General features: G+C 43.8%; 46 protein-coding genes and 1 other annotated feature (2 of these 47 cut by a window edge). Of the genes, 29 read left to right on the forward strand and 17 right to left on the reverse strand.

The window, feature by feature from the left end; all coding sequences use genetic code 11:
* Both FM038_RS10255 and FM038_RS10260 read right to left on the reverse strand, forming a co-directional pair.
* Nucleotides 1-1,018, reverse strand: partial view of a PepSY-associated TM helix domain-containing protein gene (locus FM038_RS10255; protein WP_142870767.1) — the 5' portion only. The gene continues 620 nt to the left of window position 1, outside the view; the window shows 1,018 of its 1,638 coding nt (coding positions 1-1,018); it begins with the start codon at nucleotides 1,016-1,018; the stop codon falls past the left edge of the window.
* Nucleotides 1,015-1,314 carry a hypothetical protein gene (locus FM038_RS10260; protein ID WP_142870766.1) on the reverse strand — a complete coding sequence of 100 codons (300 nt, stop codon included), beginning with the start codon at nucleotides 1,312-1,314 and terminating at the stop codon, nucleotides 1,015-1,017. The genes FM038_RS10255 and FM038_RS10260 overlap by 4 nt, the downstream gene beginning before the upstream one ends.
* Nucleotides 1,315-1,353: 39 nt before the next feature.
* Here FM038_RS10260 and FM038_RS10265 point away from each other — a divergent pair, with 39 nt between their 5' ends.
* The 4 genes from FM038_RS10265 (at nucleotide 1,354) to FM038_RS10280 (ending at nucleotide 7,074) form a co-directional block, all read left to right on the forward strand.
* Nucleotides 1,354-1,506, forward strand: a complete 153-nt coding sequence (locus tag FM038_RS10265) for a hypothetical protein (RefSeq protein WP_185965677.1) — start codon at nucleotides 1,354-1,356, stop codon at nucleotides 1,504-1,506.
* Nucleotides 1,507-1,732: 226 nt separating this feature from the next.
* Nucleotides 1,733-3,799, forward strand: a complete 2,067-nt coding sequence (locus FM038_RS10270) for a TonB-dependent receptor (RefSeq protein WP_142870765.1) — start codon at nucleotides 1,733-1,735, stop codon at nucleotides 3,797-3,799.
* 965 nt (nucleotides 3,800-4,764) lie between these two features.
* The gene (locus tag FM038_RS10275; RefSeq protein ID WP_142870764.1) at nucleotides 4,765-5,781 is read left to right on the forward strand and encodes an IS110 family RNA-guided transposase; all 1,017 of its coding nucleotides are present in this window, start codon (nucleotides 4,765-4,767) and stop codon (nucleotides 5,779-5,781) included.
* 717 nt (nucleotides 5,782-6,498) lie between these two features.
* The gene (locus tag FM038_RS10280) at nucleotides 6,499-7,074 is read left to right on the forward strand and encodes a sugar O-acetyltransferase (protein ID WP_142870763.1); all 576 of its coding nucleotides are present in this window, start codon (nucleotides 6,499-6,501) and stop codon (nucleotides 7,072-7,074) included.
* A gap of 333 nt (nucleotides 7,075-7,407) precedes the next feature.
* On the opposite strand, the gene FM038_RS10285 is transcribed toward FM038_RS10280, so the two are convergent.
* The gene (locus FM038_RS10285; RefSeq protein WP_142870762.1) at nucleotides 7,408-8,388 is read right to left on the reverse strand and encodes a transposase; all 981 of its coding nucleotides are present in this window, start codon (nucleotides 8,386-8,388) and stop codon (nucleotides 7,408-7,410) included.
* A gap of 214 nt (nucleotides 8,389-8,602) precedes the next feature.
* On the opposite strand from FM038_RS10285, the gene FM038_RS10290 reads away from it, so the two are divergent.
* Complete coding sequence (locus tag FM038_RS10290; RefSeq protein WP_142870761.1) at nucleotides 8,603-9,298, forward strand: 2OG-Fe(II) oxygenase; 696 nt, start codon at nucleotides 8,603-8,605, stop codon at nucleotides 9,296-9,298.
* A 434-nt stretch (nucleotides 9,299-9,732) separates the two neighbouring features.
* Here the strand turns inward: FM038_RS10290 and FM038_RS10295 are convergent, their stop codons facing one another.
* A complete protein-coding gene (locus tag FM038_RS10295) occupies nucleotides 9,733-10,839 on the reverse strand; it encodes a phosphoribosylaminoimidazolesuccinocarboxamide synthase (protein ID WP_142870760.1) in 1,107 nt (368 codons plus the stop codon).
* 344 nt (nucleotides 10,840-11,183) lie between these two features.
* On the opposite strand from FM038_RS10295, the gene FM038_RS10300 reads away from it, so the two are divergent.
* Nucleotides 11,184-12,122, forward strand: coding sequence for a substrate-binding periplasmic protein (locus FM038_RS10300; protein WP_223293045.1), 939 nt, complete (start codon nucleotides 11,184-11,186; stop codon nucleotides 12,120-12,122).
* A gap of 15 nt (nucleotides 12,123-12,137) precedes the next feature.
* Here FM038_RS10300 and FM038_RS10305 read toward each other — a convergent pair whose 3' ends face one another.
* From FM038_RS10305 to hisG, 10 genes are all read right to left on the reverse strand, one after another.
* Nucleotides 12,138-12,914, reverse strand: coding sequence for a substrate-binding periplasmic protein (locus FM038_RS10305; RefSeq protein WP_142870759.1), 777 nt, complete (start codon nucleotides 12,912-12,914; stop codon nucleotides 12,138-12,140).
* 171 nt (nucleotides 12,915-13,085) lie between these two features.
* On the reverse strand, nucleotides 13,086-13,868 hold the full coding sequence (locus FM038_RS10310) for a type 2 periplasmic-binding domain-containing protein (RefSeq protein ID WP_142870758.1): 783 nt from the start codon (nucleotides 13,866-13,868) through the stop codon (nucleotides 13,086-13,088).
* A gap of 146 nt (nucleotides 13,869-14,014) precedes the next feature.
* Nucleotides 14,015-14,653 (reverse strand): bifunctional phosphoribosyl-AMP cyclohydrolase/phosphoribosyl-ATP diphosphatase HisIE, encoded by a 639-nt coding sequence (gene hisIE / locus FM038_RS10315; protein WP_142870757.1) that lies wholly within the window; start codon nucleotides 14,651-14,653, stop codon nucleotides 14,015-14,017.
* Between the two features lie 63 nt (nucleotides 14,654-14,716).
* Nucleotides 14,717-15,490 carry an imidazole glycerol phosphate synthase subunit HisF gene (hisF, locus tag FM038_RS10320; protein WP_142870756.1) on the reverse strand — a complete coding sequence of 258 codons (774 nt, stop codon included), beginning with the start codon at nucleotides 15,488-15,490 and terminating at the stop codon, nucleotides 14,717-14,719.
* Entirely contained in the window at nucleotides 15,480-16,253 is a 774-nt protein-coding gene (gene hisA / locus FM038_RS10325) for a 1-(5-phosphoribosyl)-5-[(5-phosphoribosylamino)methylideneamino]imidazole-4-carboxamide isomerase (protein ID WP_142870755.1), read from the reverse strand. The genes hisF and hisA overlap by 11 nt, the downstream gene beginning before the upstream one ends.
* Nucleotides 16,250-16,966 carry an imidazole glycerol phosphate synthase subunit HisH gene (gene hisH / locus FM038_RS10330; protein ID WP_142870754.1) on the reverse strand — a complete coding sequence of 239 codons (717 nt, stop codon included), beginning with the start codon at nucleotides 16,964-16,966 and terminating at the stop codon, nucleotides 16,250-16,252. The genes hisA and hisH overlap by 4 nt, the downstream gene beginning before the upstream one ends.
* Entirely contained in the window at nucleotides 16,963-18,030 is a 1,068-nt protein-coding gene (gene hisB / locus FM038_RS10335) for a bifunctional histidinol-phosphatase/imidazoleglycerol-phosphate dehydratase HisB (protein ID WP_142870753.1), read from the reverse strand. The genes hisH and hisB overlap by 4 nt, the downstream gene beginning before the upstream one ends.
* Before the next feature lie 69 nt (nucleotides 18,031-18,099).
* Nucleotides 18,100-19,152, reverse strand: coding sequence for a histidinol-phosphate transaminase (hisC, locus tag FM038_RS10340; RefSeq protein ID WP_142870752.1), 1,053 nt, complete (start codon nucleotides 19,150-19,152; stop codon nucleotides 18,100-18,102).
* On the reverse strand, nucleotides 19,149-20,459 hold the full coding sequence (gene hisD / locus FM038_RS10345; protein WP_142870751.1) for a histidinol dehydrogenase: 1,311 nt from the start codon (nucleotides 20,457-20,459) through the stop codon (nucleotides 19,149-19,151). Before hisD ends, hisC begins: the two co-directional genes overlap by 4 nt.
* Nucleotides 20,460-20,463: 4 nt before the next feature.
* Complete coding sequence (hisG, locus tag FM038_RS10350) at nucleotides 20,464-21,363, reverse strand: ATP phosphoribosyltransferase (protein WP_142870750.1); 900 nt, start codon at nucleotides 21,361-21,363, stop codon at nucleotides 20,464-20,466.
* Nucleotides 21,364-21,461: 98 nt separating this feature from the next.
* Nucleotides 21,462-21,581, reverse strand: a sequence feature (His leader region).
* A gap of 340 nt (nucleotides 21,582-21,921) precedes the next feature.
* On the opposite strand from hisG, the gene FM038_RS10355 reads away from it, so the two are divergent.
* Nucleotides 21,922-22,155, forward strand: coding sequence for a hypothetical protein (locus FM038_RS10355; RefSeq protein ID WP_142870749.1), 234 nt, complete (start codon nucleotides 21,922-21,924; stop codon nucleotides 22,153-22,155).
* 14 nt (nucleotides 22,156-22,169) lie between these two features.
* Here FM038_RS10355 and FM038_RS10360 read toward each other — a convergent pair whose 3' ends face one another.
* Together FM038_RS10360 and FM038_RS10365 are read right to left on the reverse strand one after the other, a co-directional pair.
* Entirely contained in the window at nucleotides 22,170-22,514 is a 345-nt protein-coding gene (locus FM038_RS10360) for an AzlD domain-containing protein (protein ID WP_142870748.1), read from the reverse strand.
* Nucleotides 22,515-22,517: 3 nt separating this feature from the next.
* Nucleotides 22,518-23,276 carry an AzlC family ABC transporter permease gene (locus tag FM038_RS10365; RefSeq protein ID WP_142870747.1) on the reverse strand — a complete coding sequence of 253 codons (759 nt, stop codon included), beginning with the start codon at nucleotides 23,274-23,276 and terminating at the stop codon, nucleotides 22,518-22,520.
* A 302-nt stretch (nucleotides 23,277-23,578) separates the two neighbouring features.
* Here FM038_RS10365 and FM038_RS10370 point away from each other — a divergent pair, with 302 nt between their 5' ends.
* From FM038_RS10370 to FM038_RS10415, 10 genes are all read left to right on the forward strand, one after another.
* The gene (locus FM038_RS10370; protein WP_142870746.1) at nucleotides 23,579-23,959 is read left to right on the forward strand and encodes a Rid family detoxifying hydrolase; all 381 of its coding nucleotides are present in this window, start codon (nucleotides 23,579-23,581) and stop codon (nucleotides 23,957-23,959) included.
* A 112-nt stretch (nucleotides 23,960-24,071) separates the two neighbouring features.
* Complete coding sequence (locus tag FM038_RS10375; RefSeq protein ID WP_142870745.1) at nucleotides 24,072-25,346, forward strand: L-cysteine desulfidase family protein; 1,275 nt, start codon at nucleotides 24,072-24,074, stop codon at nucleotides 25,344-25,346.
* 104 nt (nucleotides 25,347-25,450) lie between these two features.
* Nucleotides 25,451-26,095 carry a helix-turn-helix transcriptional regulator gene (locus FM038_RS10380; protein ID WP_142870744.1) on the forward strand — a complete coding sequence of 215 codons (645 nt, stop codon included), beginning with the start codon at nucleotides 25,451-25,453 and terminating at the stop codon, nucleotides 26,093-26,095.
* A 129-nt stretch (nucleotides 26,096-26,224) separates the two neighbouring features.
* A complete protein-coding gene (locus FM038_RS10385) occupies nucleotides 26,225-27,505 on the forward strand; it encodes an HD-GYP domain-containing protein (RefSeq protein WP_223293046.1) in 1,281 nt (426 codons plus the stop codon).
* A gap of 583 nt (nucleotides 27,506-28,088) precedes the next feature.
* Nucleotides 28,089-30,014, forward strand: coding sequence for a DNA repair helicase YoaA (locus FM038_RS10390; RefSeq protein WP_419555626.1), 1,926 nt, complete (start codon nucleotides 28,089-28,091; stop codon nucleotides 30,012-30,014).
* 271 nt (nucleotides 30,015-30,285) lie between these two features.
* Complete coding sequence (locus tag FM038_RS10395; RefSeq protein ID WP_142870742.1) at nucleotides 30,286-35,370, forward strand: PAS domain S-box protein; 5,085 nt, start codon at nucleotides 30,286-30,288, stop codon at nucleotides 35,368-35,370.
* Nucleotides 35,371-35,385: 15 nt separating this feature from the next.
* The gene (locus tag FM038_RS10400) at nucleotides 35,386-40,158 is read left to right on the forward strand and encodes a CHASE3 domain-containing protein (protein WP_142870741.1); all 4,773 of its coding nucleotides are present in this window, start codon (nucleotides 35,386-35,388) and stop codon (nucleotides 40,156-40,158) included.
* Nucleotides 40,159-40,181: 23 nt separating this feature from the next.
* Nucleotides 40,182-41,012 carry a CheR family methyltransferase gene (locus tag FM038_RS10405; protein WP_142870740.1) on the forward strand — a complete coding sequence of 277 codons (831 nt, stop codon included), beginning with the start codon at nucleotides 40,182-40,184 and terminating at the stop codon, nucleotides 41,010-41,012.
* Nucleotides 41,005-41,604 carry a chemotaxis protein CheB gene (locus tag FM038_RS10410; protein ID WP_142870739.1) on the forward strand — a complete coding sequence of 200 codons (600 nt, stop codon included), beginning with the start codon at nucleotides 41,005-41,007 and terminating at the stop codon, nucleotides 41,602-41,604. Before FM038_RS10405 ends, FM038_RS10410 begins: the two co-directional genes overlap by 8 nt.
* Nucleotides 41,597-42,877: a hybrid sensor histidine kinase/response regulator gene (locus FM038_RS10415; RefSeq protein ID WP_142870738.1), complete on the forward strand. Its 1,281-nt coding sequence runs from the start codon at nucleotides 41,597-41,599 to the stop codon at nucleotides 42,875-42,877. The genes FM038_RS10410 and FM038_RS10415 overlap by 8 nt, the downstream gene beginning before the upstream one ends.
* Nucleotides 42,878-43,025: 148 nt before the next feature.
* Here FM038_RS10415 and FM038_RS10420 read toward each other — a convergent pair whose 3' ends face one another.
* The gene (locus FM038_RS10420) at nucleotides 43,026-44,327 is read right to left on the reverse strand and encodes an NAD(P)/FAD-dependent oxidoreductase (protein ID WP_142870737.1); all 1,302 of its coding nucleotides are present in this window, start codon (nucleotides 44,325-44,327) and stop codon (nucleotides 43,026-43,028) included.
* A gap of 281 nt (nucleotides 44,328-44,608) precedes the next feature.
* On the opposite strand from FM038_RS10420, the gene FM038_RS10425 reads away from it, so the two are divergent.
* The 12 genes from FM038_RS10425 to fadD all read left to right on the forward strand — a co-directional run.
* Nucleotides 44,609-45,583, forward strand: a complete 975-nt coding sequence (locus FM038_RS10425; RefSeq protein ID WP_142870736.1) for a LysR family transcriptional regulator — start codon at nucleotides 44,609-44,611, stop codon at nucleotides 45,581-45,583.
* Between the two features lie 179 nt (nucleotides 45,584-45,762).
* Nucleotides 45,763-47,223: an ethanolamine permease gene (gene eat / locus FM038_RS10430; protein ID WP_142870735.1), complete on the forward strand. Its 1,461-nt coding sequence runs from the start codon at nucleotides 45,763-45,765 to the stop codon at nucleotides 47,221-47,223.
* 164 nt (nucleotides 47,224-47,387) lie between these two features.
* Nucleotides 47,388-48,755 (forward strand): glutamine synthetase family protein, encoded by a 1,368-nt coding sequence (locus FM038_RS10435; protein ID WP_142870873.1) that lies wholly within the window; start codon nucleotides 47,388-47,390, stop codon nucleotides 48,753-48,755.
* An 89-nt stretch (nucleotides 48,756-48,844) separates the two neighbouring features.
* Complete coding sequence (locus FM038_RS10440) at nucleotides 48,845-50,290, forward strand: aldehyde dehydrogenase family protein (protein WP_223293048.1); 1,446 nt, start codon at nucleotides 48,845-48,847, stop codon at nucleotides 50,288-50,290.
* A gap of 53 nt (nucleotides 50,291-50,343) precedes the next feature.
* Complete coding sequence (locus FM038_RS10445) at nucleotides 50,344-51,513, forward strand: iron-containing alcohol dehydrogenase (protein WP_142870734.1); 1,170 nt, start codon at nucleotides 50,344-50,346, stop codon at nucleotides 51,511-51,513.
* 62 nt (nucleotides 51,514-51,575) lie between these two features.
* Nucleotides 51,576-52,274 carry a glutamine amidotransferase-related protein gene (locus FM038_RS10450; protein ID WP_142870733.1) on the forward strand — a complete coding sequence of 233 codons (699 nt, stop codon included), beginning with the start codon at nucleotides 51,576-51,578 and terminating at the stop codon, nucleotides 52,272-52,274.
* Nucleotides 52,275-52,519: 245 nt separating this feature from the next.
* Nucleotides 52,520-53,239: a tRNA (adenosine(37)-N6)-threonylcarbamoyltransferase complex dimerization subunit type 1 TsaB gene (tsaB, locus tag FM038_RS10455; RefSeq protein ID WP_142870732.1), complete on the forward strand. Its 720-nt coding sequence runs from the start codon at nucleotides 52,520-52,522 to the stop codon at nucleotides 53,237-53,239.
* Nucleotides 53,240-53,294: 55 nt separating this feature from the next.
* Nucleotides 53,295-53,669: a hypothetical protein gene (locus tag FM038_RS10460; RefSeq protein ID WP_142870731.1), complete on the forward strand. Its 375-nt coding sequence runs from the start codon at nucleotides 53,295-53,297 to the stop codon at nucleotides 53,667-53,669.
* On the forward strand, nucleotides 53,662-54,372 hold the full coding sequence (locus FM038_RS10465) for a M50 family metallopeptidase (protein WP_142870730.1): 711 nt from the start codon (nucleotides 53,662-53,664) through the stop codon (nucleotides 54,370-54,372). The genes FM038_RS10460 and FM038_RS10465 overlap by 8 nt, the downstream gene beginning before the upstream one ends.
* A gap of 146 nt (nucleotides 54,373-54,518) precedes the next feature.
* Nucleotides 54,519-55,349 carry a class I SAM-dependent methyltransferase gene (locus tag FM038_RS10470; protein ID WP_142870729.1) on the forward strand — a complete coding sequence of 277 codons (831 nt, stop codon included), beginning with the start codon at nucleotides 54,519-54,521 and terminating at the stop codon, nucleotides 55,347-55,349.
* Nucleotides 55,350-55,567: 218 nt separating this feature from the next.
* Complete coding sequence (locus tag FM038_RS10475; protein WP_142870728.1) at nucleotides 55,568-56,443, forward strand: alpha/beta fold hydrolase; 876 nt, start codon at nucleotides 55,568-55,570, stop codon at nucleotides 56,441-56,443.
* Nucleotides 56,444-56,635: 192 nt separating this feature from the next.
* Nucleotides 56,636-57,671, forward strand: the 5' portion of a protein-coding gene (gene fadD / locus FM038_RS10480) for a long-chain-fatty-acid--CoA ligase FadD (protein WP_142870727.1). It continues 638 nt past the right edge of the window; the window shows 1,036 of its 1,674 coding nt (coding positions 1-1,036); its start codon is at nucleotides 56,636-56,638; the stop codon falls past the right edge of the window.

Below are 57,671 nucleotides of genomic sequence, written 5' to 3' on the forward strand. Positions count from 1 at the left end.
GCAGCGCGAATAAACTATTAACCACAGGTCCATAAATACCATCTTCAGGCTGGTTAATAGTGCTGTAGTTAACCTTAAGCGTGTAGGGCTGAAGGTAGATAAAATCACTGTATCCTCCGCGCATCATTTGTCCGACAGCGACTAACTCTACCGCCAATGATGGACTGGTAGAGCTGAGTTTTGAAAATTCCATATTGCGGATCTGATATCCATCGGCAAGCTTGCTGACCTGTTCAATATAAGTTTCGATTGATGGAAGTTCCTCAACTGAATACTCAATTAATCCTCTCTCTCTGGGCTCAAATAAGGGCTTGTCGCCGTACACCAAACTCAGTCCACCATAAAAGGGGTCATGAAAGGCAAAGACCATGGCTGTCCAGGCGATGATGAGGTGAAAGGGTAAGCTCAATACACCGACAAGATTGTGACTGTCGAGCCAAAAACGGCTCGCGCCTTTATGGGATCTTAATGCGAATAGATTTTTTACCAGAGTGGGTAAGAGCACGATGACACCTGAGATAAGCGCCAGAAAATACAGCCCAGCGGCAATACCTAAGACCAACACACCAATATCTTCATGGCCTAATTTGCCGATGATCCCAGCAGTGCGATGTAACTGATCGATGAGTTGACCCAGTTCATTGGTGCTACTGATGTGAGTGACTATTACTCCATTATCATCAAGAGTCGCATGCCTTAAGCTGTCGTCGAGGCGGAAACCTCGACCGCCGCCTTTTTCATACCAGGTTAACGGCGATGATTGCCCATCGAAGTTAACGATGAAGCCATCTGCCGCCTTGTCATATTGGCTGATGGCTTGATTGATTAAATTATCCCGTTGCGTACTGCTTATGGGGGCTAATTGTTGAGATGGCGGCGTCGCCCACTGTTCAATTTGTGGCTTAAACATGGTGAGTGAGCCGGCAAAAAAGGCAATAAATAATACTAAGCCTGTAGTGATCCCAGTCCAAGTGTGAATTGATTGGTAGGTTCGCAATATATCTGAGCGAATTTTCATTGTAGGCACCATAGACAGATAAATAACAGATAGATCACTGCGTTGGCACTGAGCATATACATGAGCGCCCTTGCTGCAGTTTTAAAGAGAAAGCTGAAGGCTAATATTGGTAGCCAGATAAGGCTTATCAGCCACATGTTGAACTGCACTTTCATGACAGCATCGATTCCACCGGGGCCAAACCAGGCAAATGTTGCCACAATCCCATAGGTCAGCGTAAGGCCAAATACGATGGCTATCAGGCTTTTTCGCCACCAGTGTGGCTGGATTTTTTGTGCGCGGGTCAGGGGATTCATTTGAGGGTTACTCTGTCAATGATGAGGGTGGATATGGGAATGCAGATAAGTAGCGTGATGCTGGTAAAAATCCAGATGAAAATGGCAGCAGTAACAGCAAAAACCTGTACCCAACTCAATAAGGCTAAAAGAAATAACCCCATACCCATCCATGCCAACGGTTTAGGCTGCGGCTTAGTGAAAAACCTTTGATGCTTGCTGGTGATATAGATAAGCATGACAGCAGTTAATGTCAAAAAAAGCGCGGTGAGTGTCAACATATCCAACTGGATTTCCCTGTTATTAAGGTGATACAAATTACAGCTATTTTAATGTAAATGTTAACCATTCGCAATTGCGACTCGTTATCATTTACTGTAAATTATCGCTGTTTTCAATGTAGTAACAAATTTTAATGACTTGTAAATAGAGGTAGTCCATGGAGTCCAGGGTATTTAATAAAAATCTACTTGTTACCGCAATCTTGTGTAGTCCGTTATTTTCGGTCGCACAGGCTGCTGTAGATATAGAGCCAAGAGAATCGATTGAGGTGATCACTGTCTATGGTGAAAAGGTTGAGCGCAGTCTCAAAGATACCACCTCATCTGTGTCTGTTATTGATAAAGAAACACTCGATAGTGGCCAATATCAATCGATATCCAGTGCACTTGCCGAAGTACCGAACGTCGTTGTTGTGACGGGATCGGTTCCAGATATTCGGGGGGTAACCGGTAATGGTTCAGCCAGCGGTTTTAACTCTTTTTCTGGCGGTGCTAAAGCGCGAGTATCAACATTAGTCGACGGTGTAGCCGAACCTTTTGTCGCCGATCTGACCGGTGATACTGGTCTATGGGATATTGAACAAATCGAGGTTTTTCGTGGGCCGCAATCAACCATCAATGGCCGAAACAGCATAGGGGGAACTGTGTTCATCAAGACCGCTGATCCAACTTTTGATTGGCAGGGGGCTGCACGTTTAGGCTATCGGGATCAAGATCAGTTCATCGACAGTGCCGTGATGTTATCCGGGCCGATTTTAGAGGACCAATTGGCGTTTAGAATCACCGGCCAAAATGTGAATGGTAATACCTATAACAAGGGAGAGGTGTTCGATACCAACCCTAAGACGTTCGATCAAAATGAGTTAGTCACAAACCGCTGGCGCGGCAAGTTATTATGGCAACCGACAGGACTTGAAGATTTAAGTGTGGGCTATAGCTTCGCATATAATAACGAGAAGGGGGATGCTGGACGTAACTACTTCACAGGGGACGACCCTTGGGCATATAAGCCAATGTTCCAACGTTACATTCAGACCAAATCCAATAGCCACTCACTGCGATTCGATTACAGCCTAAGTGACAGTCAATCTCTGGATCTACTGGTGGCTTATATGGATTATGAGTGGGGATTTGAGTCGTACGAAGCACAGGCATCAGCTAAACAGGATGTCGATATGCTGGATAAAAGCTATACCGTCGACGGAAAATATAGCTTTGGCTTAAATAACAAAGATTTTAATGGTTTTATTGGCCTTGCCTATTACAAGCGTAAACAAGATTTTGGCAGCATAGGTGGCTTTACCTATGGTGGCGATGATAGCAGCACTTCTTCATCTGTGTATGGCGAAATGACATATGCCATAGCCGAGAAGTGGTGGCTAACGTTTGGTGGGCGTGTGATGCGCGATGAGCAGACACGAGATTTCGCCATGCAGTTTCGTGGCAGTGCCGTCGATGAAACCTTGGATCATAGCAAAACCCTGGCCTTACCTAAGTTAGTGTTGCAATATGCCGTCAGCGATAACACCACTTTAGCCGTGAGTGGTCGCCGTGGCTACAATGCCGGAGGTGGCGCCTTGGCATTAACACCTGATGGTGGCGAGTATTACTATTATGATCAAGAGTCTGTGGATACCTATGAGTTTAGTTCTCGTAGCCAATTCGATGGCGGAAATATTAACCTCAATACTAATCTGTTCTATAACGATTATGATGGTTATCAGGCCTCAAATAGCCTGCGTCGTATCACCAATATCGACACCGCTGTGACCTATGGTGTTGAAATAGAGTTTAATGCCATGCTTGGCGACAGCTGGCAATTACTCTCTGGTTTGGGCTTACTGAGAACCGAGATCAAAAAAGCCGATGTAGCTTACGGCGACATCATAGGTAACGAACTCAACTCTGCACCTAATCTAACCGCAAACTTAGGCCTTAAATATTGGTTTAGCGATGAGCTAACGTTCGGTTTATCGGGTAATTACGTCGCTGAATATTTTGCTGATATTGCCAATAGCGAGGAGCGGATTGCCGGTGACTATGTGGTTAGTCGCATGAATGTCGATTATCAAACAGATCAATGGCGTGTAAGTGCTTATGTGAACAACTTATTTGATGAACAAGCACTCACAGTTAACGAACCTGCGAGTGGACGCTACCCCGATGGCTACGCGGCGGTGATCGACCCCAGAAATATTGGTATCTCTGTGATGTATAGCTTTTAATAGCATATTCAAACGGTGTTAGGCTAAAAGTCGCAATGCCCTAATGGCAATGCGACTTTTTTACTTGTCGGATAACAAGTTGTTGAAATATCTATTGTGGGTTCATTTGGCTTGTTTTGTTACTTGGTTAGTTTATTGAGAACCATAGCTTCAGTTTATCTATAGCCTGCGGCTCGCTTAAGTGCAAACACTTCTACGAGGCGCCGGCTCTTGATTTCATAAGAGTCTTCCCTGTGGGCTCTGCCAAAACATCCTTGTTTCGGAAGCTCGCAGCCGCGTTCACACCTGAGTGTTTACTTCTTCGGTTTGAGTTTATTTTTCTAGGAGAAGCCTGTGGGAATCTAGCTTGTTTCTGGGCATTAGTGAGCTAGAGCACTCGCCCTAATTCAGAATATATTTTACAAACTAAGCAAGCTCTATTCACCACGGAGAACACAGAGGACACGGAGAAAGGCAACAGCTAAAGTCTTTGCAACTCTCAACTTTTAGCTCAATCTTTACCTCCGTGTTCTTCGTGGAAGCGAAGATCTCCGTAGTGATACTTCGCTCGAGTTGAAGATGCCCCTTTTTGTAAAACACCCAGTGTGGATGCGGCTGCGAGCTTCGATTTCAAGGATGAAATCGCAGAGCCCACACGGATGTGCTTGCGGCGTTTCGCAGAAGCATCTGCATAGCCCCCGCTGGGAAGCGTTAGGTTGCCATGAAAGTACGACTTTCAAACCCACTTCCAAGTATCAACGATGCCACAACCTCAATTAGAAAATGTAATCAACCTTCATTCGAAGGCTAGCAAACTTTGGAGCAGAAACGTGTCACGAAGCCTAGCCATAAACCTAAACTAAATAGATGGACTGCTTGTGAAAACCTAAGTGTAGGTAATGGAATGGACCCATCCCCTTTTAATCGGCCTCACAATGGGCCACGATGAAGTTGCTACAACTCATCAGAAAGAGGACGGGTCCACCATGAAGATTACTACAATTGGTTTAGATATCGCAAAGTCTGTTTTCCATTTTGTTGGCGTGAATAAAGCAGGAAAGCTTGTCAAAAAGAAGATGATTAAGCGTAAAGACTTAATTCATTTTTTTGCACAAGTAGAGCCAAGCCTTGTTGTCATGGAGGCTTGTGGTGGAGCAAATTACTGGGCTAGAGAGTTTCAAAAGGTAGGCCATGAAGTCAAATTGATAGCTCCTCAATACGTCATTCCATACAGGCCTGGTAATAAAAATGATTATAACGATGCGCTTGCAATAGCTGAGGCAGCCCAAAGAGCAAATATGCGCTTCGTACAGCCAAAGCCTGTCGAGCAGCAGGATGTACAGATGCTTCACCGAATGAGGGAACGTCTAAACAAACAGTCTACCGCCTTAGTCAACCAGGTTAGAGGCATGCTGGCAGAATACGGCATCGTAATAGCAAAAAGCAAAGCGGCCTTTAGGAAAGCTTTTCCTGACATTTTATCTGATGAGAACAATGAACTGACAGTGAAAGGACGCTACATATTCAATCAGTTGCATGAAGAATTTACCGATATAGAGAAACGCCTAAAAAGCTGTGATACGCAGATAGTAGAAGAGAGAAATACAAACCCTGTTTGCCTGCGTATAGAGACATCTCCAGGTATTGGTCCTGTCACTTCGACAGCTTTTTATGCGGCAGTGGGTGAAGGAAAAGACTTCTCCAATGGTAGGCACTTCTCAGCTTGGTGTGGCTTAGTGCCAAGACAACATAGCAGTGGCGGCAAAGATAACCTGCTAGGGATAAGCAAAAGAGGCAATGCCTATTTACGAACTTTGTTTATACATGGAGCAAGAGCGGTCTTGCAGCACTGCGGAGGAAAACAAGATAGGTTGAGCCGCTGGGCATACGCTTTGGCAGAAAGAAAGGGGTTTAATAAGGCCTGTGTTGCAGTGGCTAACAAGCTTGCAAGAATAACCTGGGCTATCGCCGCTAGGGAAGATGAATATAGGACATTTGCGTAGCAGTGGTCCTAAAGTAAGACGAACCGAGTTAGCGTAAAACATACCAGCAAGTTGCTATGACACTTGATTTGATGATGAGACAGTCAGACTGCTCTACTTAAAACCTAACAGCCGCAAGGGCTCTAAAGAAGCCGTGTAGGTGATCAGGAAAGTAGAGGCAAATATCCATCAGGGCCAGAGGTTAACCTCATAAACAGGCCGTATATATGGGTGCAATGAACTCTTCTCAAAATTGATATCAAATGTCTTGCAAACGGGATGGGTCCATATATGCGGCTGCGAGCTTCGATTTCAGGGATGAAATCGCAGAGCCCACATGGAAGTGTTCACGGCGTTTCGCGGCAGCATCTGCATAAAAGCCCGCTGCAAGCGATAGGTAACCATGGAGGTAAAAGTTAAAACTCACTACCCAATACTAACTCAGCTAGAAGCTAAATCAGAAAATGTAACCAGTTTTCATTCGAAGGCTAGCTAACTTTGGGGCAATAACGGCTTAGAGCGATCACTCTAAGACGTACCGGGACAATACTTTCAGTTGTGTTGAGAGATTCTGCGTCAAGCGTTCTCGGGTGCTTCACACCTAAGTGACAAGAAGTGTGCACCAGCGCCAAGTTAATTGTCCTTTCTATAAATGGGCTGGTGAATAGGTGACACCGCAAGTGATACAATGTTGTTTCAACAAATCTATACAATAAAACAATACAGTTTAGAGGCAACATGAGTGAATTCGAAAAGATGCTTGCAGGCAAAGACTTTGACGGCGGTGCAGACAGTATTAATCATATCCGTCAAAATGCTTCGAACTTATTGCAGGCCATTAACCAAAATACAGATAGCTCTCAACGTAGTGAACTGTTTCAACAGCTAATGGGCAATATTTCAGCTTCTAGTATAGTCCGCTCTCCATTTTATTGTGAGTTCGGCAAGACGATTTCGATAGGAGAAAAAACCTTCATCAACATGAATGTAACTATGCTGGATGGCGCTAAAATTACTATTGGCAATAACGTATTGATTGGCCCGAACACGCAGATTTACTGTGCTAGCCACGACTTGAACTATCTCAAACGTCGTAATTGGGAAACCATCTGCGATCCTATTACCATTGAGGATGATGTGTGGATTGGTGGCAATGTTGTGATCAACAAAGGTGTGACCATTGGTGCGCGATCTGTGATTGCGGCTAACTCAGTTATTAATACAGATGTGCCGCCTGATTCATTGTATGGTGGGACGCCTGCTAAGTTAATCAGGATGATTGATGAGAATGAGCAGGGTCATGAGAACGAATAGGCTATAAGGGGACGGAGTTTTCCAAAAATATTATGCACAGATAAACATAGCCACCCATTTCTTTATCCATTGTTTGTCGCTTCATCTAACTTTCCACAGATAAACATAGCCACCCATTTCTTTATCCATTGTTTGTCGCTTCATCTAACTTTCCAGGAAGAGTGTTAACATTGAGGTGTTTGTAGGGCAAATTTGCCTAGATAAAAGAAAAATGGCTGTAAATCGATAAATGACAAGGTGACTCACTTAGATTAAGGCAGCCAAAAGACCGAATTTCGATTCGGTCTGCTATTTATCTTAAGTTGTACCGTTTATTAAGTCATTAACGGTTTGTTAACTGCTGCAGAGCCACCTCTGGCAATTAGCTGCCCCTTGTCTGCGTTTTCGCTCTAAGTGCTCGCAATAGACACCTAACTCTTGAACGGTACCGACTGGCCCTTTAAACAAGCGACTAAATTCGGTGGTGAGTTTCAGCCAGTTTTCTTGAGGGATATTGAGTCTATTAAGTATTTTCTGTGATTCAGGGCTAATAGCTCCTCGTTTATCTACTCTGATTATTCGTCCTGTTTCATCAACCAGTTGTAGGTAATCTTTAGCGCTGAACATGAGTCCTTTAACCATCTCTTTTCGCTCATTGCCAATAAAGGGTAAAAGTGCTTCGGGTTGTTCTCCCTTTATTGCTGCTTTGATGCGTTTTTTAATACTGGTGAAATCTGAGGTTTCAGGGGTGTCAGCGACCTTAGCTCGAATTGGGTTGAGGTCAACATAGGCCATACAAGCCAGAACCGCAGTTTCATCCAGCAAGGCCTGGGACTTGAAACGCCCCTCCCAAAACCGTCCAGTACAGCCATCCTCTTTATTCGCTTTTCTGGCAATTGGTTCATTTAATGCGCGCATAAACCAACTAATGTCGCTAAGTCGACTTCGATACTGAGCAATCGAATGTTTTAGGTCAGTAACCTCAAAGCTTTCAATCACCTCTCCTTGAGCAAACTTCTGTGTAATATCAGACCCTTTGAACAGTTGATGCCAGTGCTCTACCACCTCTCTATCTGTCCATGAATTAGCTTCAAAGATATCGACTCTCAATACCAAGTGAAGATGGTTAGACATTACAGCATAAGCTGCTACATCTATCGCAAACACTTCGGCTAACTCAAGAATTCTTGACTCAACCCAGTCTCGACGATGTTCATATGATTTACCCGTGTATTTATCTACTCCCGTAAGCCATGCGAAGCGAATACATTTCGACATGCAGTGGTAAAACGGGGTGTCTTCGATACTGACTAATGTGCTTCTGGGTCTAGCCATAACAACCTCAATGCAAGAGAGACTATTTAATCTTAGCTGCTGCTTGATAAATCATCAGAAATTATGGGTGGCTATGTTAAAGCTTTAGCTGCTATGAAACCGTTCAGGTGCAGTTTAAAAAGAAAAGACAATAACCAGTAATAGGGAATTACCGCTCAACCCTGTATTATCAAATCTTTAGCTGATGATCTAAAGATACAAATAGGTAGTTTCAATGTGGTTAAATGATAAACAGCTAATCGATTCTAAGATATGTGCATACCGAGAGTCTTTATTAAACTCTTGTCCCAATCATATCGTTATTGATAATTTATTTGATGAAGACAGACTCGATGAAGTGATGAAGATTTTGCAGCAACCGCATGACTGGCAAACTCAAAAACATACCTATTCAGCTTTATATGTCGATAACACCCAATGGGAAAAAACCAGCACCGACCAACGTTTTGTACAGCGAGATGTTTGGCTGCGTGAAACCGCTGGTTCCAACGACCTCTCTACCAATATCGCTCTGGCTTTTTTGTTATTTTTGCGAGGGGATGAGTTTATGTCCCTATTATCACGTATTTTTAATGTGCAAATAACTGATATGAATGTAGCTAACCCTCTAATCAATACCAATTATTTTCGCTTAGGCGCTGCTGACTTTGTTGAACTACACGCTGATGACTCTCCCGGAAGAGAGGTCTGTATGCTGGTGTATTTAAATAAAGAGTGGCACAACAACGCAGGAGGTGAACTTACTTTTATAGGTAAGGACAGTGAACCTATTAGTATTGCGCCTTTATATAACCGCTGTATTTTGTTTGACCCTTCCTCAAAGGGCTCCGAACACTGGGTGGAAAAGTTGAAAACTGAATATACCGATGAATATCGCTATAACGTGACCAGCTGGTATTGGTCTGAATAATGTATTTTTCTAAAATAGCTCCTTCCCTAAATATTTTTATGACATTTATCCTAGGATAGAAGGAATGCTAAACCCTTTCTGGACATTGCACTTCTCAACAATTTCGCGGAAGTTATAAGTATTAGATACTTCAACTTTAGATAAAAGCAATGCACCTAATTAGGTCGTTCTCAAAACAGAACGATTTGCCTAAAAGGTTTAGTCGAAGAAAGAACCTTCTTGTGAATAATCCAGTGTAGATAATGGAATGGACTCATCCCCTTTTAATCGGCCTCGTAATGGGCCAGGATCTATTTGGCCAGAAAAAAGCCGCAGTTTCATTTGCATGAAGCTACGGCTTATTATCATTATTTCGCTTTAGAACATTTCAACTCTAGTTGCGTTATTTACAGTACCTGAGCCAAACACTATTCTTGCAACTTAGCCAGGCAAGCTTAGTCAGCAATCAGCTGATATTCATTGCGCAGAATATCGATGATCTCTTGTTTAGGGTTTTCGCTGATAACTAACTTCTCACCGATCACTTTTTCTGCAATGCCGATGTACGTGTTGGAGATATCCATCATCACTGATTGTGGTAGCTTGTTGTCTGCAGCGAGTGCGAAACGCTCTGGCATACGCTCCTTGTTCAGCAGGATATCGGCATCAGGGAAGTGGTTGAGTAACCACTGTCTAAAGCCCTCTTTCGATTTTTCGATTATCTGGCCATCGCGGTGTGCTGGCCCATCCCAGATGCGTGAGCTATCTGGAGTGCCCACTTCATCCATGTAGATAAGCTTTTCTTTACCGTCGGCGCCGTTGACATAACCAAATTCAAATTTAGTATCGATAAAAATCTGATCTTGCTCGGCCAATGCATCGCTGATAACGCTAAAGCCTTCTTTGAGTAGCTTCTCATAAAGATCGATATCTGATTTAGCATGGAAATTAAAGCCTTCCAAGTGACGCTCAAGATCACCGCGCGATACGTTGACATCATCGGCTTCTGGTACGCCTTCAAGACCAGTAAGCACACCTTTGGTTGAAGGGGTGATTAACAGCTCTGGTAATTTTTGATCTTTTTCAAGGCCTTCTGGTAGCGTGATACCACAGAATTCACGTTCACCTTTGGTATAAGCACGCCACATAGAGCCTGTGATGTACTGTCTTGCAATCGCTTCAACCATGACAGGTTGGGCTTTTTGCACAATCCAAACAAATGGGTGCGGAACATCTAGAATATGACTATCGGCTAAGCCTTTCTCTTTGAATAGTTTAAACCAGTGATTTGATATGGCGTTTAGTGCAGCGCCTTTACCAGGTACACCGTTTAAGCCATTTTCCGCTTGCCAGATACAATCGAATGCCGAGATCCGATCGCTGATCACCATAATTGCCAATGGGGTATTTGTTGGGACGTCGTAACCTTTCTGTTCGATTAGACGGGCACTATCTTCAGCCGTTAGCCAATAGACACTGCGAACCTTACCTGAATGAACTGGCTTATCTGTACGGATAGGCAGGTCATCATTTACTGCTAAAACTTTGTTTGAATTATTCATAGGGTATTTTATTATGGTCAATGTTATTGATTGCTTTTATAAGCGTTAGTGAACGGCAGAAGTGTAGCAGAACTTACATTTTGCAACACTATGTTAAAAGGAGAATTGAGTGTTTTTGGTGGCGTTTCACTTGAAATTACCGACTTCCTTAATTCTAGTTATATGCATAGTTCATAAGGTGTTACTCAAACCTAATTCAAACTTAACTTAAGCTTAAGTTGTGCAGTCTTGATTGGTTTTATCAAATATTGAGACTTGGGAGATGCTCGATTAACATGACAGAGTAAAAGTACAAGGCTTTTCTCGCCTTTTAAGTTAAGCCTGCTATTACTATAGGTAGAGAGATGGCGTTTCCACACAGCGCCAACATCGACAGCAGGGAGCTGAATGACCCCTTGAGTGGCAAACTAAGCTGGAATAACCCAAATCAACTTTCACTAAGAACCGTGAATTCTCGCATGGAATTGGTGATTATTCGCTTATCTGTATGTTTCATCCTCTTATGTTATTTTCTGGCATCCCAATTGTCATTTTCTGCTGAAGCATTAAAAAATCAACCACTTCATCCTAGTCCTGGTAATAAACCCGTAGTGTTTGTTACCAGTGTTTACGCGCCTTATGTGATAAATGCTGATGGTGTGGCCAGCGGTATGTTTCCTGATATCGTCACCGCTGCTTTTCGTGAAATGGACCATTTGGTTCAATTTCAATTTCAACCTTGGGTTCGTGGTGAATTGTCAGTTAAGTCAGGGGCAGCATTTGCGACATTTCCCTATTTGAAAACAGGGGCAAGGGAAAAGGAATTTGATTTTTCTGAGCCGGTGTTGTTTTTTTATCCAAAATTTTTTTACAGTACTAAACAATTTCCTTATGGATTCGAATGGGAGACATTAGCCGATTTTAAACAGTACCGTGTCGGGGGCGTGAGAGGTTACTGGTATGAAGCAAACTTTATTGAGGCTGGTATAGAAGCGCAATATGTCACTTCAGATAAACAAAATATTGAAATGTTATTGCTACAACGTATCGATTTTACACTTATTGATGAGTTGGTCGGTTGGAATTTGATCCGTGAAACTGCTCCGGAGCAACTTGCTACCTATGCAGTGGCCAGTAAACCACAAAGCAGTGATGCATTTCATTTGATGATTTCACGAGATTACCCCAATGCTAAGATGCTTAAACTGACTTTTAACTTAGGTTTATTGAAGATTAAGCAGAAAGGGATTTACCAGCAGATCCTCGGAAGGTATCACGTGACTTCAGAATACGCGACGCCTTAAACTCTTCAGAAAGAATCATTCTGATTTCTCTCCAGAATCCTGATAAAAACTAATTATATTGTCCACTTCACCAGAGTCTTTCAATCTAGAAATTGCTTGATCAATTTTGTGTTTTACCTCTTCGTTGACAGTATCGCTATAGGACAGATGGATTGGATAGGGAGGGATGATGCTTGAAAAATCGATGAGTTTAAAGTTTTTGCGCTCTAAGTCTGTTTGGCTAATGGTATATAAAGCGCGTGTTTTCATTGCGATAAATGCGATTCCACGACTATTTTCAACGGCTTTTAATGCACTTTCATGACTTTTTACTGTCACTGTTTTTATCTGACCTGTCTCTATGTATTCATCAAGTCCAGGGTAGTGAAAACCATTTAAGATGATCACAGTTTCACCAAAAAGAGCTTCTATGGAGTAGAGGTTAAAATGTCTATTGGCCTTGACGACTAATACGTGGGAGACATCAAACAGTTTCTCTTTAGAGAGGATTCGACTCTGAATCGCCATTTCTGTTTCATCTTGCCAAGCTGGAGAGCCATAACTGACCCATAAAGGGTACTTCCCCGCATGCATGGTGCGAATATAACGCATAAAGGGGTAGGCTTGCTCAGTGAGTGTGATATCTAGATCTTGCACCGCTTGAGATAGAATATCGGTAACTATGCCTTTGTTAGTCTTGTGGATAATTTGAAAAGGCTCAGCTTGGGATGAGATCGACAGATAAGTGAGCGGCTGAGCGCTGGAAGGTAAAGTGAACAAAACAATAAATAAAATGAAAAAGGCGCGCAGCATTACTAACTCAGTTAATCCATTATCTGTATAACTATTCTATTACGCAGAAATGATAATAGACAGTTTGAGGTTGAAAAACTTTCAATTTTACCCGAAGTATAAACAGTAACATGCTCCTCTTTTTACTGACTATGTAGCACCAGCTCTACGGGAAACGATAAGCTGAGAGAGTTAACGCTCTGATTGTCTCAGGTAGAAGCTAATAATTTGCTCTATTCTGCCCGACTCTTTCATAGACACTAATGCCTTATCAATTTCTTGCTTGGTTTTTGCCTTAACGCCGTCACTGTAGGAGAAATGAATCGCATAGGAGGGAATGATGTTAGAAAAATTGATGAATTTAAAGTGAGATGGCGTAAATTTATCAACTTTAATGGAATACATTGCTCTTTTCTTCATGGCTATAAATGCTACTGCTCTACGATTTTCAATAATCGCGAGTGCTCTTTTATGGCTACTCACCTCAATATGCTCAATTTTATGATCAACTAGATATTGATCCAATCCTGGGTAGTTAAAACCAGTCAGTGTGACAAGGGTGACATCAAAAAGGTCATCAATAGAATTGACTCTAAAATCTGAATCATCTCTGATGACTAATACATGGGTCACATCGAATAGCTTTTCATGAGAAAGGTTTTTACTTTGAATGCTGAGTTGAGCAGGCTCTTTCCACGCGGGCGAACCATAGCTGATCCAATTTGGATGTGTACCTTTATGCATCATTCGAATGTATCGAGTAAAAGGGTAGGCATAGTAGTTAAGTTGGATGTCTGAGTCAGATACTGCTTCGGTCAATATATCTGTGATAATGCCTTTATTAGCATGTCCTATTATTTGGAAAGGTTCTGCTTGGGACGAAATGGTAAGATAAGAGAGTTCATCAGCCTGATTTTCTATGGGCAGAAGGATGAGGAAAATGAAGGTTAGGATTGGATAATGTCTATAGAGCACTCTTTGTCGTCCTACAACTATGTCCCTAACACAGTATAGTTCGGTAATGTTTTGTATGGTAAATTTGTTTTCTATAACAAAATATACCGCGAAAGGCGCAATAACAAGAGCAAACCTCTGCTCTTGTTATCGTAAATAAATCAGTTTTATTCCCCGACAGCTTCCTTATGGCGCTGCATCAAGTTATTGGTAATATCACTCATGCTCAGCTCTTGATCTTCGAGTAATACCAGCAGGTGATAGATAAGATCGGAGGCTTCATCAATCAGCTCAGGCTTATCGTTAGTAGCCGCAGCAAGCGCAGTTTCCAGACCCTCTTCCCCCACCTTCTGTGCGATGCGCTTGGTGCCACGTTCGAACAGATGCGCCGTGTAACTAGATTTTGGATCGTCACCCTTGCGTGAAACGATAAGTTGGGTGAGGTTATCGATAAAAGGGTGAGCATTGCCATCTGGCCAGCAGCTTTCACGCTCAAGGTGGCAGGTCGGCCCATTAGGAATGACTTGGACCAGTAAGCTATCGTTGTCACAGTCTTTATCTATGGCGATTAATTCAAGCGTATTTCCAGATTCTTCGCCCTTAGTCCAGAGACGCTCTTTTGAGCGGCTGAAGAAGGTGACGAGCTTAGTCTCTAACGTTTTTTCTAGTGCAGCCTTGTTCATATAGCCAAGCATTAATACTTTACCAGTGAGGTGGTTTTGTACCACTGCTGGGATCAAATCATTTTGCTTTTGCCAATCTAGCTGGTCTATTAGAGTGCTACTTAACTTTTTTGTAGTTGTCATGTCGCTTCCTACTGCAGTCGCAGGTTAAGTGTAAAAGTTAACGCTGTAACTGCAAAAAATGGGTTAACAGCGGATCGCAATATTTTGCTTACCAAGGTATGTTTTAAGTGCTTGAATATCTATGATCCCTTTATGGAACACACTAGCGGCCAAAGCGGCATCGACTTTTGCAATTTCGAATACCTCTTTAAAATGCGCCATGGTGCCGGCGCCGCCAGAGGCGATAAGCGGCACGTCACAGATCTCTCGCACTATGGACAGTTGCTTTAAGTCATAGCCCTGACGTACACCATCTTGGTTCATCACATTGAGAACGATTTCACCGCATCCACGTTTTTGCACTTCCTGGACCCAATCTTGGGTAAACCATTGGGTGTCCTTAGTTGCGGCTTCATCTCCGGTAAACTGTTTGACCTTATAGCTATCTGATTCGCTATCATAATAAGAGTCGATACCGATAACGATACATTGACGGCCAAATTCATCTTGTAAGCGTTCGATTAAACTCGGATCGCTAAGGGCCGGTGAGTTAATCGAGATTTTATCCGCACCAAAGGCCAGCTTTTCACGGGCTTGCTCTATGCTTCTTATTCCACCTGCGACGCAGAAGGGGATATCTATTTGCTCTGCAACGCGGCTCACCCAAGACTTGTCGATAACCCTGCTATGGGCACTGGCAGTAATATCATAAAAAACCAGTTCATCGGCGCCTTCTGCGGCATAACGTGCAGCCAATGGCACGATATCGCCGACAACCTCATGGTTTCTAAATTGGACACCTTTTACGACTTTGCCATCTTTAACATCCAAACAGGGGACAATCCTTTTAGCGAGCATCGCTACCTCCAGATGTGCTGGCTACAGCATTATTTGGCCAACATTCAATGGCCTGTTCAACATTAAAGTTCTCGATGAGCAGTGCTTTGCCAATGATAATCCCATTGGCGCCACTGTCTCTCACGGCTGCGACGTCATTGAGTGTGGCTATGCCACCAGAAGCTTGCCAGTTAATGTCCGGATAACTGGATGAAATTTCTTGATAGAGTTCGTTATTTGCCCCTTTAAGCGTGCCATCACGACTAATATCGGTCACCAAGGCATGTTTTAATCCATAGGGTTTGAAGGCGTCTACCAAAGACTCGAGAGACTTGCCACCGCCACTTTGCCAGCCAGATACGGCGACGATCTTCTCGCCATTTTCATCAATATTGACATCCAAGGCTAAGCAGATGGCTTCTGGTCCATATTTTTCAAACCAGCTTTGTACCAGGGCTGTTTCTTTCACTGCAAGCGAGCCGATGACGACACGTTTTACGCCAATTTCTAGCAGCTCTGCCACTTGCGCTTCAGTGCGAATACCGCCGCCTACTTGAATGTTGGCATCGAGACCAGCAACCAGCTCAGCGATTAATCGGGTCTGGCGTGCATCGGGATCTTTAGCCCCGGTCAAATCGACAATATGTAACCAGTTGGCTCCTTGATCTTGATAAGATTTGAGTTGTGTCAGAGGCGATAAATCAAAGGTTGTTTTTTGATTATAATCACCTTGATAGAGGCGAACTACTTGACCTTCAATGAGATCGATTGCTGGAATGATCATGTTCTGTTCTCCCTATCTTGTTGCTGATTTAGTGCCCATTTTGCCTTGTTCAATGATTCGGTATCGAGTGCCAGAAAATTACTCAAAATATGCGAGCCAACTTCTGCACTCTTTTCTGGGTGGAACTGCACCCCCATAAAGTTATCTTTAGCGATGGCTGCACTAAAAGTTTCACCATATTCACAGGTTGCGATAGTAAACTCGCTTATTGCGGCTTTATAGCTATGGACGAAATACACATAACTACCCGCTTCTACACCTTTAAATAAAGGGTGTGATGAGGGACTAATTTGATTCCAGCCCATGTGAGGCAGTGGTTGACCTTGGCTATCAAGATCTGTGATTGATATCGGTATTAACCCTAAACATTCACAATCTGTCTCTGTACCAACTGTCTTGTTACTCGCGTCGCGTCCGCCTTGCTCTTTTGATTTCTCTGACATCATCTGCATGCCTAGACAAACACCCAACACCGGCTGTTTAAGATTTTGAATAAGCTCGACAAGTTGCTTACTCTTCAGTGAAGACATGGCGGCGCCTGCCGTGCCAACCCCAGGAAGTACCACACGCTGCGCTGCTTTGATGACCTCATGGTCATCACTGACGGAAACGTCATCGGTGAGACGCTCGAAAGCATAACGAACAGAACTTAAGTTAGAGCAGCCAGTATCAATAATCACGGTCGAGCTTATTGTCTTAGTTGCTGGACTCATAGCATACCTTTACTAGAAGGCAGCAAATCGCCTTCTACTTTTACTGCTTGGCGCAGTGTGCGCCCCAGTACTTTAAACAGGCTTTCGACCTTGTGGTGGTCATTTTCACCCTGTGTTGTTAGGTGCAGAGTACAACGAAGGCCATCAGAGAAAGAGCGGAAGAAGTGTGGCACCATCTCGGTGGCCATCTCGCCGACCATTTCACGCTCAAACTCACCGCTGAATTTGATAAATGGACGGCCGGACAGGTCTAGCAGGCATTCGGCGCTCGCTTCGTCCATCGGGATACTGAAACCGAAACGTGCGATGCCGCGTTTATCGCCGAGTGCTTGTCTAATGGCATCGCCGATAGCGAGTGCGGTATCTTCGACGCTGTGGTGATCGTCTATTTCAAGGTCGCCATCAACGTTCACGTCCATCTTGAAATTACCGTGGGTAGAGATCTGCTCCAGCATGTGGTCAAGAAAGCCGATGCCGGTTTCTATCTTGCCCCTTGACTGTGAGTCGAGATCAATTCCAACACGAATGTCGGTTTCTTTGGTGGTACGAACGACGTAAGCAACGCGTTGACGGCTTAATAGCTGTTCTGCAATATCATCCCAAGTAAGCTTGTCACGGTTATATTGTAAGCCTTTGATGCCCATCGCTTCGGCCAAGCCCATATCTGTATGGCGATCGCCGATAACTGCAGACTGAGTAAAGTCAACTTTACCGAGCGTTAGATAATCTTTGACTAAGCCTAATTTGGGTTTGCGACAGCTACAGTTTTCGTCATCAAAATGCGGACAAATAAGCACTGCGTCAAATTTCACACCCTGACTTTCTAAAATTTGCATCATCATATCTTGGGGCGCATCGAAGTCATCTTTTGGAAATGAGGGGGTGCCGAGTCCATCTTGGTTACTGACCATGACTAAGCGGTAGCCAGCGTCTTGAAGTTTCAGTAAGGCGGGGATGACTTTAGGCTCAAAAACTAATTTAGCTAAGCTATCGACCTGTTTATCGGTCACAGGCTCTTCGATGATAGTGCCATCACGGTCGATAAATAGAATTTTCTGTTTCATGCTCTTTCCACCTTAAATTAAAATCTTGTTTGTCTAATTATTAATATTTATTGGGTACAGTGAGTCTATTTAACCTGACTCGAATAGCTTGATAAGGTAGTCGGTCTGCTCATTATTAGTGAAACTAAAGCGAATACAGTGAGCCAGACGAGCGTCATTATAGGCTCTGGCGACCACGCCATTTTGGGCTAACAAATCTTGAACTTGGCTGACATTGTCAAATTGGGCTAACACAAAGTTGCCATTAGCTGGGAGTATCTTGGCACCATAGTTTTGTAAGGCATCACTCAAGCGTGCTCCGCATCGTTTTAGTTCACTGACTTGCTGCTGCATCAGCTTGATCCCCGCACGGCTTAATGCACTGGTAGCCAGTTCAGCAACAGGCAAGGGAACAGGATAGGGAGCGATAACCCGCATCACCATCTCGCAGATATTTGGGTTCGCTAACATGAAACCACAGCGCGCGCCTGCCAGTGAAAACGCTTTTGACAATGTTCTCAGTACGACTAAGTTGTCATATTTATTAATGAGTTCGGCAACGCTATATTCAGGACAAAACTCTATATAGGCTTCATCGACCACTACGATGGTATTGGGCAGTTGCGTGATCACTTGCTCAATGGATCTCTTATCGATAACCGTACCTGTCGGGTTATTGGGGTTACAGATAAACACCAATTTTGAGTTATCGACTTGTGCCACAATAGCTTCAGGCAGTTGGTAATCAGCAGTAAGACTCAGGGCGTTTACACCGACATTGAACGTCTGGGCACTGATAGCGTACATGCCATAGGTTGGTCCAAAACAGGCGATGGTGTCTTGGCCCGGTACACAGAAGGTGCGAATGAGTAGCTCAATCGCTTCATCGGCGCCTCTGCCTGTAATTATACTTTCCTGAGCAACGCCGCTGAAATCACTATAGGCTGAGATAAGCGCAGGCGGTTGGCACTCGGGATAGCGGTTAATGTTGGCTAGCGCGGCATTATTAAAAGGCGATTCATTGGCATTGATCCAAATATCTCCTTGTCCGCCAATTCGTCTGGCCGATTGATAGGGCTCTAGCTCAAGGAGCTCAGGGCGCACTAAGCGCTGAGCCAGCGTGTTGGGACTGTCTAAGCTCATGATGCTTTCCCTTCCTGTAAACTCAAGCTATCTAGGCGTAATTTTACTGCATTCTTGTGGGCATCGAGCTGCTCGGCGGCGGCTAAGATCATCACTGTTTCACCTAAGCCTAAAAGGCCATCGGCAGTGAGTTCTTGCACTGTAAAGCGGCGAGAGAAGTCAGCTAAAGATAGGCTGGATACTGCTCGACTATAACCATAGGTTGGCAAAACGTGGTTAGTGCCGCTAGCATAATCTCCAACAGACTCTGGGGTATATGCCCCAAGAAAGACCGAACCCGCTGCGCGGATAGAGGTCAACAGGTCTCGTGGCGTTTGGGTTTGAATGATTAGGTGCTCAGGGCCATAACGATTAGAGACTAATGCCGCTTCTTTCATGTCGCTAACCAATATAGTGCGACTAGATTCTAGTGCCTGCTGCGCGATATCGATACGCGGGAGCGCTTCAAGCTGACGGTTCAATGCCGCATTGACGTCATCGGCCAAGGCTGCACAGTCAGTAACCAGCATCACCTGTGAATCGGGTCCGTGCTCAGCCTGAGACAATAGGTCTGCGGCGATAAATTCGGGGTTAGCCTCTTTCTCAGCGATAAGCAGTACTTCAGAAGGTCCGGCTGGCATATCGATACTGACGACACATCGGCTGTCTTGTGACACTAATCTCTTGGCCTCAGTGACATAGCGGTTTCCGGGTCCGAAAATCTTATCGACCGCAGGTACAGATTCAGTGCCAAAGGCGAGGGCTGCAATAGCTTGGGCGCCACCGACCTGAAAAATCTCGGTGATCCCGCAAGCATTTGCTGCATAGACGATGGCATCGTTGATAGGCGGTGGGCTGACTAAAATTCGTTGCTCGCAACCTGCAATCTTGGCTGGCAGTGCTAACATCATCACCGTTGAGATAAGCGGTGCTGTGCCGCCAGGGATATAGAGACCCACTTTCTCGATGGCTTCAGATCTTAGCTCACAACGCACACCAACTTGGGTATCAACCGTGATAGGCTCAAATTGCTGGGCCAAATGAAATGACTCGATATTGTCCATGGCTTGCGCCACAGCCTGCTTGATATCCTCATTGACACGGCAGCAAGCTGCATCGATTTGAGCCGCTGATAGCTTTAGCTCAGTGAGACTCACGCCATCAAACTGCTGATTGTAAGCGATAAGTGCCGCATCTTGCTCCGTTTTAACCTTATTAACGATGACGGCGACATTTTTCTCTAAGCTTTCATCACCAACGAGTGGTGAACGGCTTAGGGCGTTTTTGCGCTCAGTCTCTGTTAAATTGTGCCAATTGAGGATCTGCATCTTTTTACCCCATCATCTTTTCAATTGGCATGACCAAGATAGAGCTAGCGCCGAGCTTAGTCAGTTCTTCCATGGTATCCCAGAACAAGTCTTCCGTGCTGACCGCGTGGATGGCGACGCGATTAGTATCATCGTTTAGAGGAAGTACTGTTGGGTTCTCTGCGCCAGGCAGTAGAGCGACAATTTGCTCGAGTGTTTCTGTGGGTGCGTGCAGCAGGATATACTTACTTTCTTTTGCACGAACCACGCCATTGATGCGAGAGAGAATTTTGTTGATCAATGCTTGCTTCGAAGGCTCTTGAGTCTGGGTTGACTGAATGATACAAGCGGTAGAGCTGTAAATAACCTCTGTTTCGTACAGGCCGTTAGCTTCAAGGGTTGCACCAGTTGACACAAGATCACAGATCCCATCGGCCAAACCCGCTCGCGGCGCAACTTCTACAGAGCCTTTTAACATACAGTCTGTATAGGTGATGCCTTTTTTCTGCATGTAGCGGCGTAGCAGATTAGGATAAGAGGTTGCGATACGTAACCCTTCGAGTGAGCTTGCATCTTCGTAGTTAAATTCGTTTGGCACGGCTAGCGACAGTCGACAAGCACCAAAGTCGAGATTTCGAAGCTTGATACAGCGTGATGGTTTATCGAGTCTTTCACGCTCAATTTGCTCCTCTTCAAGTACGTTTTCACCTATGATCCCTAAGTCGACCACACCGTCCATGACTAAGCCTGGGATATCATCGTCACGAACACGAAGTAGATCGATAGGCAAATTATCGGAATGAGCAATTAAGCGCTGCTCATTGATGTTGAATTTAACCCCACAGCTTCTAAGGAGCTTCATCGATTCTTTAGAAAGTCGACCGGATTTTTGGATGGCGATACGTAATCTGTTTGACTCTGACATGATGTAATTCCTATAAGTTGATTCAAATATCTTGTTTAATTTTTTATTCAGCTAATTTATATCTGTTTAAAATCAGCTGGCTAATGATAAAAACCGTAAAACGAAAAACCCCCGGAATTCCTTCCAGGGGTTTTTGATATTCTTGAATCAACCGCCGGAAGGATATAGTCCTTCGGCAGTGAGCTTCCGAAGGCTACCGCATATGATGGTGATGATGGATAGTGTTCAGAAGCTGTATCATAATCTTGTCTCTTTCTTGATTAATTGCTGAGTCTGATGACTCGAAACGATAATTCAGCAAGCCTATTCGCCTGCGTTACATTTAAACTAAACATTTTCATAAATGATTGCAACCACTAATTTCAGCGTATGAATATTCTTCAAGCATAAGTTATAACTCGGTTAAAATAACTCCCTAAAAGTTAGATTGTTTAGTCAGTAATTCAATCTGTTTATTAGAGTAGTGGCAAGGTATGTCATTTGGCTCGAGACTGCATTCAGACAATACCTTTGTAACCTAAGTGTATCTTGTTGTATTTGTTCCTTGTTAGGAGATGTATGTCGTACTTTTTCCTATATCTAAAGTATTGGCATCTAGCTTTGGGAAACGTATTTAACAGTACGGGATGTCATTTATTGTTTTCAATGCGGGATAATCGCTTTTTGTATGGTGTGCAGCGATTATCATGTCGCTCAGTCGAAGTTGCGCTCATCGATGCTGCGATAAATGTCGATGTTTTAGGTAGCAAGCTTGCAGTACTTGCTCCCCTGTTTTTAACTCATTCAGCTTGATTGAGTCTCTCGTGTTATGCCAGTAACTGCTGGAAAAAAAGCAGAGATACAATTCCACTAACGACAACCCAGATTAAATTAAAGCGCAAACTGACTAAGGTACAAACGATAGCGGCAAGTACTTTCGGGTTGTCTAAGTTAAATTCCATATTTGAGCCAGAGCCCAAGATCTCTATGGTGATAATTGCAGGTAGCACAGTCACAGGTACAAATCTCAAAGTCTTCTTTAACCTTTCTGGCATTTTGAAAGAACCAGCCATACAGATAACCGAGAAACGGATAACAAAAGTGGCTATGACCATTACTGAAGTGATCAGTAAAAACGTGCTCGTGTCTAGTTGAGTGTGAACGTGTTCCATAATTTAAGCCTCGCGTTGTACAGCTGGAAGGGGGGTTATGTCAGCAGCTGCTTTGATTTGTGAAGTCATTTTCTCGGTAGCCATGCTCTCGGTAGAGAGGTCCATTCGATATCCTGCATACACCCCCGTGAATGCGGCGATAACGAGTCCTAACGAGTAGGGAAGGCCTGATAATAAGATACCTGTCACGGCTGCAACGATGGCTGCGACGATACATTCACGGCTTTTGACTTGTGGAATAACAATCGCGATGAATGCTGCGACCATCGCAAAATCTAATCCGTAATGGGCTATTTCTGGAAATGAGGATCCGACCATAGCGCCAAGAAAGTTGGCAAATACCCAGTTCATCCAGAAGCCCATCATTGCAGCTAGATAAAACCAGTGTCTACCGCTTTGCTCTTTTCTTACCTCACCTATGGTTGCAGCATAAACTTCATCAGTCAGTCCATATGCCATCAGTGCTCTTATATGTAACGGATATCCTTTGATATGTTCTGAAAGTGAGGCGCTATAGAGTAGATGACGCAAGTTGATGATAAAGGTTGTTAGCATAATGACTAGGATGCTGGCTGATGATTGAATTAGCCCTAAGGCAACCATCTGAGAAGACCCAGCAAAAACGGTAAATGACCAGAATGTGCTCTGTGCTAATGTCATTCCCGCATTGATGCTGATGGCGCCAACGATAAATGAAAAAGGAAAAGCACCGATACAGAGCGGAAAGATCGCTTTTAATCCTGCCTTAATAAGTTTGTTCATAGTGGACCTTAAGTTAATGAATATTTATCACGCAAATATATTTGACAAAAATATCCTTATCAACCCAGAAAAATCAAAATATCAAATAAATTTGATATTGATCAGGTTATTAATTACTAAGATTATTAGTGAGCTATAGTAGTCTTTCTATTGCTTTAAACCCTTTGGTAGCATGGCTTGCGTCGTGGGTAGTCTTCTAACAGAAAAGATAAGTGTTGATGGAAATAAATTGCAAAAATACTTGCGCAAAAATAGTTGCGGGTTTAACCTTGGCAGCAAGTTACATTAACGAGGAGTAAAAAATGAAAAAGATAATCACTTCAAGCAAGGCGCCAGAGGCTATTGGTCCATATTCACATGCTAATGCATATGGAAATCTTATCTTTACCTCTGGACAACTGCCTATTTGTAAAAAGTTAGGCGGTGTGGTTGAGGGAGGTGTTGTTGCGCAATCTCGTCAGTCTCTAGAAAACCTTAAGTCTGTACTAGAAGCTGGAGGCGGAGAGTTACAGACAGTGCTTAAAACAACCTGCTATCTGACTGATATTGCAGATTTTGCAGAGTTCAATAAGGTTTACCAAGAATATTTTGGCAGCGACTGTCCTGCACGAAGCTGCTTTGCAGTAAAAGATCTACCGCTCGGCGTTAAAGTTGAAATTGAAGCCATCGCGTTTATTAAATAGAACCCATCGAGTTTATTAATAATAGTGTAGGTACTAGATACCTCGCATTTTCAAAATAAACATAAAGTTAGTCATCGTCATTTAGACAGAGTAAAAAGCAGTGGAGAGTCCCATGAAACATCAATGGCAGCAGTACCGTGCAATCCTTAATGCCGTCGTTAAACCAGCATTAGGCTGCACAGAACCTATCTGTGCAGCATTTGCTTCAGCTGTAGCTGCCGCTACGTTAAAAGAGCAACCTGAGAGTATCTCTGTTTATGTGTCTGATAATCTCTATAAAAACTCTATGGGTGTTTTTGTTCCTGGAACAGGCAAGATAGGGCTTGCCATTGCTGCAGCTGTTGGCGCTATTGGAGGTAATGCAGATGCAGGCCTTGAAGTGCTAGCAGCGGTTACTGCTGAACAGGTCGCGTTAGCGCAATCTATGATTGATGCAGGAAAAGTCTCCGTCAGCCGTACTAAAACTGATGAGTTTATTTACTGTTTTGTAGAGGCGAAAAGTGGCAATAACAGGGTAACGGTTGAGATATCTGGTGGTCATACCCAGGTGATAGAAAAAACAGTTAATGGTGAAATTATTTTCTCACAATCTGTCGCAGCGAGCGGTTCAACAGCAGGGATCTGTGATGACGTCGATATTAGTATTGAAGGGATCTACCGTTATGCGACTCAAGTCGATTTTGATGATATTCACTTTATCTTAGAAGCATCAGATTTGAACAGTAAGCTTGCTTTAGAAGGTCTTGATAGAGAGTACGGTTTGCAGGTAGGGCGAAGCATCGGAAAAAGTATCGAGTCTGGTTTTATGTCGGCAGACTTCACTAATAACATATTAATGCATACCGCGGCAGCATCAGATGCCAGAATGGGCGGAGCCAATTTACCTGCGATGAGTAATTATGGCAGTGGTAACCAAGGCATTGCGGCGACTTTACCTGTGACTATTACAGCTAAGCATTATCAAGCCAGTGATGAGCAGCTTGCAAGAGCCCTAATTATGAGCCATCTAGGCGCAATATATATCAAGTCTTATTATCCACCCTTATCAGCATTTTGTGGCAACACAGTGACCAGTGCTGCCGCCGCCATGGCTATGGTGTACTTAGCGAGTGGTAGTTATCAGCAGTCTTGTTATGCTATCCAAAATGTGTTGAGCGATTGTTCTGGAATGGTATGTGATGGGGCTAAATCGACTTGTGCCATGAAAGTGAAAACCTCTACGGGTAGTGCAGTTAATGCCTTTATGTTGGCTATTCAGAGCACAACGGCTCAAGACCAAGGTATTGTTGCTGCCAATGTAGAGCATACAATACATAACATTGGTCGGTTAGTAACCGATGGAATGGGGTCTACAGATACCACTATCATTGATATAATGTCGGCATAAAACATCTAAACAGCCGAATTGATAACATATCAAAATAGTTTGCTGCATGAAGACTGATACCGCCGATAGTATATATTGGCGGTTTTTGCTCAGGGAGACAATCAGTGCGAGAGTTAAGTGAAACAGACCATGCCATCCTTAAGGCCAGTGAAAACATGGTCGATGGCATTGCCGCCATGTATGGCGAACATACTGAAGTATTACTTCATAGCTTAGATATCAGCAATCCATCAATTACAAAAATCGCTAATGGGCATATCACAGGGCGCACAGTTGGCGCGCCAATCACTAACCTTGCACTGATGAAACTGAATGAAGGCCTAGATGTATCAGCGCCTTATATGACCAAAAGTCCCGATGGTAAAGCATTAAGATCCATCACTATTGTTATTCGCAATGCTCAGCAAGATGCGATTGGCCTATTGTGTATCAATTCCAATCTCGACGCACCGTTTCAGTCTGTGATGGCAACCTTGCTCCCAGGACTTCCACCACAGGGCGATGCTAGCTTCTCTCCTGAGACATTTGCGCGCAGTAACGAGGAGATGATGCAAAGTTCAATCGAAACTGTGCATACTCAGGTGATGGCTAATGACAGTCTTTCAGCTTCAAAGAAGAATCGCGAGATAGTGATACGTCTCAATGAACTTGGTATTTTCGATCTTAAAGACAGTGCTCAGATCGCGGCTAAGGGACTAGGTATTTCAATCCATACTATCTATCGATATTTAAGAGAATTAAAGTCGTAGATTCTTAGCTAGCGATATCTTTAAAAGACAATTCGTCATTTCAGTTCTGTAAAGCCGGTAACTCAAGCCAAGCGGGCCTATAGGGACCGTCTTATTTGCTTTTAGAATCTTGCTTTTAGAAACAGCCCCATGCTTTTTAAGATCGTGACTATACTTCCTGTATCTATTCACTATCAAATTGAGCTTAGCTTATTTATGACTGAGAAAGGACAAGCCTCCCAACAGGATATCTCAATTAATAAATTGAAACCCGGTATGTATGTGGTGTCGGTCTCGACGGGTAACAATAAGCTTAATGTGAAATCAGAAGGTTATATTCTGGATGATGAAGGGGTTAATAAACTGGTTAAACTTGGGGTTAACCGGGTTAGTGTCGATCCCGCCAGAGAGAAACAGACTGGCAATATCGATAAAGTCATGCCGGAGCCTGTAATCGATGAATTGCATGATGAGGTGTCAAAGGTTTCACTCGAGCATGAGATGAAGCAGGCGAGTCGGTTATATAATAACGCCAAGGAGTTACAGCAAAAAATGCTTAGCTCAATTACCGAGGGACGTGTGATTGATTTGGTTGAAGTACAGGCCAGCACTAACGCAATTGTTGACTCAATTTTCAGGAATAAAGATGCGCTCTCATGCATGTCACGCCTACGGATTAAGGATGAATATTTAGTTGAGCATTCACTCAACGTATCAATTTTGATGACAATTTTTTCCAAGCATTTAGGTTTCGATAGACCCAGGATAGAAGATCTTGCCTTAGGTGCGTTCCTACACGACATCGGCAAAGTGCTGGTGCCCGATGAGATCCTTAATAAACCTGGAAAATTTACTCAGGTCGAATATGAAGTGATGCAAGAGCATGTCTTGTTGGGATTAAGAGTGCTGGAAGAGACTCCCGAGCTCTCAGAAGTCGTGATTAGCATGGTGAGAGAGCACCACGAGCGTATTGATGGTACCGGCTACCCCTATGAGTTAGAGGGTGATGAGATATCTGAATATGGACTCATGATAGCAATCATTGATAGCTATGATGCCATGACTGCCGAGCGTGTTTATAAACCAGGGATGCATCCGATCAAAGCCTTTAAAAACCTGATTAAAGACTCGCCTGCTTGCTATGATGAGGCCTTGGTTGAGCAATTTATTCAATGCTTAGGCGTCTACCCAGTGGGAACGCTAGTCTGTCTTAACAGTGGCAAAATTGGGTTAATCAGTAAGCTCAATAAGAGTAAGCCGCTGACTCCTTGCGTACGCGTCTTTTACAATACCAGATTGAAACAAGCGGTTGCTATGGAAGAGATCGATCTCAGTCAGTCAAAATACAAAGATCAGATTGACCGCTGTATCAAGCCTGAAGAGTTTAACCTTAATTTAGTCAGCTTCTTTAAGGCCGCTTTTATCGATTAATACCAAATGTATAATCATAGAACAGCTTTTGCTTGGATATCTCCTCATGGTCTCCAAGGGCGTAGTTTTTAACATCCCACAGCCGCTTTTTCTCCTTATACCAATTCCATTAAACATATGATCAATTCAGAGCTTTCTCAGGGCTTTAAATTCAAGGCGCATTGTTGACGAAATGGTTATTCCCTTTCGAGGCAATGCAACGCAGAAGTAGAAGCCCTGAGAAGCTCACGAAGTGCGGCTGTTTTTAAAGCATGGGAAAAACACTTTAAGCTGCGAAAGTGGCTTTCGATATACGACTGCATGGTCTATTTTGTTCCATACAAAATAAGACATTTCCTCCTTCCATGGAGGTCAGATGCAGAAGGTAGGGCGAAGCAGGATGCCAGAGCCGAGAATAACTATTAGCTTCAATCCCCTTATCTTGCCTACAGCGTTTTTAACTCCCGCTGAATGGTCACTTATTTAATGGAAATGGTATTATTCTTTGTTAAATTTATCTACACAGCCTTGATGCTGTGTAATAAACAAGGATAATGCCTGATTAATCATGATTTATAATTTTATAGCTTAATAAGTGAACGCCTTGAACAGCAGACTGACAATCGACAGTGAACAAGCCTTCGATACCGATGGCGTGCTTGCCAGACATATTAAAGGTTACAGTGCTCGAACCGTTCAGAAGCAGATGGCCTCTGCGGTGTGCAGCGCCATAAATGGTACAAGCAATCTGGTTGTTGAAGCGGGAACTGGGGTGGGTAAGACTTATGCTTATTTAATTCCGGCTCTATTAAGCGGTAAACAGATCATCGTCAGTACCGGCAGTAAAAACCTTCAGGAACAACTTTTTTACAAAGATCTTCCAGCCTTGCTCGACATGCTAGTCCTCGCGCCTAAACTTGCTCTGCTAAAGGGCCGTAGTAACTATCTGTGTCAGCTATTATTAGAGCAGCAGTTAGTGGCGTGTGAATCCCATGAGCCTAAGGTATTAGACGATCTTCTCCGCATAAATCAGTGGTCAGGGCAGACGGTCGATGGCGATCTCGGTGGTTTGAACTCTGTATCAGAAAACTCAGATGCCTTGCGCCTTATTGCCAGCCAGAGGGAAAAATGTACCGGAAATAAATGTGCTCACTATGCGGCTTGTTTTACCCGTAAGGCGAGAGTCCGTGCCATGGATGCTAAAATCATTGTGGTCAATCATCATCTATTTTTTGCCGACCGAATTTTAAAAGAAACGGGCTTTGCCGAGTTGTTACCCGACTCAGATGTGGTGATTTTCGATGAAGCCCATCTGTTACCCGATATTGCAGTGACCTATTTTGGTCAACAAATTTCCACTCGAAGCCTAGATAATGTATTGCAGCAGATCATAGCTGTATATCAAACTGAACTCAGGGATTCTGCACAAATCGAGCTGTTAGCTGCTCGTAGTATCAATCAATTAAATCGTTGGCATCAACAGTTGTTTGATACTGATGAGACCGATTGGCGTTTGTTGATGGGAAATCGAGACATAGCATCGGCTTCTTGGGCAATGATTGAAGAGTTGAAATCCTTGGAAGTGCTTTTATTCGCGCATTTAGGCCGCAGTGAAACACTCGATGAATGCATTGAAAGATTAGTCACGTTATCGAATAAGTTGAGCGTTTTTTTTCAATGTGAAAATAACCAAGCAGCTTATAGTATTGATTATGGTTACCGATATCTGACGCTGAGTATTGCGCCAATCAATGTCGCTAAGGAATGCGAGAAGTTATTTGATGCTCAAACAAGCTGGATATTTACCTCGGCAACCCTACAAATTAACCGTGACTTAAGCCTGTTTACTAAGGGGCTAGGCATAGATAAGAGCAAGCAGATAATTTTAGCAAGTCCCTTCGATTATCGGGCTAATGCGCTATTGTGTGTGCCGCGTCATCTCTCAAAGGTCAGTAATCATGAAGCGGCAGTGAAGCAGCTAATCGATGTGTCGGTGATGGCCATCAATGCAGCAAAGGGCCGAACCTTCATCCTGTTCACCAGTCATCGTATGATGAACGCCGTGGCAGCTCGTCTTCAAAGTCGCGTTAATTATCCCTTGTTAGTTCAGGGGCAGGGCAGTAAACAGAGTCTGATGAAGAAATTTAGGCAGCTTGGCAATGCTGTATTGTTGGGCACCGGCGCATTTTGGGAAGGTGTCGATGTGCGTGGTAAACGACTCAGCTGTGTCATTATCGATAAACTGCCTTTCGTCTCGCCCAGTGATACCTTGTACCGTGCTCGAGCCGAGAGTGTATCCCGTGACGGGCGCGATCCATTCACTATGCTCTCTTTGCCTCAAGCTGTGATATCACTCAATCAAGGTGTTGGTCGTTTGATCCGAGATGAAAAAGATAAAGGGGTGTTGATTCTGTGTGATAATCGTATCGTCAATCGTGAATATGGGCAGGCATTTCTGAACTCACTTCCTCCCATGAGTCGCACTCGAGACATGGATAAAGTGGTGAATTTTTTGGAGCAAATAAAGTAGCTTTAAAAATCCGGCAACAGATGTGAATAATGAACTTACCGCTAATCAATCGGCCTTAAAAGATCTTCCCCTGCCAAATTTTATCTAATCTAACTAACCTGCTACAACTCAAAATTTTAACTATGCTTATTACTTAATAATTTGATTAGCTAATAAGCACTGATCCTGCTTCTTATGCACATACCCCTATATTTTAACACCCGTTAGGGGGGATTACGTTATTAAAAATCATGTCGAAATAGAACTCTCTAACAGGTAAGTAGGTCTTGAGATGGTTGAAGCTCCAACACGACAACTTTTCAAATTCACAATAGCTAAAAAGCTTACTCTAGCGGCAACATTAAACCTGTTGTTGATGATATTAATCAGTTCTTACGCGATGAGCTTAATGACATTAATTGGCACCGAAATTGAAGAAGTGGCTGAGATAGATATTCCCTTAGTAAAAAGTTTAACTCAAATCGAAATTAAGTTGCTTGAGCAAGCTATTTATTTTGAAAAAGCACTCAGATTAGGGGAAGAAATTCAGCTCAATAAATTGGCAGATGAACAGACCAATTTGTTACGTATTTCTAATGAATTTAATGATGTTTTTGAACAGTTTAATCGCTATTCAGTTCAGGTAAAGGCCGTACTAGAAGAAACCACGGAAAGTGTTAAACACAGTATTACAATTGCTAAGTTTGATGAGGATATTAATGAATTAAAAATGGCAAAGGAGAGCTTACAAAAAATTAAAAGTACACATCAGAATTTCGAGCGTGACTCGAGCAAAATATTAAACCTGATTGCCAGAGAAGAGTGGGATCATATTAAGCATAAGTCCACTCTCGAAGTGGTAGGACAAATTGAGTTAGATCTTGAGGCTAAAATTACGTCACTGCTATTAGAAATAGAACAATTTACCCAGGACTCATTACTCATAGCCGAAGAACATGAAAAAGAAGGCTTAAAAAAAATAATCATTTTAGTCGTAGCGTCTTTGATATTAAGCATCATTATTTTTACAGTGATGGCCAGAATCATCCTCAAACCCATTAACGAAATGAAACGTGTCACCGACAGCCTCACTTCTGGCGATCTGACTCAAAAAGTGTCTTGGGCTAGCGCCGATGAAATTGGTGAGTTATCTAGATCAATAAATGGCATGATCAATACCCTAAATATTGTTGCTGATCAAGCGGATGCCATTGCGAGTGAAGATTTTTCCAAAGAGGTGGTCATTAAAAGTCAAAATGATCGTTTAGGTATTGCACTACATGAAATGAAAGCTCAGATCTTAGAAAGAACCTCCTCATTAGCTCAGAGTGAATCCATTAATCGAGGCATTGTTAATACAGCTGTCGACGGTATTATCTCGATTTCATCTAAAGGCTCAATATTATCGGTTAATGCCGCAACAGAGCGAATGTTTAGGTATTCAGAGGCGTCGCTTATTGGCAAGAATATAAAAATGTTGATGCCAGAGCCATTCCATTCGCAGCACGATACTTATCTAAGCCAGTATCAGGTTTCTGGAGTCAAAAGTGTTATCGGCAAAGGTAGGGAAGTTATCGCGCTTCGAAGTGATGGCAGTACATTTCCTATGTTCTTGTCTGTAGGTGAGGTGAGGCTGGAGGATGAAACTATATTTACTGGCTTTATCCGTGACATTAGTGAGCAGAAACAGTTTGAGATGGACATATTGAGAAGTGAGTCGATCAATAAGGGACTGATTAATACGTCCCTTGATGCGATCATCTCAATCAGCCCCGAAGGGGTTATTTTGTCCTGCAATCTGGCAACAACGACATTATTTAACTACACCAGTGAGCAAATACTAGGTCAGAAGATCAACATGTTGATGCCGAGCCCTTTTTCTGATGAGCATGATGATTACCTGACAAATTATCTAAATTCAGGTGTGAAGAAAGTGATAGGTAAAGGTAGAGAACTCATTGGGCTTAGAAGCGATGGCAGTCAATTTCCTATCTTTCTTTCTGTAGGAGAAGTACAGCTTGAAAGTGGTGTTTTTTTTACAGGGTTTATCCGTGATATTAGCCAGCAAAAAAAGTTTGAACAGTCGATGATTAAGAGTGAGTCCTTGAATCGTGGCATGGTTAATACGTGTTTAGATGCCATTCTCTCTATTACGAGCAAAGGGGTCATCCTTGCTTGCAATACTGCAGCAGAAGCCTTATTCCAATATCGTAGCGATGAACTCATTGGGAATAAAATTAACATTTTAATGCCTAGCCCTTTCACTGAAGAGCATGACGGCTATCTGGATAACTACCTGAGCTCTGGTGTTAAAAAAGTCATAGGCAAAGGTAGGGAAGTCATAGGCTTGAAAAAGGATGGCTCTACTTTCCCTATGTACTTAACCGTTGGGCAAGTCAAGCAAGGGGATGAAGTGGTCTTTACCGGGTTTGTCCGTGACATTACCAAAGAGAAGCAATATGAACAGGACTTAACGAAGAGTAATGATGATCTGTTGAAGCAAAATGAATTGAAGAGTCAAGTGTCTATCATCAACGAGTTAACTCAGGGGGCTACCGAACTTAATGCGATGTCTGATGAGATAATTGCAGTACTCGCTGAAATGATGAATGCGGGTTACGGTGTTCTTTACACTTATTTAAAATCTGATGACCAAGAAGGACTATCTTTATCAGGTAGTTATGCATTTAAAAAACGTAAAGCCATTTTACCGATAATCGCTTTAGGGGAGGGGCTTGTTGGCCAATGTGGTAAGGAAAGGAAAACCATATTACTTACCCAGGTTCCTGCCGATTATATTCAAATTAGCTCTGGCTTAGGGGAGAAAGAACCATTAAATGTGCTTGTGGTTCCTATCGTATTTGAATGTGAGTTGATGGGTGTTATTGAACTCGCGTCATTCAAAACATTTCAAGACGAACAAGTTGAAATGCTGGAGTTAATTAGTCTGAGTTTAGGGATTGTTATTAATAATCTGCGTAACCAGCAGCAGACCCAAGAGCTTCTTGTTAAGACCCTGAGGCAATCGGAGGAGTTACAGGCACAACAGGAGGAGCTTAAAAGTTCAAATGAAAGTTTGATGGAGCAGACACAACTACTTAAAACGTCTGAAGAGGAATTAAAGCAGCAAACAGAAGAGCTCAAGGTATCCAATGAAGAGTTGGAAGAGAAACAAGTTTTTCTTAAACAGCAAAGAGATGAGATTGATGCGGCCAAAAATGATCTCACTATCAAGGCCAACGAGCTTGCTCTTGCGAGTAAATATAAATCTGAATTTTTAGCCAATATGAGCCATGAGTTAAGAACGCCTCTTAATAGCCTTTTATTACTCGCTAAAGGGTTGTCAGATAATAAAAAACAACACTTAGATAAGACCGAAGTGGAAGATGCCAAGATTATTTTCGATGGAGGCAACAATTTACTATGTCTTATCAATGACATTATGGATCTCTCTAAAGTGGAGGCTGGAAAATTAAATATTCATATAGAGGAGGTGAACTTAAGTGCTCTTTGCCGAAACCTGAAGCAAGTGTTTGACCCGATTGCTAAGAGTCGTGGTCTCAGTTTTATCATTGATATAGATAAGACACTTTCTCCATCTTTTACCAGTGATGGCCAGCGGGTAGAGCAGGTATTAAGAAACTTACTTTCAAATTCTTTTAAGTTTACCGAAACAGGTTCTGTGACCTTGCATATCGCTGATTCAAAGCCAGAGAAACAATTTACCCATAGCAGTTTAGATGCTAAGCACGCATTAGCGTTTGAAGTCATAGATACTGGCATTGGGATCCCTGCTGATAAATTGCACGCCATATTTGAAGCATTTCAGCAACAAGACGGCTCTACAAGTAGAAAATATGGTGGAACTGGGCTGGGGTTAACCATAGCGCGCGAATTAACTCGATTGTTAGCAGGCGAAATACAGTTGCAGAGCCAGCCTAATCTAGGTAGCACATTTACGCTTTACTTGCCTAAAACCTATGATTCAAAAGGTGTGGAGCCCAAAGGTCATCGCTCTGAGCACACGACCAGTGTTGAAATGACTAAACCTATGGACTTCTCTTTAGCGCATCATCAAGATAATGATAAAGCGATCAACCCAGAACATTCTCAGGTTGAAGGCTTGTTGCATCCTTTGACAACGATGCAGCCATATCCGTCATTCATCGCTGACGATCGCAAATATTTACAAAAGGGTGAACGCTCACTATTGATCATCGATGATGATAAGAATTTTGCAAAAATCCTTAGAGATCATGGCAGAGAGCAAGGCTATAAATGCCTCGTCGCAGGTGATGGACGAACGGGGATCTATCTTGCCCAGCAGTATCAACCCAGCGGCATAATACTCGATATTATGTTGCCGGATATCGATGGTCATCAGGTATTGGAACAACTCAAATTTAGTCTAAAGACTCGTCATATTCCCGTTGAGATCATCTCTGCCCATAGTGATGATAAAAATTCAGCCTTAGTTCAAGGGGCGATAGGCTTGCAGACTAAACCTATCAGTCAAGATCAGTTATTAACGGTATTTGATGAAATAAAGGCATTTTCATCTGCTGAGCTGCGCCATGTGTTAGTCATAGAAGATGATATTGCTAATCAAACCTCGATCATCAGACTGCTGGAGAATAGTGATATAGACATCAAGTGTGTCGATAGCGGCAGCCAAGGTGTCGATGAGATCATGTCGGGAGAATATGATTGTGTCATCTTAGATCTGGGACTACCGGATTTTAGTGGTTTTGAAGTATTAAAGCGGATAGAAGCCAGTGACCTTGAACGAGTGCCGCCTGTGATTGTTTATACGGGTCAAGAGATCACCGATGAAGAGCAGGACGAGCTTAGTAAGTACTCATCCACCATCGTCATCAAGGGCGTAGGCTCTGCAGAACGCTTACTCGATGATATTTCTCTTTTTCTACATGACATAGAGTCGCGATTTTGTGCTGACAGTAAAGCGGCAATCCATATGCTTCACGATGAAGATTCTATGCTTAAAGGGCGTAAAATTTTACTGGTTGACGATGATATGAGAAATACCTATGCACTCTCTAAGCTGTTAATTGAAACAGGGTTTGAGGTCGATATGGCCCATAATGGCAAAGAAGCAGTGGAGCAGCTATTAGAAGAGAAAAATTTCGAATTAGTGTTGATGGACACCATGATGCCTGAAATGGATGGGTATGAAGCGACTCGGTTAATTCGTGAAATGGCGCACTATAAACACCTTCCAATTATTGCATTAACCGCTAAGACGATGGCGGAAGACAGAGAGAAATCCTTGCAAGCTGGCGCATCAGAGTATCTGACAAAACCAATCGATTTAGAAAAGTTGTTATCTATCATGCGCATCTGGCTTTTTAAGCATTAGCTCAGGAGTGAAATAATGTTGATTGACCTCAAGTTTAGAACCCAACTCTTGATGAGTTACTCAGTGATCTTATCATTTATGCTGGGTATCGCTTTAGTCGTGTTCTTTAGTATTAAGTCTCTGGAAGATGATCAAGATTGGGTAAATCATAGTTATGATGCTTTAGCTAAAGCGGCAGAAATTGAAACCATAGCCATCGACATGGAAACAGGGATGAGGGGCTATCTACTGGCGGGTAAAAGTGAGTTTTTATCTCCCTACGAGAAGGGAGATAAAGTTTTCCATGAGCAGGTCAAGTCACTGATATCTTTTGTAGAAGATAATCCTGAACAGATGAGTCTGCTCGAGGAAATAATGGCGACCATAGATGAGTGGCACAGTGAAGTGACTAAGCCAGTGATTGCGCTAAGAGCTGAAATTGGCGATGGCAAGTCGATGAATGATATGGCTGATGTTATCAAAGAAGCGAAGGGCAAACAGTATTTCGATAAGTTCAGGGGACATATAAATACATTTATCGAACGTGAAAAAGAGTCAGTCAAGAAGAGTCACAATAAACTTAAGAGCAGTACCAATACCCAAGATCTTAAACAGCTTGAAGAGTTAGAGATCCATTCCTATCGTGCAATCACCATGGCCCAGTCCTTGCTCGCTGCCGCAGTCGATATGGAAACTGGCATGCGCGGTTTCTTATTGTCGGGACAAGAGCATTTCCTTGACCCTTACAAGGAGGGAAGTGTTCGTTTTCATCAGTTACTCGAAGAGTTATCCAGGTTTGTAGCGGATAACACTCTGCAAGTGTCAACGTTAGCGGGAAGCCAAACCATCATAGATAGCTGGATAAGCGAGGTGGTGGTGTCACAAATTGAACTTCGCCGAGAGATTGGCGATGCCAAAACCATGGATGATATGGCAGATCTGGTGGGAGAGGCAAAAGGTAAGGTTTATTTCGATAAGTTTCGAGGGCAAATCCAAAGGTTTAGGGATAGAGAACTCATACTGTTAGCACAGCGAAAAGAATCTTTGGCAGACACTGAGTCTTTGGTCACCAGAACGACAATCTTCGGTACTCTCTTAGCCATCTTTGTGGGCTTGGGCATCGCGTTTAGGTTAACAACACGCATTGTGAGCCAATTGGGCGGAGAGCCAGCTTATATCGCTGAAATAGCCAGAAAAGTGTCCAATGGCGATCTGAATTTCGAGCTGAAGGGAGATGAGAGCGCACAAGGTATCCTGGCCGAGATGAAGCAGATGATGGTGACCCTAAAAGATAAAACCAATCTGGCACAAAAGATTGCGGCTGGGGAGTTAGATCAAGTGGCAAAGCTAGCGTCTGATAAAGATGTGTTAGGCCTTGCATTAAAAGAGATGCTGAGTAATTTAAACAGTGTTGCCAATCAGGCCGATGCACTCGCTAGTGGTGATTTTACCAAGGAAGTGGTGATCAAGAGTGATAAAGACCGTTTAGGTACAGCATTGCACGAGATGAAGAGTCAGATCAATGAGCGTAATGCTTCTTTGTCCATGAGCCTCAATCTTAATCAAGGCATAGTTAATACCGCGGTAGATGGCATCATTTCCATTAAGGGTGATGGCACAATATTGTCGGTAAACTCTGCCACCGAGAGGATGTTCAAGTATTCGGCCAAGGCACTCATAGGCAAAAATATCAAGATGTTGATGCCTGAGCCTTTTCATTCTGAGCATGATGATTACTTAAGTCGGTACAAGTCTACGGGAGAGAAGACCATCATAGGTAAAGGGCGTGAGGTTGTCGCCAAGTGCAGCGATGGCAGCACATTTCCAATATATCTTTCGATTGGTGAGGTGAAGCAAGGTGAAGAGGTGATGTATACCGGTTTTATTCGCGATATTACCATTGAGAAACAGTATGAACAGGAGCTAAAAGAGAGCAATGACGATCTCTTGAAGCAAAATGAGCTGAAGAGCCGAGTGTCTATTATCAATGAATTGACCCAAGGGGCATCAGAGCTTGGGGCTATGGCTGATAGCATCATCTCGGCGTTAGCCGAAATGATGCTAGCCGGACATGGAGTCCTTTACACCTGTGGGGAAGAGGGCGATGACTTGAGCCTGTCGGGGAGTTATGCGTTTAAGAAAAGAAAGGCGATATTATCTATTATCCCCTTAGGTGAGGGACTCGTTGGCCAGTGTGCTAAAGAGAAGAAAACCATCTTATTGACCAAAGTCCCCGGCGATTATATTCAAATTAACTCAGGTTTGGGTGAAAGCTCGCCCATGAATGTATTGGTGGTGCCGGTATTATTTGAAGACGAGCTGATGGGGGTGATTGAACTCGCAACATTTCAAACATTCAGCGATGAACAAGTCGAGGTCATCGAACTCATCTGCAGTAATCTGGGCATCGTCATTAATAACCTCAAGAGCCAACAGCGTACACAGACCCTTTTGCTTGAGACCCAGAGGCAAGCGGAAGAATTACAGGCGCAGCAAGAGGAGCTCAAAAGCTCAAATGAGAGCCTGATGGAACAGACTCAATTGCTTAAAACCTCCGAAGAGGAGCTTAGGCAGCAGAGTGAGGAGCTCAAGGTCTCCAACGAAGAGTTGGAAGAGAAACAAGTGTTTCTTAAACGCCAGAAAGATGAGATAGAGGCGGCTAAAGTTGACTTGACCATTAAGGCCAATGAACTGGCTTTAGCCAGTAAATATAAGTCAGAATTTTTGGCTAACATGAGTCACGAACTCAGGACGCCACTCAATAGCTTACTCCTGTTAGCCAAAGGGTTGGCCGACAACAATAGTCAGCACCTCGATGAGACAGAAGTCGAAGATGCTAAGGTTATTTTCGATGGTGGTAATAATCTTCTGTGTCTCATTAATGACATCATGGATCTGTCTAAAGTCGAAGCGGGCAAGCTCAGCATACATATTGAAGAGGTTAACTTGAGTGTGCTTAGCCGTAACCTGAAACAGGTATTTGACCCTATTGCTAAGAGCCGTGGCCTGGAATTTATTATTAATTTGGACAAAAAACTGCCTCGAATCATCACAAGTGATGGCCAGAGAGTCGAGCAGGTGTTAAGAAATCTACTGTCGAATGCATTCAAGTTCACCGAGAATGGCTCTGTCTCTCTTAATATCGGTTACGTCAGAGCCGATACCCAATTTTCTCATAGTAGTTTGGATGCAAATAAGGCGTTGTCACTTGCTGTTGTTGATACGGGAATTGGGATACCTTCAGATAAACTCCAGGCTATTTTTGAAGCATTTCAGCAACAAGATGGCTCTACCAGCAGAAAGTATGGCGGAACCGGTTTAGGTCTCACCATCGCCAGGGAGATGACGCGCCTTTTAGGGGGAGAAATTCAGCTTGAGAGCTCACCCAGTGAGGGCAGCACTTTCACCTTGTATTTACCCAGTAAGTTTGACTCTGATGGTGTAGAACCAGAGTCTCATGGGGACAATGAGACTATCTTATCAGAGGTAAAATATTCAACACTGATAGATGAACCTGACTCCCTTTTAAAGAAAAGTGGCAGCTCCTCAGCTGAAGTTGTCAAACATGACCCCAGCATACAGATCCATCCAGAATTTATCCCCGATGATAGAAAGAATCTGCTGGAAGGTGATCGCTCTTTGCTTATCGTCGATGACGATAAAGTGTTTGCTAAAATATTACGGGATCATGCCAGAGAGAATGGCTATAAGTGCTTGGTTGCCGGTGATGGACGCACGGGGATCTATCTGGCGCAGGAATACCAACCCGATGGCATCATTCTCGATATTATGCTACCGGATATCGATGGTCACAAGGTACTGGAGCAGCTCAAATTCAGTCTCAAGACGCGCCATATACCTGTGGAGATTATTTCAGCCCACAGTGACGATAAAAATTCTGCACTCGTTCAGGGGGCGATTGGCCTGCAAACTAAGCCTGTTAGTCAGGAGCAGCTCTTGACCGTGTTCGACGAGATCAGAGATTTTTCTGCTTCTGAGCTGCGTCATGTACTGGTGGTAGAAGATGATATAGCCAATCAAACCTCTATTATCAGACTGTTAGAGAACAGTGATATTGACATCAAGTGTGTCGATAATGGCAGTCAGGGAGTCGATGAGATCATGTCAGGACAATATGATTGCGTCATTTTAGATCTAGGGTTACCGGATTTTAGTGGGTTTGAAGTCTTAAAGCGCATCGATGCCAGCGAGCTTACACGCGTGCCGCCAGTGATCATTTATACGGGCAAAGAGATCACCGATGAGGAGCAAGATGAGCTGAATAAATATTCATCCACCATAGTCATCAAGGGCGTGGGTTCAGCAGAGCGATTACTCGATGATATTTCGCTGTTTTTACATGATATTGAGTCTCGATTTTGTGCCAGTAGCCAAAAAACTATACATATGCTCCACGATGAAGACTCCATGCTTAAGGGTCGTAAGGTCTTGTTGGCCGATGATGATATGAGAAACACCTATGCTCTGTCGAAAAAATTAATCGAGATAGGCTTTGATGTCGAGATGGCCTATAACGGTAAGGAAGCGTTAGAGCAGTTGGAACAAGATAAAAATTTCGAATTGGTGCTGATGGATACCATGATGCCGGAGATGGATGGTTATGAGGCGACTCAGAAAATAAGAGCGTTGAGTCATTACAAACATATCCCTATCATAGCGTTAACCGCTAAGGCTATGCCTGAGGATAGGGAGAAATCATTGCAAGCTGGCGCGTCGGAATATCTGACTAAGCCAATCGATTTCGATAAATTACTCTCAATAATGCGGATCTGGTTGTTTAGGAACTAGATTTTGGGGAGACAACCTTGATTATGAAACCCGAAGATATGATTGAGTTTGAAGTTAATCAATTGCTTGAGGCGATAAATTTTCGTTATGGCTATGATTTTCGTGATTATTCAAGAGCTTCTCTGGAAAGAAGGATTTTAAATCGGGTATCGCTTTCGGATCTCGGCTCAGTGTCTGAGATGCTGCCTAAAATTCTACATGAACCGGATTTCTTCGATCTCTTTTTGCGTGACATGTCGGTGACTGTGACTGAAATGTTTCGTGAACCTCATGTGTTTAAGAAGGTACGACAGGAGGTTTTTACCCAACTTAAGACCTATTCGCGAGTCAATATCTGGCATGCAGGATGTGCAACCGGTGAAGAGGTTTACTCCATGGCCATTATGCTTAAAGAGGAGGGCCTGCTGGCGCGTACGCGGATTTATGCCACAGATTACAATAACCACTCACTGGAGATAGCCGAGAAGGGGATCTATCCAGCTGAAAAAATAAAGCTCTTTACTCAAAACTACTTAGCGTCCGGTGGCAAGGCCTCATTTGCCGATTACTATTTGGCTAAATTCAAGTCGGCTAAGATGGCCGAATCGCTTAAAAAACACATTACTTTTGCCAATCATAATTTGATGAAAGATCAGGCCTTTGCCGAGATGCATTTGATTGTGTGCCGCAATGTACTCATCTATTTTAATCCCAAGCTACAAGACAGGGTACTGGGCCTGTTTAAAGAGAGCCTGATCCCCAGAGGCTTTCTCTTACTCGGAGATAAGGAGACTCTGGAATTTAGTCAGGTAAAACCCTCATTCGAGGAGTTTGCCAGTAAGGAGCGGATATTCAGGCGGCTTATTCATGTATGAGGCTTTGGTTATAGGGGCCTCTGCTGGGGGACTGCATGCATTGACCTCAATCTTACCGCAGCTTCCCTATGACTATCCTCTAGCAGTATTGATTGTTCAGCACAGATGCAGGCAGGCGGATAGTTTTTTGGTCGATTATTTAAATGAAATATCTGCAGTTAGGGTAAAAGAGGCTGAGCCAGGTGAGTTGATACGGCCAGCTTACGCATATATTGCACCTGCTGGTTATCACTTGCTGGTGGAGCGGGATAAAACCTTGAGTCTGAGTATCGACCCACCAGTGAATTACTCCATTCCCTCCATTGACGTGCTTTTTCAATCGGCTGCTGCTAGCTACAAGAATCACCTAATTGGGCTTATACTTACAGGAGCTAATTCTGATGGAAGTCTGGGGATGAAAATGATCAAAGATTATGGTGGTTTAATCATAGTCCAAGACCCTCAGACCGCCGAGGTCGATGTGATGCCAAAAGCAGCCATAGCTAGAGTTGTTGCCGATAAAATTATCCCCATAGATACATTGGGGCATTATCTGGCTGAGTGTGATTATATGCCTGAATTAAGCGTGACTAAGGACCCATTACATGAATGATCCCCGCCTTCCTCTAATCCTGATCGTCGATGATGAACCCAATAATTTACGAGTCTATGAGCGCATTCTAGCCCCCTTAAACTTAGAGTTTATGAAAGCAATGTCTGGCCATCAGGCATTGGCCATTGCTCACAAACATGATTTCTTTCTTATCTTAATGGATGTTCAGATGCCCGGTATGGATGGGTTCGAAGCGGCCTCGCTTATCTTAGAGCATCCGAAGACCTGCCATATCCCTGTCATCTTTATCACGGCCTTTGCCCGTGATGAGGCGTTCGAGTTCAAGGGGTATATCAGCGGTGCGGTAGATTATCTGGTGAAACCTATTAATGAAGAGATCTTAAAGAGTAAAGTCGGGGTGTTTCTCGAGCTCTATAAAGAACGACTCAGGTTAGATAATGCCTATGAAACTAAGAAGAAAGCAGAGGAGGAGTTGAGGGTACACAAGGAAAATCTTGAAGTGTTAGTCAAAGACAGAACCAAGGAGTTACAGAAGTCGATGGAACACTTGATATCGGCTCAGGACAAGTTGGTCAAAGCTGAAAAAATGGCGTCATTAGGCCGTTTAGTTTCAGGGGTAGCCCATGAACTCAATACACCCATAGGAATTTGTGTTACCGCCGCTTCTTTTATGCAAGGGGAAACGGGTAAACTTAACCAAGAATTTATTGATGGCCGGCTCGAACAGGAGGACGTTTCAAGCTTTTTAGATTCAGCTATTCAGTCATCTGAGATGATTTTATCAAACCTCAATCGTGCATCTAAGCTAATAAAAGACTTTAAACTGGTGGCCGTGGATGTGTCATCAGAAGAGCTTACAACATTTAATCTGATGTCTCATGTCGATGACGGTATTACCGAAATATTACCTGAGTTAGATTTAACCCACCACCAACTGACGATTGCAGGCGATAAAGAACTGCGGGTGACAACCTACGCAGAAACTTTGAAACTGGTACTAAAAAACTTACTGCTTAATTCAATCACTCATGCCTTTGAACATGACACCGATGGACATATCTCAATCAATATCAGCAGTGCGGAGGACAAGGTTGTTGTAAGTTTCAAAGATGACGGTAAAGGCATGTCTGCAGAAACAGTGTCTATGGTCTTCGAACCTTTCTACACGACAAGGCGGGGTTCTGGAGGCAGCGGCTTGGGTTTATATATTGTGTTTAACCTAATAACACAAGTGCTAAAAGGCGATGTGCAGTGTACCAGTAAGCTAGATGAAGGCACTGAGTTTAAGATCACCTTCCCCGTTGAGAGATAGCGATCTATTTGGTCGTTGAAGCATTTTATATCATCGCTTTAAGCCCTCATATTGTCACTGAGGGCTTGCAATCATGATCAAGTATGACCTAGTGCAACATGAATTAGTGCAACATGAATTAGTGCAACATGACTTAGCGCGACATGATTTAGTGCAACTTCATTCTTGGCCTGACGACCCGCATCAACTTTTCGGCTAACCAGAGCGCGATGGTCTTAAACGTTCCATGTATGGCTTTTTGATGCATACGGTAGAGAGAGATATACACGAGGCGGGCGATTCTACCTTCAATAAACATACTGTTCTTGGTTAGATTCCCCATCAGGCTACCGACCGTGCTAAAACGAGACAGGTTAACCAGTGAACCATGATCGACATAAGTGTATGATTCTAATGCTTCGCCCTTGAGTTCATGGAGAATGTTTTTCTCGACACATTGAGCCATCTGGTGAGCCGATTGTGCCCTGGGAGGCACAAAACTGCCATCGGCCTGCTGGCAAGCACAGCAATCACCAATCACATAGATTTCATCATTAGTTGTACTGAGTAAGTTAGCCTTTACCATGATCTGATTGGCGCGGTTTAACTCAAACAGTTCGATATCTTTGATAAAATCAGGCGCTTTTACGCCTGCGGCCCACAGCATCAAGTTCGCTTCAATTAATTCACCGTCGGCAGTGACGAAACCTGAGGGGGTTGCTTCACTTATACGGGTGTTTTCCATCACATTAACCCCAAGCTTACTCAACTCGCGCCTTGCCGAAGTGGCTATGCGTTCGGGGAGTGCAGGAAGGATGCGGGGTCCGGCTTCAATTAAGTGAATATTGAGTTTATCTTTGGTCATTTTACTCAGACCATAGATTTTCAATAGATCGGTTACATGGTATAGCTCGGCCGAAAGCTCAACCCCAGTTGCTCCACCTCCTACGATGGCGATGTTGAGTTCATTGATGGACTCAGATTGGTGCACACGGGTAAAACTGTCTAGTAGGGCGTGGTGAAAGCGGTTCGCTTGCTGGTGGGAATCAAGAAAAAAACAATGGTCCCTCACACCAGGAGTATTGAAGTCATTACTGACGCTACCCACGGCGATAACTAATTTGTCATATTGGATTTGACGCTCTGGTAACAGCACCTTACCGGTATCATCTGTGATTGGGGCGACTTTAATAAACTGCTTATCGGCGTCGAGATCGCAAAAAGTCCCGAGTTGAAACTGATAGCCATGTTTTGCCGCATGGGCAGAATAAACCACGCCATCGAGATCTGAATCGAGCGATCCTGTGGCCACTTCATGAAGTAGCGGCTTCCAGATATGAGTTCGATTTTTATCGACAAGCACTATCTGTGCGTTATTCTTTTTGCCAAGCTTATGGCCTAACTGAGTAGCAAGCTCTAAGCCACCTGCGCCCCCACCGACGATCACTATCTTTGGACATGATGACTTCATTATGCTTCCTTACTCGATTCATTGAACGGCTTTATATCAAAAGCTAAATTATTAAACGCTAACCCACTCCTAACATATTGTCGTAAACATCAGCTCAAGTCATGGTCATAAACTCTGTAATCAATTCGAAAGTCAGTTAAATATTCCGAAATCGTGTGAGCTTATGTAGAGATATAAATGAATGATAGGGAGACCAATTTACGACTGTTGAGCGAAAAAGCTACTAAACAAAGCTTTTTCATGGCATGTTTTTTATTCAGGCAGCTGAAATGTAGGTGAACGTGCGCGTATTTGACTTTGATTTAAAAGCCTTACAAGTGTTTGTTATGACTGTTCAAACGGGCAATATGACTGAAACAGCAAGATGTCTAGGTTTGACGCAATCTTCGGTTTCCCAGACACTAGCCGTGCTGGAAAAGTCGGTAAAGGCCCAGTTACTCGATCGCAGTGTCAGGCCCATCGGGGTGACCATCGCCGGTCGATATTTCTTCGACCAATCAACTCACCTCCTATCTCAAGCTGAACAAACTCAGAAGGTATTATCTCAAGGCTCGTTTGAGCAACTTCACCTAGTGCGTATCGCTTTGGTTGATTCACTGGCTACGGCATTGGGTAAACCTTTGATTGAGGCCGTAAAAAAACGCACCGAGAATTGGACATTAACCACTGGGCGCTCACACATGCATGCCGATGCGCTGATTTCCAGGCGGGTCGATATCATCATTTCAGATGATGCCCTTGCAGATAATCCTGATATCTGTAGATACCCCATTCTTTCAGAGCCTTTTGTACTGGTTGTGCCTAAGCATTATAAAATGAGCGGCGAAGACGAAATTAACTTGTTGCATTTAAAGCAACTAGAGGCAGAACTCGATTTTGTCCGCTATAGCCAAGACTCCCTCATTGGCACGGAAATAGAGCGCTATCTACGACGTCTGGGTATCGATACTAATACACGGCTGCAACTGGATAATACCTTTGCAGTCTTATCTATGGTTGCCGCAGGCATTGGGTGGACGATCACCACGCCGCTTTGTCTATATCAAAGTGGGATTGGACTCGATCAAGTCAATTGTCTTCCTTTGCCAATAAAGATGCCACTACAGCGCCAATTGACCTTAGTGTGCCGACGTCATGAGTTGGGCGATTTGCCGATGCAGATGGCAAAAGATAGTTGCGACATCATGAAGCAAACTTTTGTCACTGAATATAGACAAACGCAGCCTTGGTTAGAGGCTGCCATTAACGTCGGCTAGATGGATCACATAGAGCATGTTAAATCGTTAAATCATTTTTAGTATAAGAAATATTAATACTAGATAGTTAGTAAAAATGATTGTTGTTGTCGTACTGGCTGGAGGCCATTAGGTTTGATAAACACATATTTATGGTGTTTATTCGGGCCATTTCGCAAACCAAGATAAAGGGAAGTGTCATGTCACAAGAGTCAAAGCGTCAAGGATTAGATCAATCCAAAGTATCGAGCATCGAGAGTCACGCTGTTTCCGATGAATATATGAGCAAGAGACAGCTTAAACGAGGCGTTGCAGGCTGGGTTGTACTGGCAAGTCTGGGTGTCTCTTATGTTATTTCTGGGGACTTCGCGGGTTGGAATTTTGGTTTAGCCTTGGGTGGTTTTGGTGGCATGTTCATTGCGACCTTAGTCATGGGACTGATGTACATCTGCTTAGTGTTAAGTCTGGCAGAAATGTCCTCCTCGATGCCAACGGCTGGAGGTGGCTACAGTTTTGCTCGTCGAGCCATGGGGCCTTGGGGAGGGTTTCTCACTGGCACTGCAATATTACTCGAATATGCCATTGCCCCCGCGGCTATTGCGATATTTATCGGCAGTTATGTCAATGAACTCATAGGTATCGATGGTCCCATAGTCTATGGCGCCTTCTACCTGACTTTTGTTGGACTGCATCTGTGGGGCGCAACGCAAGCATTAAGGATCATGATGGGGATCACCTTACTCGCGGTGATTGCGATTGGGGTGTTTGCTTTCGGCATGATCCCGCACTTCTCCGTCGATAATCTTTTCGATATCGCGGCTAACCCTGATGTGGCTGGTTCCAGCAGCTTCTTACCTGAAGGTTATATGGGAATTTGGGCTGCTCTACCTTTTGCCATGTGGTTATTTCTTGCGGTAGAAGGGGTGCCCTTGGCTGCTGAAGAAGCAAGGGATCCCGCTAAAGATATGCCAAAAGGGATCATCGCTTCCATGTTGGTGTTAATTGTTTTTGCTGCGCTGGTGTTACTGCTTGTCCCTGGTGGAGCAGGGGCTGAAGCCATGAAAGAGCACGGTGCGCCTCTCGTTGGCGCCTTACAATCCATCTATGGTATTGACTCTTTCGCCGCAAAATTTGTCAACATAGTGGGGCTATTTGGTCTGATCGCTAGCTTTTTCTCGATTATCTATGCGTATTCTCGTCAAGTGTTCGCCTTATCCAGAGCGGGGTATATTCCTCGCTTTCTCTCTTTGTCCGGAGAGCGAAAAGTCCCTGTTTGGGCATTAATTGTCCCTGGAGTGATTGGCTTTCTCCTGTCATTAACCGGTGAAGGCGATCTGATGATCACTATGGCGGTATTTGGTGCCACCATCTCCTACGCCATGATGAGCCTGTCTCATATTATTCTGCGTAAGAAAGAGCCCGAACTCGAGCGTCCTTACAAGACGCCTGGTGGCATTATTACTTCAGGGATAGCCCTGGTGCTTTCTTTAGTCGCTCTGGCATCAACCTTTGTTGTCAGTATTCAGGCCGCGGCATGGTCTGCGCTTTTTTACCTGATAATGGTGACCTACTTTGTCCTCTATAGTCGTCATCGATTAGTGGCATCAGCGCCCGAGGAGGAGTTTGACATGATAGCGTCGGCAGAATCTGAGTTGAACTAATCCTATAGGGGGAGGGAGTGCTGCCCCCTTGTTTTTATGACTAATATTAAGTTATCAGCCGGATACAGAAGATCAGTAATTAAGGCGTGAGTCAGTATTTATACTTATGCGCTTGTCAGGTGCGCTAGACAATAATAAAAGGGATCATGACTATGAGTACGGGAATGCAAGCAAGGGAAGTAAAGAATGTCGCTGATGCCAAGGCCATAATCGAAGAGCGAGGATTGAGTCATATCAAAGTAGGGGTGTTTGATAATGATGGTGTCATGCGTGGTAAATATATGTCTAAATCTAAGTTCTTCTCTTCATTAGAGAAAGGTTTTGCATTTTGTGATGTGGTCCTTGGTTGGGACATGAAAGATCAGCTTTATGACAATGCAAAGTACACCGGATGGCACACCGGCTATCCGGATGCACCAGTGAGAATTTTGCCCCAGACCTGTCGTGATGTGGTCGATGAGCCAGGCATGCTGCTGTTTATCGCCGAGTTTGCTGAGGAAGCTGAAGTTGTTTGTCCACGAGGTACTTTGAGGCGGGTGATTGAAAAAGCAGACAAAATGGGCCTCAAAGCGTTCGGAGCGCTTGAATATGAGTTCTTTCTTTTTAATGAGACTCCTCATTCAATTCGTGAGAAAAACTACCGTAATTTAGAAACCGTGACACCGGATTGGTTTGGTTATTCGATGATCCGAAATTCGGTGCATTCGGACTTGTATGAGGCGATTCTTGGGATGGGGGAAACCATGGATTTCCCCATTGAAGGTATACATTCAGAGACGGGGCCGGGGGTTATTGAGGCCGCAATTGCTGTAGATGGCGTTGAGGCTGCAGCCGATAAAGGTGCGCTATTTAAGACCTATATGAAGGTATTGGCACAGAAAAGGGGCTTGATGGCCACTTTTATGGCGAAATGGTCCGGTGATTATCCGGGGCAGAGCGGTCATATTCATCTCTCACTGCAGGATATAAATGGTCAGTCAGTATTTTTCGACCCCAGTCAGCCCCACAATATGAGTAAACTACAGCGTCATTTCCTCGCCGGACAACAGCAGTTGATGCCGGAGTTTCTGTGCATGATAGCCCCAACTATCAACAGTTATTCACGTATGGTTCCCGGATTTTGGGCGCCGACCGATGCCACCTGGGGCGTCGAAAATCGCACCACGGCACTCAGAGTTATCCCTGGCAGCGCCAAGTCTCAGCGAATTGAATATCGATTGGGCGCCGCTGACGCTAATCCATACCTTGCTTTAGCCGCCGCGCTGGCCAGTGGCTTATACGGCATAGAGCATCAACTCGAACCTCAAGCTCAAGTCAAAGGTAATGCCTATGAACAGCAACATGATGCCTCTCTTGCACTCCCTGGTACCCTTTGGGATGCCGCGCAACGATTCAAACAATCCAAGGCGGCGAAAGAGTGTTTTGGTGAGCAGTTTGTCGAGCATTTCGCCATTAGTCGTGAATGGGAGGAGCGAGAGTTCAGGAAGCATGTCAGTGACTGGGAGATGGAGCGGTATTTTGAGATCATCTAATCGCTCAGGCATTTAATCTTGATTGGCTAATGAGTTACGTCAGTGGTGTTAAGCATTTTTTGTACTTTTTAATGGGAGCTCAGTGCTAAATGAACATGTCACAGCAAGAAAAAATATCAGATGACGTCAGTGAAGCCGCTAAGGTTCAACAGACTGTCTCCCCCATAGATGGCAGCGTCTATTTGACCCGAACGCTAGCCGATAAGCAGCAAGTGGATACCTGTGTGAAACTGGCATCTCAGGCATTTAATGGCTCAGCAAAGAGTTGGAAGTTGACTTCGTTGGCGACCCGCAAATCCCTTTGTCAGGCAGCTGTTGATATTTTACTGAGTCATAAAGAGGAGATAGCCCAAGAGCTAAGCTGGATGATGGGCCGACCTATACGCTATGGTGCTGGCGAGCTCGCCGGCGTAGCTGAGCGCAGTGAGTACATGATAAGCGTGTGTGAACAAGCTCTGGCAGACATTGAATGTGCAGAAAAACCGGGTTTTACACGCTTTATAAAACGTGAAGCCTTAGGGGTTGTGCTAGTGATAGCACCATGGAATTACCCCTATTTAACCGCGATCAATGCCATCATCCCTGCGCTACTGGCTGGCAATTGTGTGATTTTAAAGCATTCAGCTCAAACACCTCTGTGTGCAGAGCGACTGTTTGATGCGTTCACTAAAGCCGGTTTACCACGGGGTGTATTTCAGTATTTACATATGGATCATCAAGATACCGCAGCACTGATTGCTAACGAACAGATAGCCTATGTGGCGTTTACGGGATCGGTATTTGGTGGTCAAATGGTAGAAAAGGCCGCTCAGGGGCGTTTTATCGGCGTTGGACTCGAGCTTGGTGGTAAAGATCCGGCTTACGTGCGTCAAGATGCCGATATTGAAAATGCCGTGTCAGCACTAGTGGATGGTGCATTTTTTAATTCTGGTCAGTCATGTTGCGGTATTGAACGCATCTATGTCCATCAGAGTGTCTATCATGAGTTTGTCACTCAAGCCGTGGCCTTAACCAAAGAGTATAAATTAGGCCGTTCAGATGATCATAAAGTGACATTAGGGCCTTTAGTTAAAGCGGCTGCGGCTGATTTTGTCCGTGGCCAAATAGCTGAAGCCGTCACTCAAGGCGCGGTTGCTCACATTGATGAAACCTTGTTTAATTTAAGTGAGCCTGGAACGGCATATCTTGCCCCACAGATTTTAACCAATGTGACCCATGATATGCGAGTCATGACTGAAGAGTCCTTTGGTCCTGTGGTCGGGATCATGAGTGTAACTGATGACACGCAGGCGCTTGAATTGATGAATGATAGTGAGTTTGGATTGACTGCCAGTATCTTCACTCGCGATATCAGTCAAGGAATCGCACTCGGTGAGCGGCTCGAGACTGGCACATTCTTCTTGAATCGTTGTGACTATTTAGACCCATCTCTTGCCTGGACAGGCGTTAAGCAGTCTGGTCGAGGCTGCAGTTTATCAACACTGGGTTTTGAGCCGTTAACCAGGCCTAAGTCATTCCATATCAAACATAATTAACAAAGATTTGATGGCTCAGGGCGACTGAAACCGCAATCGACAGGAATAATACAATGGAATTAACGGCAAATTGGAATTACCCAACAGCGATCACTGTGGGTGATGGCTGCATTAAGCAGATCGCTTTCGCGTGTATTGAGTTAAAGATGTCGAAGGTGTTGTTGGTCACCGATCCAGGCTTAGCAAACTTACCTATGGTAAAACAGGCGGTCACACTGTGCCTAGATGCAGACTTAGCTATTGAAGTGTTTTGTGATATTCAGGCTAATCCCACCGGAGAAAATATTCGAACGGGTGTTGAAGTGCTAAATAGAGGCCAATTTGATGGGGTTATTGCATTTGGTGGCGGCTCTAGTTTAGATGCTGCTAAAGCCATTGCCATGGTAGCTAGGCAGTCATTATCACTTTGGCAAACAGAAGATATTGGCGATAATTGGACTCAAATTAATTCAGCGTTAATGCTACCCGTTGTCGCTGTGCCCACCACCGCAGGCACCGGCTCAGAAGTTGGCCGAGCATCGGTGATCACAGACACAGACAGTGACACTCACGTAAAACGAATTATCTTTCACCCTGATATGTTGCCGGGTCGAGTATTGCTCGATCCGCGCCTGACAACGGGCTTACCTGCCAATATCACAGCGGCAACAGGACTCGATGCCTTATCTCATAATTTAGAAGCGTATTGTGCGCCTTTTTATCATCCGATGGCCGAAGGCGTTGCTATCGAAGCTATTAGATTGATAAAGGAGTTCCTGCCTACCGCTGTGGCGAACGGTGAGGACATTGAGGCGCGTACTCAGATGTTAGTTGCATCAACGATGGGCGCTACCAGTTTCCAGCGAGGGCTTGGGGGAATGCATGCTATCGCGCATGCTTTAGGGGCGCTATATAACAAACACCATGGTTTGTTAAATGCTATTTTGATGCCCTATGTCCTACTTAGAAATCGCTCGGTGTTAGAGGGTCGGATCACGCGCTTAGCGCGATACTTAGCGCTTGACGATGCCAGTTTCGATGGTTTTTTAGACTGGATATTAGCCATCAGGAAAACATTATCAATTCCTCATTCGTTAGCTGAGATTGGTATCACTTTAGACGATAGTGTACTGATTGGGGAGATGGCTGTAGCCGATGCCACATCAGGGGGAAACCCCATACCGCTAACCGCTGTACAATACTCCATGGTCTTTAGCGACGCAGTAAAAGGGCAGCTTGACTAAGATGTGTATTATATGAAAAGCAATAGGCGTTTATATGACTCACCACGAAGCAGGAGAGCGAAATGAACATTGGCATCTTACAGTGTGATGACGTCACTGAAGCGTTACGAGAGAAGCATGGAAATTATCCTGAGATGTTTGCTCGCTTGTTCAAGTCGATTGAGGTTGATCTCGAGTTTAATGTTTATCGAGTCATAGATGGGGAGTTCCCCAAGTCGATTGATGATTGCGATGCTTATATCACCACAGGTAGCCGCTATGGTGTGAATGACATCGATGAATGGATACAAGACTTACAACAATTTATCTGTAAGCTGCACTATTCTCGCAAAAAATTAATCGGGATCTGTTTCGGGCATCAAATGATGGTTAAGGCACTCGGTGGGGTGGTTGAAAAGTCAGATAAAGGCTGGGGTGTTGGAATTCATACATCCCGAATGACCCATATTCAAGATTGGATGGAGCAAGGCCGCAATGAAATATCATTGGTTGTTAGCCATCAAGATCAAGTGAAACTCCTGCCTCCAGATGTGATAATTTTAGCGGCAAGTGAGTTTTGCCCTTACTATATGATACAAATTAATCAGCATTTTATCGGAATTCAGGGTCACCCCGAGTTCAGCAAAACCTATTCTAAAGATCTTATGCATGTTCGTCGTGATAGGATCCCCCACGAGCAAATCGAATCTGGGATAGCGTCTCTCTCTTTACCCCTAGATGATAAGTTAGTGACGCGGTGGCTTATCAATTTCATTAAATAGCCGTTAAGTGAGTAAATATTAAACCTTAGTATCGATTTTTAAACGCGAGTGGCCGACAAGGGATAGTGACATAGGTTATAATTTGAATTTGCTGTTGCTAAAAAGTATATGACTTCTAGATCATATTTAGATCATATTATTTTTCATGCGTTATTTGATTCGTTTTAACAGCTTTTATAACACCACGCTTCACAGCCATTGACGCTGTGGCAAGCGTTATTTCACCTTATAGTTTGTGGTAATAGATGACTGAACGACAAAAATCCCCTGATGAACTGACTATCTTGTCATTAGATACGTGTACCGAATCTTGTTCGGCCTCGTTAATGGTTAAAGGTAAAATATTTTCTGAATTAGCCGTGGTTCCGCGTGAGCATAGTCAACGGATATTACCTATGGTTGATAGTGTGTTATCGCAGGCTAATATCAAATTAGCTGATGTTGACCTTATCGCATACGGTCGAGGACCTGGTAGTTTTACAGGGATCCGTATCTGTACTAGCATGACTCAAGGGCTTGCATTGGGCCAAGATATTCCTGTCATTGGCTTATCGACGCTACAAACGATGGCTCAAGCCGTTTATGATGATCAAGGCGCAGAACAGATAATTGCAGCCATTGATGCCAGAATGGGCGAAGTATATTGGGGACAGTTCATCGTTATTGATGGTATTGCTCAAGGGATTGGCCGAGAGTCGGTTATTGCCCCTGATCTGGTTAGGCTCACTCAGGAAACAGAAGGGACTCTTGTCGCAACAGGCACAGGTTTTGATACTTACCCAGAGCTACTTGAGCTCTCAAGTCACATAGTGCCAGCCGATAACATTAAATTTCCGGATGCAAAATCTATGTTAGCTTTAGCAAAGCAAGGGTATACTCAAGGATTATCGACCACAGTAGACGAACTTGCCCCAGTATATGTCAGAGACACCGTTTCCTGGAAAAAACTACCAGGGCGAGAGTAAGGCTCTGCTGGCTATTTTGTGATGGGTGATTAGGCTGTTAAATTAAGGGAGTATTATGCAGATCCAAGCCAGTATTTTTGATGCTCCTCAGACCAAAAGCCCAACATTGGTGAGTGTTGAACAAGCCAATGCGAGTCACAACGTTGAGGCGCAAGGCCCCGTAGAAGGGGTTGAAAAGGCGCAAAACATATCGTCTAACGATATGGCTAATCAAACAGACTTGCTAGATAAGGACGTTCTTCAACAAGGCCAACACTCAGAGCCACAACTACCTACCCAAGAGCAAGTCGCCTCTCGTGTCGATGCCAAATTACAATACGAGAAACAAACTCAGTCCAATGATAGTGCCGTGGCCCAATACTTAACAACACAACATGCCCAAGAGAGAGAAGCCATTCAGCAGATGGTAGGTATCGATATTTATGCTTAATCAAACGGGGTCAATGACGGCTCCTCATTCAGCTTCTAAGTCTGGCGCTCCTACCCGCGGACGTTTTTTAATCGAGTTGTTAGTCGCATTACTGATCACCCGCCTGCCTTTTATTAGTGTGCCTTTTAAATGGCTAGAGAGCTATTTTCATGAGCTATCTCATGGTATCGCTACTTTATTAACTGGCGGCGCAGTGAGTCATATTCAGCTTTTTCCAAATGGTGCAGGCCTATGTTTCAGTCAAGGCGGCTGGCCCGTCGTCATTGGCTTTAGCGGATATTTTGGAGCAGCGCTTTGGGGCTACTTGATCTTTATTCTGGCGACCTGGCCGAAAGGAATACGTGTTAGTTTCGCTGTATTAGGCTCTGCTGTTGTTTTGACGACGCTGTTATGGGGACGAGATTTACTGACAATCTCTATTCTGGCAAGCTTAGCGGTATTATTTTTGTTGCCACTAAAATTGAATAGAAATCGATTTATGGGCAGTGGACTTAGGGTGATGGCTTTGATGATCATGCTCAACGCCTTAGCGAGCCCCACGGTTTTATTGGGGCTCAACGGTAAAGGCGATGCGGCCATGTTGGCTGGAGCGACTTGGATCCCAGCTTGGATTTGGGTATTTATCTGGCTAGCTATCAGTGCCTTGATGATTTTCCTATGCTGGCAACGTGTTGATCGTGCAGCTTCAAAAAATTCAAAATAGTGCTAATGAATCGTTTTTAATCTTTTCTGTAACATTTCCTCACCATTTTCAGTCACTCACTCGAAGATATACAGGTAAACCCACTTGGATTTACCTGTATGTACTGATAGCTTGGGATCAAAATTATCATCGACAAGGAAGCAATAATGAAAAACAGCACGCTTTTAGCCAGTTTAATTTTGACTGCGACAGCCAGTACGGGGGCCATTGCACACTCCTCGGGGCATGAGGCTGTATCTTTACAGCAAGTGGTGAGCAGTGACTTCAGACAAGATAAGAATGCCAGTCGCGATAATTACCGTCATCCAGTAGAGACGCTTAAGTTTTTTGAAGTCAAGCCGACTGATACAGTCATTGAGCTCTGGCCAGGGGGAGGCTGGTATGCTGAAATACTTGCTCCCTATCTTGCTGCTGATGGTCAATATGTTGCGGGAAACTTTAATACTGAAACAGAAGACGAAAAGAAAAAGCAGGGTTATCGAGTCAAGGCTGGCAAAAAGTTTGAAGGTTGGCTTAACGATAATCGTAGCTCGTTAGGCCAAGCCACTACTGTGACGTTTGAGCCACCAAAGTTCTATAGCCTCGGCAATGAAGGCAGTGTGGATACTGTACTGACGTTCAGAAACCTGCATAATTGGGCGATGAAGGGTCACTTACAACCAGTATTCGAATCAGCGTATAAGGTGCTTAAGACTGGTGGTACATTTGGTGTGGTAGAGCATAGAGCCAATCCGGGAATGGATGCCAAAACTGGTTATATGGATGAAGCTGAAGTTATCGCCTTAGCTGAGAAAGTAGGCTTTACACTGGTTGCTAAGTCTGAAGTTAACGCCAACAGTAAAGATACAAAAGATCACCCAAAAGGTGTCTGGAGCTTACCGCCTAGACTGGCTTTAGAAGATCAAGATAAAGAAAAGTATCTCGCCATTGGTGAGAGCGATCGCATGACGCTAAAATTTATCAAAAATAGTCAATAATGACCTGACATAGAGAATAAACTGTGGCAATCTCTCGCCCCCTAAAGAGACTTGGGTTGCCACAGACCTACGGGTATCAAATCACTCTTCATATCGCTCAATTAAACGTCTTAGTCAAAATCAAAATAATTTGCACAAGTGCTAGAAAACTTGTTTAGCGGGCTATTAACAGATCTGTCAACTGGCTGACGATATGAACGACCAAAGGAGATCGATTTATGCGGCATTCAAGTGCAGAGGGAAAGGAAATTGAATTTCAATTGCCTCATATACGGCTTTCAGGAAGGCATTGGGGCAGGGCTGATAAACCTTTGTTATTAGCCCTTCATGGTTGGCTGGATAATGCCAATAGCTTCGAGCCGCTGGCTAAGCATTTACAAGATTATCAAATCTTAGCGATAGATTGGCCTGGCCATGGCTTTTCCGAGCACAGACCAGGTGCATATCCTTTGCATTGGATAGATTATCTGTATGATCTTGAAATATTGATAGACAGAATTTCTGAGCAACAAACCTTGGCTGGACTTATTGGACATTCTTTAGGAGGCATAGTTGCTGCTGCCTATACTGCTGCCTTTCCTGAGAGAGTGACTAAATTAGTCTTGATGGAAGCGGTGAGTCCCTTGTTTGAGTCTGCATCGAAGAATAACCAAAGATTAAGGACGAGTTTTGTTAGTCATCTTAGATGGGCTAAGAAGCGTGCCGCTTTACCTACTGTTTATGATTCAATAGAGGTCGCCATTAAGGCAAGATCAAGGTTAACAGGTCTTGAAGAGAAGTGGTGCAGGCTGCTAGTTGAAAGAAATATGCAACAACATGACATAGGTGTGAGTTGGCGAAGCGATCCTAGATTAAAATTAGACTCGCCGATTAGATTGACCTTCGAACAAGTCGATGCCTTGATGACTGATCATGATGTTGAGACATTGTTAATTACGGCCGACGCAGGTTATGAACAGATAACCACTTTATTACCTAAGGCTGAAGTATGGTTTAATCGTCTCTGCCATGTGCAAATATCCGGCGATCATCACCTACATATGGGTAATGCGCGAGCCGTGTCTGAGTCAATTGATCTATTTATGTCTCAATGAAGAAATTAAGATAGCAAAATAGGGGCTAGGTTTTTTACTCTATTTATGTGATGATGATCTAAATTAAAACGCCTGTATGAATTGAGCGTTGATTGAAAAATAATTAAAAAACAGATTTTTGTTTGCTGATTAGCAAGCAGTTATAGACCAATAGGTTTGTATCCACTGGATGTGGAGATTTAGGAGAGACTTGTGGAACAGATTTGGATTAATAATTTACCGGATGATGTACCCTCTCAGATCGATGTGGAGCAATATGACTCACTCGTCGATATGTTTGAGACCTCAGTATCAAAATTCGCCGACCAGCCTGCCTTTGTTAATATGGGGGCGACGTTAACCTACCGTAAGCTCGAAGAGCGTAGTCGTGCTTTTGCCGCCTATCTTCAAAATGAGCTTAAGCTAGAAAAGGGCGACAGAGTAGCCATTATGATGCCTAATCTGTTGCAATATCCTATTGCACTTTTTGGTATTTTACGTGCTGGCATGGTGGTGGTTAATGTCAATCCACTCTATACACCCAGAGAATTAAAGCATCAGCTGAACGATTCTGGTGCGAAAGCGATTATCGTGGTGTCCAACTTCGCGCACACGTTAGAAAAAGTTGTCGAGCAAACGCCTGTTGAGAGCGTTATTTTAACTGGACTTGGTGATCTTCTTAGCGCGCCAAAGCGTACCTTAGTGAATTTTGTTGTTAAATACATTAAGAAAATGGTACCGAAATACGACTTACCTCATGCAATTTCAATGAGAAAGGCCTTGAGTAAGGGGCGTCGCATGCAATATGTGAAGCCGAAAATTGTTAATCAAGATTTAGCTTTTTTACAGTATACCGGCGGTACAACAGGTGTGTCTAAAGGTGCCATGCTGAGTCATGGTAACGTAGTCAGTAACTTGCTTCAGGCGAACGCGGCATACTCTCCTATGCTCAAAGATGGTAAAGAGTTTGTTGTAACGGCATTGCCGCTTTATCATATCTTTGCATTGACAGTAAATTGTCTGCTCTTTATGCATAAAGGTGCCAATAACCTACTGATAACCAACCCAAGGGATCTCCCCGCATTTATCGGCGAGTTGAAGAAGCATTCTTATACGGCGATCACTGGGGTGAATACGTTATTTAATGCGCTAGTTAATTCAGAAGAGTTTAAGCAGCTGGATTTTTCACACCTCAAGCTTTCAATAGGCGGGGGGATGGCTGTTCAAGGCGCGGTTGCGGAAAAGTGGC

Origin of the sequence: Shewanella eurypsychrophilus, assembly GCF_007004545.3 — a bacterium.
In the GTDB taxonomy this organism is placed as follows: domain Bacteria; phylum Pseudomonadota; class Gammaproteobacteria; order Enterobacterales; family Shewanellaceae; genus Shewanella; species Shewanella eurypsychrophilus.

Coding starts and splice junctions, on each gene's coding strand:
- hisB (WP_142870753.1), bottom strand. CDS start 18,030: ATGAAACAGAAAATTCTATTTATCGACCGTGATGGCACTATCATCGAA.
- hisC (WP_142870752.1), bottom strand. CDS start 19,152: ATGAGCTTAGACAGTCCCAACACGCTGGCTCAGCGCTTAGTGCGCCCT.
- FM038_RS10395 (WP_142870742.1), top strand. CDS start 30,286: ATGGTTGAAGCTCCAACACGACAACTTTTCAAATTCACAATAGCTAAA.
- FM038_RS10420 (WP_142870737.1), bottom strand. CDS start 44,327: ATGAAGTCATCATGTCCAAAGATAGTGATCGTCGGTGGGGGCGCAGGT.
- FM038_RS10295 (WP_142870760.1), bottom strand. CDS start 10,839: ATGAATAATTCAAACAAAGTTTTAGCAGTAAATGATGACCTGCCTATC.
- hisIE (WP_142870757.1), bottom strand. CDS start 14,653: ATGACAACTACAAAAAAGTTAAGTAGCACTCTAATAGACCAGCTAGAT.
- FM038_RS10285 (WP_142870762.1), bottom strand. CDS start 8,388: ATGGCTAGACCCAGAAGCACATTAGTCAGTATCGAAGACACCCCGTTT.
- eat (WP_142870735.1), top strand. CDS start 45,763: ATGTCACAAGAGTCAAAGCGTCAAGGATTAGATCAATCCAAAGTATCG.
- FM038_RS10290 (WP_142870761.1), top strand. CDS start 8,603: ATGTGGTTAAATGATAAACAGCTAATCGATTCTAAGATATGTGCATAC.
- FM038_RS10280 (WP_142870763.1), top strand. CDS start 6,499: ATGAGTGAATTCGAAAAGATGCTTGCAGGCAAAGACTTTGACGGCGGT.
- FM038_RS10465 (WP_142870730.1), top strand. CDS start 53,662: ATGCTTAATCAAACGGGGTCAATGACGGCTCCTCATTCAGCTTCTAAG.
- FM038_RS10270 (WP_142870765.1), top strand. CDS start 1,733: ATGGAGTCCAGGGTATTTAATAAAAATCTACTTGTTACCGCAATCTTG.
- hisF (WP_142870756.1), bottom strand. CDS start 15,490: ATGCTCGCTAAAAGGATTGTCCCCTGTTTGGATGTTAAAGATGGCAAA.
- FM038_RS10355 (WP_142870749.1), top strand. CDS start 21,922: ATGTCGTACTTTTTCCTATATCTAAAGTATTGGCATCTAGCTTTGGGA.
- FM038_RS10265 (WP_185965677.1), top strand. CDS start 1,354: ATGCAGATAAGTAGCGTGATGCTGGTAAAAATCCAGATGAAAATGGCA.
- FM038_RS10400 (WP_142870741.1), top strand. CDS start 35,386: ATGTTGATTGACCTCAAGTTTAGAACCCAACTCTTGATGAGTTACTCA.
- FM038_RS10260 (WP_142870766.1), bottom strand. CDS start 1,314: ATGAATCCCCTGACCCGCGCACAAAAAATCCAGCCACACTGGTGGCGA.
- FM038_RS10450 (WP_142870733.1), top strand. CDS start 51,576: ATGAACATTGGCATCTTACAGTGTGATGACGTCACTGAAGCGTTACGA.
- FM038_RS10375 (WP_142870745.1), top strand. CDS start 24,072: ATGAAACATCAATGGCAGCAGTACCGTGCAATCCTTAATGCCGTCGTT.
- FM038_RS10470 (WP_142870729.1), top strand. CDS start 54,519: ATGAAAAACAGCACGCTTTTAGCCAGTTTAATTTTGACTGCGACAGCC.
- FM038_RS10415 (WP_142870738.1), top strand. CDS start 41,597: ATGAATGATCCCCGCCTTCCTCTAATCCTGATCGTCGATGATGAACCC.
- FM038_RS10440 (WP_223293048.1), top strand. CDS start 48,845: ATGAACATGTCACAGCAAGAAAAAATATCAGATGACGTCAGTGAAGCC.
- hisD (WP_142870751.1), bottom strand. CDS start 20,459: ATGCAGATCCTCAATTGGCACAATTTAACAGAGACTGAGCGCAAAAAC.
- FM038_RS10385 (WP_223293046.1), top strand. CDS start 26,225: ATGCTTTTTAAGATCGTGACTATACTTCCTGTATCTATTCACTATCAA.
- FM038_RS10305 (WP_142870759.1), bottom strand. CDS start 12,914: ATGCTGCGCGCCTTTTTCATTTTATTTATTGTTTTGTTCACTTTACCT.
- FM038_RS10475 (WP_142870728.1), top strand. CDS start 55,568: ATGCGGCATTCAAGTGCAGAGGGAAAGGAAATTGAATTTCAATTGCCT.
- FM038_RS10365 (WP_142870747.1), bottom strand. CDS start 23,276: ATGAACAAACTTATTAAGGCAGGATTAAAAGCGATCTTTCCGCTCTGT.
- FM038_RS10460 (WP_142870731.1), top strand. CDS start 53,295: ATGCAGATCCAAGCCAGTATTTTTGATGCTCCTCAGACCAAAAGCCCA.
- FM038_RS10405 (WP_142870740.1), top strand. CDS start 40,182: ATGAAACCCGAAGATATGATTGAGTTTGAAGTTAATCAATTGCTTGAG.
- FM038_RS10445 (WP_142870734.1), top strand. CDS start 50,344: ATGGAATTAACGGCAAATTGGAATTACCCAACAGCGATCACTGTGGGT.
- FM038_RS10410 (WP_142870739.1), top strand. CDS start 41,005: ATGTATGAGGCTTTGGTTATAGGGGCCTCTGCTGGGGGACTGCATGCA.
- hisH (WP_142870754.1), bottom strand. CDS start 16,966: ATGAGTCCAGCAACTAAGACAATAAGCTCGACCGTGATTATTGATACT.
- FM038_RS10370 (WP_142870746.1), top strand. CDS start 23,579: ATGAAAAAGATAATCACTTCAAGCAAGGCGCCAGAGGCTATTGGTCCA.
- FM038_RS10275 (WP_142870764.1), top strand. CDS start 4,765: ATGAAGATTACTACAATTGGTTTAGATATCGCAAAGTCTGTTTTCCAT.
- hisG (WP_142870750.1), bottom strand. CDS start 21,363: ATGTCAGAGTCAAACAGATTACGTATCGCCATCCAAAAATCCGGTCGA.
- tsaB (WP_142870732.1), top strand. CDS start 52,520: ATGACTGAACGACAAAAATCCCCTGATGAACTGACTATCTTGTCATTA.
- hisA (WP_142870755.1), bottom strand. CDS start 16,253: ATGATCATTCCAGCAATCGATCTCATTGAAGGTCAAGTAGTTCGCCTC.
- FM038_RS10360 (WP_142870748.1), bottom strand. CDS start 22,514: ATGGAACACGTTCACACTCAACTAGACACGAGCACGTTTTTACTGATC.
- FM038_RS10435 (WP_142870873.1), top strand. CDS start 47,388: ATGCAAGCAAGGGAAGTAAAGAATGTCGCTGATGCCAAGGCCATAATC.
- FM038_RS10300 (WP_223293045.1), top strand. CDS start 11,184: ATGGCGTTTCCACACAGCGCCAACATCGACAGCAGGGAGCTGAATGAC.